This window comes from Candidatus Micrarchaeia archaeon, from assembly GCA_041653315.1.
Taxonomy (GTDB): Archaea; Micrarchaeota; Micrarchaeia; order Anstonellales; family JAHKLY01; genus JAHKLY01.
Genome location: JBAZFO010000001.1, coordinates 43,655 through 93,314, shown reverse-complemented (window position 1 = coordinate 93,314; position 49,660 = coordinate 43,655). Strand labels below are relative to the sequence as shown.

Annotated in this window: 53 protein-coding genes, 3 tRNA genes, 1 other RNA gene and 1 pseudogene; 40 read left to right on the top strand and 18 right to left on the bottom strand. The window is 27.0% G+C overall.

Annotated features, from left to right (window positions below; translation table 11 throughout):
* Positions 1 to 52 precede the first annotated feature (52 nt).
* Positions 53 to 769, top strand: a complete 717-nt coding sequence (locus WC356_00505; protein MFA5381619.1) for a pyruvate kinase — start codon at positions 53 to 55, stop codon at positions 767 to 769.
* On the opposite strand, the gene asnS is transcribed toward WC356_00505, so the two are convergent.
* Positions 766 to 2,073: an asparagine--tRNA ligase gene (asnS, locus tag WC356_00500; protein MFA5381618.1), complete on the bottom strand. Its 1,308-nt coding sequence runs from the start codon at positions 2,071 to 2,073 to the stop codon at positions 766 to 768. The genes WC356_00505 and asnS overlap by 4 nt on opposite strands.
* 64 nt (positions 2,074 to 2,137) lie before the next feature.
* Here asnS and WC356_00495 point away from each other — a divergent pair, with 64 nt between their 5' ends.
* The 15 genes from WC356_00495 (at position 2,138) to WC356_00425 (ending at position 11,100) form a co-directional block, all read left to right on the top strand.
* Positions 2,138 to 2,860: a sugar phosphate nucleotidyltransferase gene (locus tag WC356_00495; protein ID MFA5381617.1), complete on the top strand. Its 723-nt coding sequence runs from the start codon at positions 2,138 to 2,140 to the stop codon at positions 2,858 to 2,860.
* A gap of 71 nt (positions 2,861 to 2,931) precedes the next feature.
* Positions 2,932 to 3,252: a hypothetical protein gene (locus tag WC356_00490; GenBank protein MFA5381616.1), complete on the top strand. Its 321-nt coding sequence runs from the start codon at positions 2,932 to 2,934 to the stop codon at positions 3,250 to 3,252.
* Positions 3,239 to 3,616, top strand: coding sequence for a DUF2283 domain-containing protein (locus tag WC356_00485; GenBank protein MFA5381615.1), 378 nt, complete (start codon positions 3,239 to 3,241; stop codon positions 3,614 to 3,616). The genes WC356_00490 and WC356_00485 overlap by 14 nt, the downstream gene beginning before the upstream one ends.
* A gap of 113 nt (positions 3,617 to 3,729) precedes the next feature.
* Positions 3,730 to 3,942, top strand: a complete 213-nt coding sequence (locus WC356_00480) for a DUF736 family protein (GenBank protein MFA5381614.1) — start codon at positions 3,730 to 3,732, stop codon at positions 3,940 to 3,942.
* Between the two features lie 9 nt (positions 3,943 to 3,951).
* Positions 3,952 to 6,420: a DNA repair and recombination protein RadA gene (gene radA / locus WC356_00475; protein ID MFA5381613.1), complete on the top strand. Its 2,469-nt coding sequence runs from the start codon at positions 3,952 to 3,954 to the stop codon at positions 6,418 to 6,420.
* Between the two features lie 81 nt (positions 6,421 to 6,501).
* On the top strand, positions 6,502 to 6,771 hold the full coding sequence (locus tag WC356_00470) for a hypothetical protein (GenBank protein MFA5381612.1): 270 nt from the start codon (positions 6,502 to 6,504) through the stop codon (positions 6,769 to 6,771).
* On the top strand, positions 6,761 to 7,153 hold the full coding sequence (locus WC356_00465; GenBank protein MFA5381611.1) for a type II toxin-antitoxin system VapC family toxin: 393 nt from the start codon (positions 6,761 to 6,763) through the stop codon (positions 7,151 to 7,153). The genes WC356_00470 and WC356_00465 overlap by 11 nt, the downstream gene beginning before the upstream one ends.
* A gap of 38 nt (positions 7,154 to 7,191) precedes the next feature.
* Entirely contained in the window at positions 7,192 to 7,755 is a 564-nt protein-coding gene (locus WC356_00460) for an AAA family ATPase (GenBank protein ID MFA5381610.1), read from the top strand.
* Positions 7,733 to 8,380 carry a M15 family metallopeptidase gene (locus tag WC356_00455; GenBank protein MFA5381609.1) on the top strand — a complete coding sequence of 216 codons (648 nt, stop codon included), beginning with the start codon at positions 7,733 to 7,735 and terminating at the stop codon, positions 8,378 to 8,380. The genes WC356_00460 and WC356_00455 overlap by 23 nt, the downstream gene beginning before the upstream one ends.
* Positions 8,381 to 9,151 (top strand): MBL fold metallo-hydrolase, encoded by a 771-nt coding sequence (locus WC356_00450; protein MFA5381608.1) that lies wholly within the window; start codon positions 8,381 to 8,383, stop codon positions 9,149 to 9,151.
* Positions 9,152 to 9,186: 35 nt separating this feature from the next.
* Positions 9,187 to 9,549: an EamA family transporter gene (locus WC356_00445; protein ID MFA5381607.1), complete on the top strand. Its 363-nt coding sequence runs from the start codon at positions 9,187 to 9,189 to the stop codon at positions 9,547 to 9,549.
* Between the two features lie 48 nt (positions 9,550 to 9,597).
* Positions 9,598 to 10,068 (top strand): hypothetical protein, encoded by a 471-nt coding sequence (locus tag WC356_00440; GenBank protein MFA5381606.1) that lies wholly within the window; start codon positions 9,598 to 9,600, stop codon positions 10,066 to 10,068.
* Positions 10,046 to 10,249 (top strand): DUF6485 family protein, encoded by a 204-nt coding sequence (locus tag WC356_00435; GenBank protein ID MFA5381605.1) that lies wholly within the window; start codon positions 10,046 to 10,048, stop codon positions 10,247 to 10,249. Before WC356_00440 ends, WC356_00435 begins: the two co-directional genes overlap by 23 nt.
* A gap of 48 nt (positions 10,250 to 10,297) precedes the next feature.
* The gene (locus WC356_00430) at positions 10,298 to 10,579 is read left to right on the top strand and encodes a hypothetical protein (GenBank protein MFA5381604.1); all 282 of its coding nucleotides are present in this window, start codon (positions 10,298 to 10,300) and stop codon (positions 10,577 to 10,579) included.
* Between the two features lie 11 nt (positions 10,580 to 10,590).
* The gene (locus WC356_00425; GenBank protein MFA5381603.1) at positions 10,591 to 11,100 is read left to right on the top strand and encodes a glutaredoxin domain-containing protein; all 510 of its coding nucleotides are present in this window, start codon (positions 10,591 to 10,593) and stop codon (positions 11,098 to 11,100) included.
* A gap of 1 nt (position 11,101) precedes the next feature.
* On the opposite strand, the gene pheT is transcribed toward WC356_00425, so the two are convergent.
* The 5 genes from pheT to WC356_00400 all read right to left on the bottom strand — a co-directional run bounded on the left by pheT (position 11,102) and on the right by WC356_00400 (position 20,855).
* On the bottom strand, positions 11,102 to 12,673 hold the full coding sequence (gene pheT, locus WC356_00420; GenBank protein MFA5381602.1) for a phenylalanine--tRNA ligase subunit beta: 1,572 nt from the start codon (positions 12,671 to 12,673) through the stop codon (positions 11,102 to 11,104).
* Positions 12,674 to 12,675: 2 nt separating this feature from the next.
* Positions 12,676 to 14,478: a Glu-tRNA(Gln) amidotransferase subunit GatE gene (gene gatE, locus WC356_00415; protein MFA5381601.1), complete on the bottom strand. Its 1,803-nt coding sequence runs from the start codon at positions 14,476 to 14,478 to the stop codon at positions 12,676 to 12,678.
* On the bottom strand, positions 14,475 to 15,788 hold the full coding sequence (gene gatD / locus WC356_00410; GenBank protein ID MFA5381600.1) for a Glu-tRNA(Gln) amidotransferase subunit GatD: 1,314 nt from the start codon (positions 15,786 to 15,788) through the stop codon (positions 14,475 to 14,477). The genes gatE and gatD overlap by 4 nt, the downstream gene beginning before the upstream one ends.
* Positions 15,789 to 15,981: 193 nt before the next feature.
* A complete protein-coding gene (locus tag WC356_00405; protein MFA5381599.1) occupies positions 15,982 to 20,481 on the bottom strand; it encodes a hypothetical protein in 4,500 nt (1,499 codons plus the stop codon).
* A 71-nt stretch (positions 20,482 to 20,552) separates the two neighbouring features.
* Complete coding sequence (locus WC356_00400) at positions 20,553 to 20,855, bottom strand: DUF424 family protein (protein ID MFA5381598.1); 303 nt, start codon at positions 20,853 to 20,855, stop codon at positions 20,553 to 20,555.
* A gap of 51 nt (positions 20,856 to 20,906) precedes the next feature.
* Between WC356_00400 and WC356_00395 the strand changes: the two genes are divergently transcribed.
* On the top strand, positions 20,907 to 21,206 hold the full coding sequence (locus WC356_00395) for a hypothetical protein (protein ID MFA5381597.1): 300 nt from the start codon (positions 20,907 to 20,909) through the stop codon (positions 21,204 to 21,206).
* A 54-nt stretch (positions 21,207 to 21,260) separates the two neighbouring features.
* Here WC356_00395 and WC356_00390 read toward each other — a convergent pair whose 3' ends face one another.
* Together WC356_00390 and WC356_00385 are read right to left on the bottom strand one after the other, a co-directional pair.
* Positions 21,261 to 22,625 carry an FAD-dependent thymidylate synthase gene (locus tag WC356_00390; GenBank protein MFA5381596.1) on the bottom strand — a complete coding sequence of 455 codons (1,365 nt, stop codon included), beginning with the start codon at positions 22,623 to 22,625 and terminating at the stop codon, positions 21,261 to 21,263.
* A 52-nt stretch (positions 22,626 to 22,677) separates the two neighbouring features.
* Positions 22,678 to 22,750 (bottom strand) — tRNA-Val (locus WC356_00385).
* A gap of 301 nt (positions 22,751 to 23,051) precedes the next feature.
* On the opposite strand from WC356_00385, the gene WC356_00380 reads away from it, so the two are divergent.
* Positions 23,052 to 23,942 (top strand): DUF63 family protein, encoded by an 891-nt coding sequence (locus WC356_00380; protein MFA5381595.1) that lies wholly within the window; start codon positions 23,052 to 23,054, stop codon positions 23,940 to 23,942.
* Positions 23,943 to 23,950: 8 nt separating this feature from the next.
* Complete coding sequence (gene dph5 / locus WC356_00375; GenBank protein ID MFA5381594.1) at positions 23,951 to 24,718, top strand: diphthine synthase; 768 nt, start codon at positions 23,951 to 23,953, stop codon at positions 24,716 to 24,718.
* Between the two features lie 20 nt (positions 24,719 to 24,738).
* Here the strand turns inward: dph5 and WC356_00370 are convergent, their stop codons facing one another.
* Positions 24,739 to 25,197 carry a Mov34/MPN/PAD-1 family protein gene (locus WC356_00370; protein MFA5381593.1) on the bottom strand — a complete coding sequence of 153 codons (459 nt, stop codon included), beginning with the start codon at positions 25,195 to 25,197 and terminating at the stop codon, positions 24,739 to 24,741.
* 52 nt (positions 25,198 to 25,249) lie between these two features.
* On the opposite strand from WC356_00370, the gene WC356_00365 reads away from it, so the two are divergent.
* From WC356_00365 to WC356_00315, 11 genes are all read left to right on the top strand, one after another.
* Positions 25,250 to 25,936, top strand: a complete 687-nt coding sequence (locus WC356_00365; GenBank protein ID MFA5381592.1) for a helix-turn-helix domain-containing protein — start codon at positions 25,250 to 25,252, stop codon at positions 25,934 to 25,936.
* 13 nt (positions 25,937 to 25,949) lie between these two features.
* Positions 25,950 to 27,842: a 1-deoxy-D-xylulose-5-phosphate synthase gene (gene dxs, locus WC356_00360; protein MFA5381591.1), complete on the top strand. Its 1,893-nt coding sequence runs from the start codon at positions 25,950 to 25,952 to the stop codon at positions 27,840 to 27,842.
* A gap of 76 nt (positions 27,843 to 27,918) precedes the next feature.
* The gene (locus tag WC356_00355; protein MFA5381590.1) at positions 27,919 to 28,866 is read left to right on the top strand and encodes a hypothetical protein; all 948 of its coding nucleotides are present in this window, start codon (positions 27,919 to 27,921) and stop codon (positions 28,864 to 28,866) included.
* A gap of 13 nt (positions 28,867 to 28,879) precedes the next feature.
* Positions 28,880 to 29,716, top strand: a complete 837-nt coding sequence (gene ispH, locus WC356_00350; protein ID MFA5381589.1) for a 4-hydroxy-3-methylbut-2-enyl diphosphate reductase — start codon at positions 28,880 to 28,882, stop codon at positions 29,714 to 29,716.
* A gap of 13 nt (positions 29,717 to 29,729) precedes the next feature.
* Entirely contained in the window at positions 29,730 to 30,917 is a 1,188-nt protein-coding gene (gene dxr, locus WC356_00345) for a 1-deoxy-D-xylulose-5-phosphate reductoisomerase (GenBank protein ID MFA5381588.1), read from the top strand.
* A gap of 8 nt (positions 30,918 to 30,925) precedes the next feature.
* On the top strand, positions 30,926 to 32,026 hold the full coding sequence (ispG, locus tag WC356_00340) for a flavodoxin-dependent (E)-4-hydroxy-3-methylbut-2-enyl-diphosphate synthase (protein MFA5381587.1): 1,101 nt from the start codon (positions 30,926 to 30,928) through the stop codon (positions 32,024 to 32,026).
* Positions 32,019 to 32,177 carry a hypothetical protein gene (locus WC356_00335; protein ID MFA5381586.1) on the top strand — a complete coding sequence of 53 codons (159 nt, stop codon included), beginning with the start codon at positions 32,019 to 32,021 and terminating at the stop codon, positions 32,175 to 32,177. Before ispG ends, WC356_00335 begins: the two co-directional genes overlap by 8 nt.
* On the top strand, positions 32,170 to 32,901 hold the full coding sequence (locus WC356_00330; protein MFA5381585.1) for a 2-C-methyl-D-erythritol 4-phosphate cytidylyltransferase: 732 nt from the start codon (positions 32,170 to 32,172) through the stop codon (positions 32,899 to 32,901). The genes WC356_00335 and WC356_00330 overlap by 8 nt, the downstream gene beginning before the upstream one ends.
* On the top strand, positions 32,894 to 33,574 hold the full coding sequence (tpiA, locus tag WC356_00325) for a triose-phosphate isomerase (protein MFA5381584.1): 681 nt from the start codon (positions 32,894 to 32,896) through the stop codon (positions 33,572 to 33,574). The genes WC356_00330 and tpiA overlap by 8 nt, the downstream gene beginning before the upstream one ends.
* Positions 33,574 to 34,044, top strand: a complete 471-nt coding sequence (locus WC356_00320; protein ID MFA5381583.1) for a phosphatase PAP2 family protein — start codon at positions 33,574 to 33,576, stop codon at positions 34,042 to 34,044. Before tpiA ends, WC356_00320 begins: the two co-directional genes overlap by 1 nt.
* Positions 34,037 to 34,588, top strand: coding sequence for a hypothetical protein (locus WC356_00315; GenBank protein ID MFA5381582.1), 552 nt, complete (start codon positions 34,037 to 34,039; stop codon positions 34,586 to 34,588). Before WC356_00320 ends, WC356_00315 begins: the two co-directional genes overlap by 8 nt.
* Here the strand turns inward: WC356_00315 and amrS are convergent.
* Complete coding sequence (gene amrS, locus WC356_00310) at positions 34,578 to 35,573, bottom strand: AmmeMemoRadiSam system radical SAM enzyme (protein ID MFA5381581.1); 996 nt, start codon at positions 35,571 to 35,573, stop codon at positions 34,578 to 34,580. The genes WC356_00315 and amrS overlap by 11 nt on opposite strands.
* 53 nt (positions 35,574 to 35,626) lie before the next feature.
* Between amrS and WC356_00305 the strand changes: the two genes are divergently transcribed.
* Complete coding sequence (locus tag WC356_00305; protein ID MFA5381580.1) at positions 35,627 to 38,023, top strand: hypothetical protein; 2,397 nt, start codon at positions 35,627 to 35,629, stop codon at positions 38,021 to 38,023.
* 2 nt (positions 38,024 to 38,025) lie between these two features.
* Here the strand turns inward: WC356_00305 and WC356_00300 are convergent, their stop codons facing one another.
* The gene (locus WC356_00300; GenBank protein MFA5381579.1) at positions 38,026 to 38,373 is read right to left on the bottom strand and encodes a hypothetical protein; all 348 of its coding nucleotides are present in this window, start codon (positions 38,371 to 38,373) and stop codon (positions 38,026 to 38,028) included.
* Positions 38,374 to 38,402: 29 nt separating this feature from the next.
* Positions 38,403 to 38,631, bottom strand: a tRNA-Met gene (locus tag WC356_00295).
* Between the two features lie 172 nt (positions 38,632 to 38,803).
* Between WC356_00295 and WC356_00290 the strand changes: the two genes are divergently transcribed.
* Together WC356_00290 and WC356_00285 are read left to right on the top strand one after the other, a co-directional pair.
* Positions 38,804 to 39,016 (top strand): DUF1922 domain-containing protein, encoded by a 213-nt coding sequence (locus tag WC356_00290; GenBank protein MFA5381578.1) that lies wholly within the window; start codon positions 38,804 to 38,806, stop codon positions 39,014 to 39,016.
* Positions 39,017 to 39,084: 68 nt separating this feature from the next.
* A complete protein-coding gene (locus tag WC356_00285; GenBank protein MFA5381577.1) occupies positions 39,085 to 39,453 on the top strand; it encodes a hypothetical protein in 369 nt (122 codons plus the stop codon).
* Between the two features lie 35 nt (positions 39,454 to 39,488).
* On the opposite strand, the gene rnpB is transcribed toward WC356_00285, so the two are convergent.
* Positions 39,489 to 39,692: RNase P RNA component (rnpB, locus tag WC356_00280), an RNA gene on the bottom strand.
* An 80-nt stretch (positions 39,693 to 39,772) separates the two neighbouring features.
* Between rnpB and WC356_00275 the strand changes: the two genes are divergently transcribed.
* Entirely contained in the window at positions 39,773 to 39,958 is a 186-nt protein-coding gene (locus WC356_00275) for a hypothetical protein (GenBank protein MFA5381576.1), read from the top strand.
* Here the strand turns inward: WC356_00275 and ileS are convergent.
* On the bottom strand, positions 39,955 to 42,969 hold the full coding sequence (ileS, locus tag WC356_00270; protein MFA5381575.1) for an isoleucine--tRNA ligase: 3,015 nt from the start codon (positions 42,967 to 42,969) through the stop codon (positions 39,955 to 39,957). The genes WC356_00275 and ileS overlap by 4 nt on opposite strands.
* An 88-nt stretch (positions 42,970 to 43,057) precedes the next feature.
* Between ileS and WC356_00265 the strand changes: the two genes are divergently transcribed.
* A complete protein-coding gene (locus WC356_00265; GenBank protein ID MFA5381574.1) occupies positions 43,058 to 44,023 on the top strand; it encodes a replication factor C small subunit in 966 nt (321 codons plus the stop codon).
* On the opposite strand, the gene WC356_00260 is transcribed toward WC356_00265, so the two are convergent.
* The 4 genes from WC356_00260 to WC356_00245 all read right to left on the bottom strand — a co-directional run bounded on the left by WC356_00260 (position 43,988) and on the right by WC356_00245 (position 46,439).
* The gene (locus WC356_00260; protein ID MFA5381573.1) at positions 43,988 to 44,872 is read right to left on the bottom strand and encodes a tRNA-dihydrouridine synthase family protein; all 885 of its coding nucleotides are present in this window, start codon (positions 44,870 to 44,872) and stop codon (positions 43,988 to 43,990) included. The two genes, WC356_00265 and WC356_00260, sit on opposite strands and share 36 nt — an antisense overlap.
* Positions 44,873 to 44,894: 22 nt before the next feature.
* Positions 44,895 to 45,034, bottom strand: a tRNA-Pro gene (locus tag WC356_00255).
* 37 nt (positions 45,035 to 45,071) lie between these two features.
* Positions 45,072 to 45,722, bottom strand: a complete 651-nt coding sequence (locus WC356_00250; protein MFA5381572.1) for a metallophosphoesterase — start codon at positions 45,720 to 45,722, stop codon at positions 45,072 to 45,074.
* 9 nt (positions 45,723 to 45,731) lie between these two features.
* Positions 45,732 to 46,439: an NOP5/NOP56 family protein gene (locus tag WC356_00245; protein MFA5381571.1), complete on the bottom strand. Its 708-nt coding sequence runs from the start codon at positions 46,437 to 46,439 to the stop codon at positions 45,732 to 45,734.
* Positions 46,440 to 46,581: 142 nt separating this feature from the next.
* Here WC356_00245 and rpl7ae point away from each other — a divergent pair.
* From rpl7ae to proS, 5 genes and pseudogenes are all read left to right on the top strand, one after another.
* A pseudogene (gene rpl7ae, locus WC356_00240) lies at positions 46,582 to 46,926 on the top strand (50S ribosomal protein L7Ae).
* Positions 46,927 to 47,087: 161 nt separating this feature from the next.
* The gene (locus WC356_00235; GenBank protein ID MFA5381570.1) at positions 47,088 to 47,306 is read left to right on the top strand and encodes a 30S ribosomal protein S28e; all 219 of its coding nucleotides are present in this window, start codon (positions 47,088 to 47,090) and stop codon (positions 47,304 to 47,306) included.
* Positions 47,307 to 47,317: 11 nt separating this feature from the next.
* Positions 47,318 to 47,566 (top strand): 50S ribosomal protein L24e, encoded by a 249-nt coding sequence (locus tag WC356_00230; GenBank protein MFA5381569.1) that lies wholly within the window; start codon positions 47,318 to 47,320, stop codon positions 47,564 to 47,566.
* Positions 47,567 to 47,572: 6 nt separating this feature from the next.
* Positions 47,573 to 48,058, top strand: a complete 486-nt coding sequence (gene ndk / locus WC356_00225; protein ID MFA5381568.1) for a nucleoside-diphosphate kinase — start codon at positions 47,573 to 47,575, stop codon at positions 48,056 to 48,058.
* 55 nt (positions 48,059 to 48,113) lie between these two features.
* Positions 48,114 to 49,559: a proline--tRNA ligase gene (gene proS / locus WC356_00220; protein MFA5381567.1), complete on the top strand. Its 1,446-nt coding sequence runs from the start codon at positions 48,114 to 48,116 to the stop codon at positions 49,557 to 49,559.
* Positions 49,560 to 49,660 lie beyond the last annotated feature (101 nt).

The following is a 49,660-nucleotide window of genomic DNA, read 5'->3' as shown; positions in this document are numbered from 1 at the left end:
ACATTCGCTTTTTATCAAAATCATTTTAAAGTATGCTGAAATAAGAAACTCTATGATTAATAAAAATGTTAAAATTATAGCAACTATTGGCCCTTCAAGTAATAAACCACAAGTTATTTATGGAATGCTAAAAGCAGGCATGGATATTGTGCGGTTGAATATGAAATATGCTAAACAAAAAGAAGTTTTAGATATAATAAATATTATAAAAAATTCAAGAGAAAAAACAAATTTAAAATGTGAAATCTTAATAGACATAAAAAATGAATCAGTAATTTCTTTTATTAAAGAATTAGATTTTGATTATATTGCATTAGCATTTACAGAAACTACAGAACAAATATCAAGAATTAGAAAAAAGTTTTTACCTAAAAAAATAAAATTAATAGCAAAAATAGAATCAAAAAAAGGAATAGAGAACATTGATAAATTAATTAATGCAAGTGATGGAATAATGGTTGCAAGAGGAGATTTAGGAAAAAATATTCCTTTTGAAAGATTACCTATTTTTCAAAAAATGATAATTAAAAAATGCAATAAAAAAAATAAATTTGTAATAACTGCAACTGAAATGCTCTTATCAATGGTTGACTCAAGAATTCCAAAAAGGTCAGAAAGCAGTGATGTTGCAAATGCAGTATTAGATTTATCAGATGCGCTTATGCTTTCAGAAGAAACAGCAATTGGTAAACATCCAATTTTAGTAATAAAAACAATGCAAAAAATAATATATGAAACACAAAAGTGGAGAAAATTAATCAATTGTTAAGGTTTATATCTAGTCATTGTTCTTGGGAAAGGTATTGCATCTTTAATTGTATCTAATCCACAAATCCAAGCAATTATTCTTTCAACTCCTAAACCAAATCCTCCGTGTGGTACAGAGCCATATTTACGAGTATCTAAATAAAATTCATATTGCGCAGGGTCTTCTTTCTGTTCTATTAATCGTTTTTTTATTTTTTCAATATCTGCTTCTCTTTCACTTCCACCAATTATTTCCCCATAGCCTTCTGGTGCAATAAAATCTACTCCATGAACAGTTTTAGGGTCCTTTTCATCTTCTGTCATATAAAATGCTTTAACTGCTTTTGGATAATGAGTAATTATTATTGGAGTATCATATAATTGAGAAAGCTTATCTTCTTCTATTGTCCTTAAATCTTTTCCCCATTCAATTTTCATTTTACATTTATCTTTAAGTATTTCTAAAGATTTTGTATATGTCATTCTAATAAATGGTTTTTCAACACAAGGTTTAAGTTTTTCAATATCTCTTTCTAATATTTTTAATTCTTCTTTTCTTTCTTCAAGAACTTTTTTCACAATATATTTTATTACTCCTTCTCCATGAGAGATAACATCATCAAATGTAAACCAAGCACCTTCCATTTCAGCATGCCAATATTCTGTTAAATGTCTCGAAGTTTTTGATTTTTCTGCCCTAAATGATGGAGAAATTGTATATATTTTTTCTAAAGAGAATATTGCAGGTTCTGCATATAATTGCCATGTTTGTGCTAAAAATACTTTATCATCTCCAAAGTAGTCTACTGAAAACAAAGTAGATCCTCCTTCACATTGAACTGCCTGAAATATTGGGGAATGATATTCATAAAATCCTTGTTTTCTAAAATATTCATGAATAGCATCAAAAACAGTGCTTCTAATTTTTAATATTGCTGTCATTTTTTGGCTTCTTAACCATAAATGCCTTTTATCAGCTAAAAATTCGGGGGATAAATCTTTTGCAATTGGAAAAGGTTCTCCAATACAAATAGGTTCTAATTCTTTAACAGTTAATTCATAACCTCCTGGTGCCCTGTCATCTTTTCTTACTATCCCTTTAACAGTAAAAGAACTTTCAACATATAATTCTTCTGCGCTTTTCCATGTTTTTTCATCAACTTCTTTTTGTATTGTTGTGCATTGTATAATACCTGTTGAATCTCGCAAAACAATAAATCTCATTGCACTGCTTCCTCTAGTTCTATATGCCCAACCGCGCAAAGTAACTGTTTTATCAATCATCTCTTCTTTTTGAACGTCTTTAATATGTAAATATTCTATCATCTAAAAAACCTTGTTTTTATTCTGCATCTTTTAATTTATAAATATTTGGTTAGTATATATTTTTATGGAAAAACCAAAAGTAATATTTTTATGTGCAGGAAAAGGGACTCGTTTATTAGAATTAACACATGAAATTCCAAAACCTTTAATTGAAGTGGGTGAAAAACCTCTTTTAATTCATTTAATGAATATGTATTCTCATTATGGATTTAATGAATTTATTGTTCATGTTGGACATATGAAAGAACAGATTATTGACTGGTTTAAATTTAATGATTATCCTAAAGATTGGCAAATACAATTTTCAGAAGAATCTTATTCAACAAATACAAGCGGAGGAATTTTAAAAGCTTCTAAATTAGCAGGAAATTTCAATAATATAATGGTTTCATATGGAGATGATTTAGCTAATGTTAATGTAAAAGAGTTATATAATTTTCATTTAAATCATAATAAAAAAGCAACTTTAACTTCAGTTCAACCATATTCTGCTTTTGGGGTTTTAAAATTTAATATAAATAATCCAAATTTAATACAAGAATTTAAAGAAAAACCAAAATTAGATGATTGGATAAACGCAGGATTTTTAGTACTTAAAAAAGAAGTTATTGATTATTTAAAAGAAGGAGAAGATTTATCAAAAACAACTTTACCTTTATTAGCAAAAGAAAATGAGCTTATGGCATATAAACACCCTGGTTTTTGGATGGATATTGGAACATATAAAGATGTTTTAACAGCAAGAGAACTTTGGAATTCAGGAAAAAAGCCTTGGGTATTACAATAAATTACTTCATAAACATCCGGAAAACTACTCTTTAAAATCCTTTATAAAAATAATAAGTAATATAAAATAATATGAATTCAGAAAAACAATTACTTTCTAAACTTAAATCAAAAGAAATAATTATAGATGGGCACGCAATATTAAGAGCAAAACAAAGGGACATAAATTTAGAAAATTTATTGGAGAAATTAAAAGATGAAAAAATAAATAAAATATTTATAATTGATCCTCCACATCCAAAAAATAAAGAAAGATATCAATGTAGATTTAAAAAAAATCATAGGACAACATATAAAACATTTATTATTATAAATAAATATATAGAATTAAAATCTGTAATGAAAATAAATAACAAACTTCAAAAAAAGGTAGATAGATATGGTAAAATTTAATGTTGATTATGATAGAAATAATGATAATTTATTTTTGTTTAATGCAAAAAATAAATCTATTTTTACTTTAGAATTTGGTAATTTTGATATTGATTTAAATAAAAAAGGGGAAATTGTAGGCTTAGAATTTACGAATGCTTCTAAATTTTTTTATATTTTATTGAAAAATAATTCTGCTTTAACTTCTATTCATAAAGTTAAAACTTTCCTTAAAAATACAAAAAATTCAAAAATTATAATGAATAATTTAAGAAAGGGTACGATAATAAATATATTTTTAGAAACTGAAACTGCGAATGTTTCAACAAATTTGACTATACCCAAATTTGCAGATAAAAAAGAAATTCAAGTAATTTTAAATTAATTTTACTTCATAAACATCCGGAAAACTACTCTTTGAAATCCTTTATAAACAAATCGCAACATAATATTATTTAGCGGAGCGCTCTTAAAGAGCGCGTGCGGAGGAAGATAAGTATGAAAAAAAATATATCTGATTTTGAGTCTGAGGACTCACAAAAAAAGGGTACAAAACCAGATTTTAGAATTGTACAAATTGATAAAGACCAAGAAGGAGAAACAAATTTTAGAAACGTAGGTGCAATGTGGAAAAACATTTCAAAAGCAGGCAAGGAATTTTATACCTTAAAAATAGGTGATTTGAGACTTTTAGTTTTCAAAAATGAATAAGGTGATTATATGACAGATATTGTAGTTACTAAAAAATTAAAGGACTTACCTGGGGTAGGCCCTGCTACTGCTAAAAAATTAGAAGATGCAGGTTATGATATTCAAAAAATAGCTGTTGCTTCCCCCCATGAATTAGGAGAAGTAGCTGGATTAGGAGTAGAAACAGCTAAAAAAACAATAGCTGGAGCAAGAGATGCTTTAGAAATGGGTTTTGAAACAGCGGATATGATTATGGAAAGAAGAAGAGACATTAAAAAAATAACAACAGGTTCAGAAGAGTTAGATAATTTATTAGGTGGTGGAATAGAGACAATGGCTATTACAGAATTTTATGGTAAATTTGGTTCTGGAAAATGTGTTTCAAAAAATACTCCTGTTTTCTTTTTCAATAGTCATGAACCATATATTAATGAAATAGAAGAGATATATGAAAAATACAAAACAGAAGAAGTTCCTTATGAAGAAGGAGTTATAACTAAACCTAAAAGAGATATTTGGGTAATGAGTTTAGATGCTTCTGGAAAGCCTAAAAAAAGTAAAGTAACTGAGATGTATAAAGAGAAAATTAATGAGATTTGGTCATTGAAAACAAATAGAGGTTCTAGTTTAGAATTAACACTCAATCATCCCTTATTAACTATTGATGAACAAGGATTGAAATGGGTACCATTTGGTGATTTGAAAAAAGGAAGTTATATAGCAACTCCTCAAGGATTTGATTATACTACTGCAAGTAATCAAATTAGTGAAGAAGAAGCATATTTTCTTGGTGTTTTCGTAGCAGAAGGAACTGCCAATCCATTAAGTATTACAAATTTTGATGAAAAAATAGTGGATAAAGTGCAAAGTTTTCTCAAAAATAAATTTGGAAAAAAAGGAACATATGATAGTAAAAAAAGAATCTTGTTATATAAAGATACTAAAAGAGTGTTAGGAGGATTAGCAGATACAAATTCTTTTACAAAATATGTTCCTAAGAATGTACTAAATGCAGATAAACAAAGAATAGCTGCATTTTTAAGTGGATATCTTGATGGAGATGGATGTATTAATAATTCAATAAGTTTTTGTACCGCATCTAAAAAATTAGCTAGTGATTTATTATATTTATTAGCAAGGTTGGGAATAAAATCAACACTATCTATGAGAAGAAACAAATATTATAGAGTATTTGTTACTGATAATATAAGTAAATATAAATTCAAACAATTGCTTGAACAAAGTGTTAAAAATACTGGAGAGTTAGAATCATTTTCTAAAGCAGAGACACATGGAATCCCAACAAAATATTTTTCTGTCATTTTAAAGAGAGTACATAATAAACTTTCGGGAAGTAGAAGAAGAAATGGCAATTATTCTAAAAAAGGATTTTATAAAAAAGAATTATTTTCTTTATTTTGGAATTATATCGCTAAAACTCCAGTTACAGGAGTAGTTACAAAAGATACTTGCCAAAAAGCATACGAGCATTATTTAGTTAAAATAAGAAATATGAGAGAGATAGAAGAAAAAATAATTAATAAAGAATATGGGGAATTGCTTTCTTGGTTTAACGAATTGCCTTTTAAAACTTCAGATATAAGACAAAAAATGAAAATTAAGAGATCAACTTTCCAAAATTATATGACTAGAAATATGCCAGAGGATATAAAAGAACCAATTGCAGACGTATTAAAACAAATGATTAATAAAATAGTAACAGATGATGAATTAAAAAGGGATATGAAAACACTTGAAATACTTGCAAATAAACCAATTGCTTGGGAAAAAATAGTAGAAGTAAATCATAATGAATATGAAGGAAATATATATGATGTTCATGTTGAAGGAACACATAATTTTATAGGCGGATTAAAACCACTGTGGCTCCATAATTCACAACTAGGTTTTCAAACTAGTGTAACTGTTCAAAAATCAAAAGAAGAAGGAGGATTAGAAGGTGGAGTATTATTTATTGATTCTGAAAATACTTTTAGGCCTGAAAGAATAACTCAAATAGCAGAAGCTCAAGGAATGGATCCTGAAGAAGTATTAAGAAATATACATGTAGCAAGAGCAGTTAATTCAGATCACCAAATGATATTAGTGGAAAAAGCAGATGAATTAATTAAACATAATAATATTAAGTTATTAATTATAGATTCTTTAACTTCTCATTTTAGATCTGATTATTCTGGAAGAGGCTCTTTAAGTGAAAGACAGCAAAAATTAAATACACATATCCATACACTGCAGAAATTGGCAGATGCTAATAATCTAGCAGTTATAATAACAAATCAAGTAATGGATAATCCAGGAATTTTATTTGGAGATCCAACAATTCCTATTGGAGGACATGTTTTGGCTCACGCTTCTACATATAGAGTATATTTAAGAAGAAGTAAGGGAGATAAAAGAGTTGCAAGATTAGTTGATTCGCCTTCAATGCCAGATGCAGAATGTGTTTTCACAGTTTCTGAAAAAGGGATTACAGACTAACCCCATACAAACCTTTAAATATGTACTTTAAGATAATTTAAAGTATGTACTTTAAGATAAATGACATAAGGAGGTTTTTATATGGAAGTAAGAGAAATTCATGCTAATGGGTTAGTAGTTATTCCTGCATTTATAAGAAGGATGTTTGGTTTATCAAAAGGTTCAAAAGTAGTTTTCAAAATTGAAGAGGATAGAGTATATATTGAAAAAGAGACAGATGTAGTAAAAGAAATGGAAAAATTTGCTGAAGAAGCAAATGTTTCTGAAAAAGAGATTAAAAAATTGATAAAAACAGCACGTGAAGAAGGAATTACTAAAAAGATGCAGAGGTGTAATATAGATGTATCTTGATTCAAATGTTTTTATTCATGCTGTTTTGAATAATCAGGAAAAAGGCAAAAAAGCAAGAAAGATAATTTCAGACTTAAATGATAATAGAATTTCTGCGAGTACAAGTATTCTATCTTTCGATGAAGCAATCTGGGTAATAATGAAAAACAGAGGAGGAAAAAAATTAAAAGAATATTGGGAAGCATTTCTTAAAATACCCAATCTTAAAATATTAGATATGAATAGAAATGTTGCTTTAAAAGTAGGTAATTATTTAGAACTTGGTTTCAAACCTGCAGATTCTATTCATCTTGCCCTCATGTTTGAATATGGTATTGATATTATTGTTTCAGAAGACAAGCATTTTGACAGAATAAAAGGAATAACAAGAAAAAGTATTTAATACTCCATTTTTTATTTCTTTTTATCTTTATTTTTTATATGAAAATGATTTTTATTTATGGATCACCAGCAGTGGGAAAATTAACTGTTGCAAAAGAAATAGCTAAATTAACAGATTTTAAATTATTTCATAATCATTTAACTGTTGATTTAGTAAAATCTTTATTTCCTTTTAGATCTAAAAATTTTATGAAACTTCTTGAAAAATTAAGATTAGATATAATAGAGCATATCGCTAAAGAGGATATCGCAAATATCATTTTTACTTTTTGTTATGCCCCAAGTGAAGATAAGGAATTTGTAAATAATATATATAACATAATTAAAAAATATAATGGACAGATCTATTTTGTACATTTATATAGTAATAAAGATGAATTAATCAAAAGAGTTAATTCTGAATCTAGAAAAGAATACAAAAAAATAAATGAGGAAACAGTTTTATTAAAAGATTTACAAACATATGATTATTATACTAAAATAGATTTTGTTGAAAGTTTAGAAATTGATAATTCTTACGTTTCTGCAAAAGAAACAGCAATGAAAATAATAAAACATTTTAATTTAAAAGAGGAAAAAAATGAAACTAATACCAGACTCTGAATTAAAGAAAATTCCTATAAAAGACAATGGAGAAAAGTTAATTAATATACAGAAATTTTGTCCTAAAATAATTGTAAGGCCACCAACATATATTAAAAACGAAGGAGAATGGTACGCAAAAAGAGCAGGTTTTGTAAGAGAAACAGTTGCTAATAAATTATGTTTCGTTCAAAAAAATTTACCTGAAGGTTATAAAATATTATTAAGATGTGGTTATAGGTCTTTGAAATCTCAGAAAAAAGCTTTTCAAGCTGCTTGTAATGAGGTTAAAAAAGAAAATCCAACTTGGAATAAAAATAAAATAAAACAAGAAGCAAGTAAAGCAGCGGCTCCTTTGGATATTGTTCCCCCACATTCAACAGGAGGGGCAGTAGATGTTTCAATTCTTAATTCAAAAGGAAGATTATTAGATATGGGGACAAAATTAGGAGAATTTAAAACAAAAACAGCAACCAATTCAAGAGAAATTTCTAAGAAGGCACAGGAAAATAGAAAATTATTAATAAAACTAATGAAAAAAGCAGGATTTATAAATTATCCAACTGAATGGTGGCATTGGTCGTATGGAGATAGATATTGGGCTGCTGTTTTAAAGAAAAAATATTCAATATATAAAGGTGTTTAAATGAGATTAACAATTTTAGGATCAGGCACTGCTATTTTAGATTTAAAGAGAAACGCGCCGTCTTTTTTATTAGAATTTGATAATGGTAAAAATGCATTATTAGATATTGGTCCAGGATCAATAAAGCGCTTATTAGAATTAGGAAAAACAATTAATGATATTGATTATCTTTTTTTATCTCATTTTCACCCAGATCATTCATTAGATTTGATTTATTTATTATTTCTTTTAAAAAATAATAAATATTTGAATGAAGATAAAAATATTCAAATGGTTATATTTGCATCAAAAGAGTTTGAAACTTTTTATAATAATTTAATAAAAACATTTGATAATGAAACAAATGCAGGAGATAAAATAGTTTTTACAAATATAGATGATGGAGATATTGAATTAGATAATATTAAAATTTCAGCAATAAAAGTAAAACATAAAGAAGAAAGCAGAGCATTTAAAATACAACATAATAACAAAACTTTAGTTTATTCTGGAGATACTGGATATGATGGAGAATTAGAAAATAATTTAGGAAAATTTGCTAAAAATGTAGATTTATTTTTATTAGAGTGCGCTTTTTCAGATGAGTATCCCCCCCGTGTTCATTTAAATCCAACAGCAGTTGGAAAGATTGCACAAAAAACAAACCCTAAAAAATTAGTTCTTTTTCATTTTTATCCAAAAGTTCAAAAAACAGACATAAAAGGAACAATTAATAAATATTACAATGGAAATATAATATTATCAGAAGATAAAATGGAAATTGAAATTTAAAGTATAAAATAAATTAGATAATAAGGTGTAAAAAAATGAAATGGGTTATATTTGCAGTAGCAGCAATGATTTTATTTACATTTGCTAATATAGTTCTTAAAAAAATAGTTAATGAAATAGGAGAAATTAATTTGGAAAATATAAAAGCAAAAATATCCAATTTAAATATTTCATTCTTAATTTTAGTTGTTTTTTTAATAATATTTACTCTGACTGGTTTTGTATCTACACTTAAAGCATTAGAAGAAGGAAAAGTAGCTTTAGTAATGGCAGTTATTAGTTTAAGCACCATATTTTTAGCTGTTTTATCAATTTTTATATTTGGAGATGTATTCTCTGTTAAAGAAATATTAGCTATGGTATTGGCGATAATCGCAATTTCAATTTTGCTTTTTTAAACATAAGATTTAAAAATCCCAAGCTGTTTTATTATTTAGGTAAAGAGGATGGAGTATCATTCAAAAGCAATAGAAAGAATTATGAAAGAATTAGGTTATTCTGTCCCACCTTCTTTTGAAACAAAAAAACCACTATTAAGTTTAAGAGAATGTTTTTCTGCTAAAATAAACAATAAGAGGATTTTGTTTAAAGTTACTTATATATTTGAAGCTAATACATTACATATCTGTGGTGTTTTGTCTGATAATAATAAAAATGAAAAAATTATAAATAAATTTGGTTTTGCTGGTTGTTCCGAACTTCCATTTGTATTTACAGTAGATGATTGTCTTATTAAATTAATATTAGAAGGAGATAATAGACTGTCTGCTACTATTAGAAAAAGAATTGGAGAAACAGAAGTAGAAAACACACTTAAAACAGAAGATGATTTTATTAAGTTTATTAATAATAATATTGAACCAATAATTTGTGAAAGACTTGAAGTTGATTCTTATGAACGAATGTCAGAATGTTAAACATAATTTACAGAAATGTAATTGTACTTATCCAGGATGCCCAAGAAAAGGAAAATGTTGTGAATGTATTCAATATCATTTATCAAGAAATGAGCTTCCAGCATGCTGTTTTTCAAAAGAAACAGAAGCGACATATGATAGATCTTTTAAAAAATTTATAGAAGATAAAAATAAAAGATAATAAAAGGCAGTAGAAACTATTTTAAATAGAAAAAGATAGTATTATTATATGGAAAAGTATGTAAATAAAATGAGTATTAAAGAACAGATAAAAGAAATAATATTGATGTTTGATAGTAATTCATACATTGGAATAAAAAATGCCAATATAAATGAATTATTCTTATTAGTTAAAAAATTTGGAAAAGAAAAAGTTTTTAGATTTATTAAAGAAATAGGGGAGGAAGACACCAGGTTTAAAGAATCGATTTTAATCCTTAAGAACGAAATAGAAAGTCTTTTAAAAGAAGACGTAGAAAATAGTTTTATAAGTAATTTTTATAAAAATTAGGAGGAGAGAAAATGAAGAATTATTTTATATTATTGATTTTGTTATTAATTTCAATAAGTTTTGCAGAAGTTTTAGAAATTAATTATTTCTATGGTGAAACTTGTCCACATTGTGCTAAAGTTAAACCAACTTTAGATAACTTAGAAATTAAATATGAAGGTAAGATTGTTATAAATAAATATGAAATTTATAATAATAAAGATAATGGTATTTTATTTAAAGAATTTTTAAGTAATTATGGTAAATCCAGTTCTGGAGTTCCTGCATTATTTGTTTCAGATAAATTCTTAATTGGAAGTAAACAGATACCTGAAGAATTAGAAGGAATAATTTTAGAAAATATAGATGAAACTCAAGAAGTTGAAGTTTCACCAATAACAAATTCTATTGATGATTCAAATACTAATGATTTTGATATAATGGAAATTTTAAAAAATCCCTTTGTTCTTTTGATAATTATTATTATATTAATAGTAATTGCATATGAAATTAATATAATAACAAATAAAAAAAAGAGATAAATTAGATTTCTATTTCAAAAGCAACTACGGGGCATTCTAATCCAAAGTCAAGTAAAACTTCTGGATAAACTTCCCCAAACATTCCTATTTTTTTTCCATTTTTCCAAATTCCTGCGCTTCTTCCTGTTATAAATATTTTATCCTCTGATGGTTTAATTTCATATTTTCCATCCATAATTTTAATTAATGCTTGAATAACTGATTTTATTTCAGTAAAACCTATTTTTGAATTTGTCATTGCACCAGCTAATACATTTTTTAATTCAGGATTGGCTACAACTCCAATTTCGTATATGCTCTGGGGCATTTTTTCTTTTTTGCTTTCTGCAAAAACTTCAAGAAGATTGGGTAAGATACTTGGTCTTATTATAGTAAAATCTCTTGTTAATGGATTTTCAATTTTTATAATTTTTGGATAATCCAATTTTGTTTTTTGAATTTTTTCTTCATTACTTAAAGTCCATGTGAATACTTCATTAAATCCTAAACCTGTTAAAACAGAATTTGCTTCATGTTCTGGTTTTTTGTTTCCAATACTAAAAAAATTAGGTAGTTCTGGAATGAAAGAATTATAATCCATTGAAATAGCGATATCTTCAATTAAATCAATTTCTCCTAAAATATCTGTTCTATAAGGTGGAATGTATACGGAATTTCCTTTTACCTTGAATCCCATTTTTTCTAGTCCGTCTTTTATCTCTTTTTTTGTTATTTTTTTACCTAATATTTTTTCTGCTTGTTTTTGCGGATTTTTCATTTTTTTCATTTCTAAATTAGGATATATTTTATTTCCTATTTTAATTTCATATAATTTTCCTTTTCTATCAATTAAATTACATACAATAATATTCAAAACATCAGTTACTGCTTCTATTTGTGTTCCGGTCACATCAATTAAAACGTTTTTTGTATTTGTAGTCAATTTAGTCAGTTCAGAATTTATTATTGGAGGAAAACTCAGTACTTTTTCCTTTGAATCTGTGATTACTACACATTTATTTGAGACCAACTGTGCATAAGAAATACCTTTTTCATGATGTTTTAATATTTCTTCAGCATTCATTTCTTTATTTTTTTCTAATGGAATAAATTTAGGAGATTTTTTTATATCATACGCAGAATATTTTAAAGGAAAAGAGATATTATCTAAATCATGAATTCCTACTGCAACTTTCTTTCTTTTTCTCCCAATAGTATTATGCAGTTTTTCTTGTAATTGCATAAGATCAATTAATACATTTTCATCAATTTTTATTCCTTTAATAACTGCCATTGCAATATATGGTCTTACTTCTTTAACATTTTCATCAATAGAAAGTCTATATTCTTCATTTAATTTTTCCGCGTTGTACTCTTTATTTTTCTTATAAAAATAACTATTTAATAATCTGCCAATACCTTCGACACTTAATAAATCTGGTCTGTCTGGAGTTATTTCCAATATTAATTTATCTTCGTTTTCTTTATCAATTTCAGTAGGTACTCCTAATAAAGGTAATTTTTCAATTGCTTGTTTTTTTGTTATATTAACAAATTTTTTTAATTCTTCAAAGGATATTGTTATTACTGCCATTTTTACACCTTTTTATTCAAAATTATCTGAACCTCTTCAGGTTCTACATTTAATCTATATTTTTTCATTATTTCTCCAATTTCTTTTTCTTTTTTAACTATTTTTTCTAGATCTTTTCCAGTTATTTTTTCTAATTTATATTTTTTTATTATTGTTTTTATATCTTTTATTTCACACATATATTTTAATATTTCTCCAATTGCACTTTTAGCAAATTGATTATTTTTATATTCTTGAAATAATTGTGTTATTTCTTTATCTGTAATATTTTCAGTATTAAAGTTTTGTCTTTTGAGTTCAGTTATAGTTTGTTCTAATGTATTTGCAATTAATTTAGGATCAAATCCTTGTTCAACTAAGTTCATAAATAATTTTAAGTTTTTTGATTTTATCATTTTTTTAGCTAAATCTTTATTTAATAATTTTTCTAATGTTTTTTCTGTATCCTCCAATCCTTTTCCCTTTTTCTCTTTAATTATTTTTAGTCTTTCTTCTTTAATTATTTGAGGAGGAATATCTGTTTCTGGATACATTCTTGCTTTTCCTGCAATTGGGCGCATAAAATAAGTTTTATCTTGTTCTGCTCTTCTTGTTTCTAATGGTACTTGGTCCATTTTTGCTCTTTCTAAAACCTTTTCTAATGCAATCGTTGCAATCTTTTCAGGTCCTGCGACTAATACAAAAGCATCTTCTTTTTTTATATCTAAGGTTATTTTTATTTGAAAAATTTCTTCATCATTTATTTTATACTTTTCTAATTTTTCATCTGAGTGAATTATTCCTTTTACACCTGCCATTTTTGCGTATTGAGATAATTCAGTACCATATCTTATTCCTGAAAGCAATTCTGTTCCTAAAATATCCTTATGTTTCTCTAATTTTATAGCAAGTATTCTTTCTCCTTTTTTAATAGCAGTTTTTAACATATTTGATTCTGTTTCTTCAAATATTTCAGTAACGTCTGCGATTGGTGAATCCAATTTTTTAACATCTATTTTTTTATTTATCTCTTTAAGTAATGTTGCTAAATTTTTTTGTCTTTCAACTTCATTGATAATTAATTTTGGAATCAAATTTAATTCTTGGGCTCCTTTTATTTCAACTCTATTCCCTTCTGGGATGGAGATATTGATATCTTGTCTTATAGTACCTAATCCTCGTTGAACTTTTCCAGTTATTCTAAGAATCATACCTATTTTTTCTGCAACTTCTTTTGCATGTTCTTCATCAATTATATCTGGAGCAGTTGCAATTTCAATTAAAGGAATTCCTAATCTATCCAATCTAAATACAGATTCATCATCTTTTTTTTCAACTATTCCTGCACTTTCTTCTTCTAAACAAATTGTTTCTATATTTACTTTACCTTTTGAAGTTTCAACAAAACCACCTAAAGATATAATGGCTGTTCTTTGAAATCCAGAAGTATTTGATCCATCTATAACTTGTTTTCTCATAAAATGTATTTCATCTAATATGTTTGAATTTAAGGCTAACGCAACTTCTAGTACAATATCTAATGCTTCTTTATTTAATTTTAAAGGAGGGCATTCATCTATTTCTAATTCACAACATGAGTTTGGATAAAATTCATATACATTAAATTTATTTTTTTCTTTTTCAAATTGTGCAGTTTTATCTATTTCAGAAATTTCACTTTTAACTATATGTAATTTTCTTTTATATTTTTTATTAATTTCTTTTCCTTCTATTGAAGGGCAATTGCAGAATAGTTTATGTGTATTTAATCTTTGATGAATTTCAATTCCACATTTTAATTTTGGTTTGTTTTTCTCGTTTGTCATAGAACAACACTCCTAGTAGATATTTCTCCTGCCATACTTGTTTCCATTTCTTCTTTGATTTTATTTAATTTCTTTTCATGTCCTAAAACCCAACATAATTTTACAAATGCAGTTTCTGGTGTCCAGTCACATAAATCTCCAATAACCCCAGCTTCTTTAAGTTGTCTGCCGTATGTATATGTATTAAGATTTAATCTACCATATATTGTTTGCGGGCTCATTACAATTGGAATATTTGATTTTATTAAATTTTGAATTTCTTTTATTATTGGTTTTGAATTTTTATCATTAAATGCATTTGTTGATGTATGTCCTAATCCAGTCCCCATTAAAACAAGACCATCATAATCAGATAGTTTTTCAATAAATTTAGGTTTTATACCTGGGTGTATGTATATCAATCCTACATTTTCATTTAGTTTTAAATCTATTTTGGGTTTTCTATTTTTATCCTTTTTTGGGTATTCATTTATTGCATCTAATTTATGTTCATAATAATCAATTCTTATTAATGGAAGTTGATTTATTGATTTAAACGCATCTCTCCTAGAAGTGTGCATTTTTCTAACTCTTGTTCCATTATGGACATAACATAAATTATCATTTAAATTAGAATGCATACATACTCCTATTCCTGAAAAATCTGATTTTGCAGCCATTAGTGAAGATAATAAATTTAATTTTGCGTCACTTGAGCCCCTATCAGAACTTCTTTGTGCTCCGGTTAAAATTATAGGTATTGGTAAATTTTGAAACATAAATGATAATGCAGCACTTGTATAATGCATAGTATCTGTTCCATGTGAAATAACTATTCCTTCTGTTTTTTCTTTTAACTCTTTTTCAATTTCTTTTCCTATTATCTCCCAATGTTTTTGATTTAGATCGCCGGATAGTAAAGAAAAAACATTTCTAGTATTAATACTTGTAATCTCTTTAATTTCTGGAAAATTATTTATTAATTCTTTTTGAGAAATAGCAGGATAAACTGCACCTGTTTTATATTCAACTTTTGAAGAAATAGTTCCTCCACAACCCAATAGAGTTATCTCTCCTTTTTCTTCTTTTTTATCCTTTATTTCTTTTTGTTTTTCTGATTTTTTTAATAATTTTATATGGTCTTTTTCATTTATTTTTATTCCAATATTATACCCATTATTTAATTTTAATACAATACATTCTTGATTTCCTAATTCAGGTCTAGGCATTAGTAGACCTTCAAATTTATTAGAAGGTTGTATGATTTCAATTGAATCTCCAATTTCAATTTTTTGTTTATCTAATATTTTTTGTATGTCTTTAGAATACATAGTTTTAATTAGGAGGAAAAGGATTAAAAAATCACGTATTTATTGATGTGATTTTTTGAGAAGCAAAATTAGTGAATTTTGCTAAGATTAAAAAATCACGTATTTATTGATGTGATTTTTTGAGAAGCAAAATTAGTGAATTTTGCTAAGATTAAAAAATCACGTATTTATTGATGTGATTTTTTGAGATGATTTAAAAAGAGGTTTCGAATCTAATTCTTCCTTCAAATACAGTTTCTTCCATATCTTTTCCTTTTATTTCTAATTCATTTAAACTTAAACCTACCCTTGAATTTTTTCCAAAAGTATACCAACCTGTTACATCTGCTTCAAATGTTCTAAAATTCTTTCCATCACTATTTCTTGACCAATTAATTAAACCTTCTAATGCAATTCTTTCTGTTATTGTTAGTTTTCCCCCCATACCGAGATATTCTAAATCTCTAATTTTTCCATAATCAAATAAAACTGAATTTCTATCATCACCTATTGCTGTTTCTATATGCCATAAGTTTGGTTCTATTCTTAAATAATCTAAATTTAATTTTTTATTAGAATCTTTTGATAAATTTAAACTTAAACCTGCCCCATATCCCCTTTCTGCTTCTTGTTTGTTTATATTGGTTCCATATAAAGATAAAGTTAATTTTGGTCTTTGGTATTTTAAACCTACTAAATTAGATATTTCTTCAGGATTCATATTATTTACATTTTTATTATCTACAAATGTTCCAAGCATTAATGAAAAATCCCCTGCTTTTGTATTTACTCCAGTTATCCCACTTAGAAATAGTCTTTTATTTATCGTTTCATTTTCAGGATCTTCGTAATCTGTGGATTTAAAAGTTATCATAATGTTTGTTTGATTTTTTTTATCTATGAATTGAATGCCTAATTGTTGGGGTGCGTTTCCATAGACATCAATATCAAATGAACGTAAAGCACTTACTAAACTTTTGAAATCATTTGCTAATTCTTGTTCATATTGCATTTTTGTTGGAATATAATTATCACTATTATTTTGTTTTAATGTTTTTAAATTTTGAACGTAATTTGAATATTTAATTTCTAAAGTTTCTAAATAATTTAAAAACGCTTCTGCTTTATTTGTTCTTAAAAGATTTGTGTTTTTTGATATTTCCTCAGATATTTTTCCAAATATTCTAAATTCTAATTTTTCATTTGAAAATGAATGGATTGTTCCGTACTCTCTTTTTCCTTCTTCTTCTAAAGCAAAAGTTTTTGATATATATTTAGTATTTTTAATATTTAATTTTAAACTTCCAGATACTTTCCAATTTAAATTATTCATTTCTTCATAATATTCATAGAGTATTCCAGAATTTAAAAATTTAGTTGAAACACCAGCTCCACCACCAGATACTCCTTGATTTTCTCTAGTTTGGAAGTAAGATAATGCACGTAGTTTATCTTTAAGTAAATATTCAGAAGATATTTCAGTTATATCTGGTTCAATATCTTTTTTGAATGTTAATTTATTATCAGAATTTAAAACAAGGCTTGAATAAGATTCAAATTCTTCATCTGATATTTTTGATGCTCCAACACTAAACACATGAACGTCCTTTCTTTCTATTGAACTAGAGATATTATATTCTCCTTCTTTTGTTGAAATTACTAATCCTGCACTTTTTGTATTTTCTGTTATTGGGATTTCACCACTTATAAAAAATCCTAATGCAAATTCTGTATTTGTTGATTCTTGAATTTCTTTTGTTCCTATACTTTCAGTTCCTAAATGAATTCCTATATTACTAAAATAATTCATTGATTCCTGATAAATATGATATTTTTCTTTAAATTCATTAGTTTCCATATATTTTTCTAATTTTTCTACATCTACTTTTATTTTTATCCAATTTGTTTTTTCAGCTCCGTATCTTATGTAAGTATTTAGATATCTTAGTCTTGAATCAGTATTATTTTCAGTATCTATTGAATTATCTAATATTCCTTGAATTGAAAAATTACCTTGCCCCACATTTGCTATTAAATCTAAATTACTTCTAATATCATATTGAGATATTTCTAAAATTCCATCTTCTCCTTTTGATAATAAATCCTCATTTAAATCAAACAAAAATTTAGTAAAATCTAAAGCACCCATATGTGCATTATTTGCGTTTAATGAAAAATCTGTTTCTTCTATTGTTTCTGTTGCTCCTATATTATCCCAATTTGTGGTTCTTTTATTTTTATCAATTGAACTTCTTAATGTTTCCCCTTTTGGTCCAGAAAGATAAACATTTCCACCAGTTTCATAGTCATTCCAGGTTCCATATCTTTCGTCTAACTTACCTTCTACAACTACTCTGTCAAAACTCATTTTTTCTTTTGTAGACATTATTTCATAATATTTAGCATAAAGACCAGAAATTATTCTATCTGAACTATTTCTAAATTGTAGTCTAGATTCTAAGAAACTTGGATTTGATATATATGTTCTAACATTTCCTTTTTGATATAATATACCTTGTCTATTGTTAAATATTGCATCTTGAGAAATATCTAATCCTACACTAAACATTGAAAATTGATTAAATTGATTATATACATCCCCAACATATTCAGTATTTATTGTTTCTCTTTGATTTTTGATATTTATTTCATTTCCAGTTTCTAAATACATTCCTTCAAGATTAGTTGCTAGAGTTCCACTTATTTTTTTTATATCTGCTGAAAGGTATTTTTTGATATTTTCAATTCTTTTATCATTACTACTAAATATATAAATATCTTGAATATGCTGGTCAATTATATTTAATATATTTATTTGCTCTGAGTGATTGCTTATTTGTGAAAATATAGAATCAATTAATTTATGATTTTCAAATAATAGTATTGAATAATAAGGGGGAAATCTTATTGAATATGCGATTAAACTTAGATATTCTTCCTCTTTTAAATTTTGTAAAACTTCACTTTCTTCATATGCTTTACTCAAAGCGATCATACTGAATGCATCAAATTCTCTTCTTGATAAAATAGAAGTTTCAGTTTCATCAAAAATAAATTGTCTTTGACTTATAGCAGTTATAGCAAGATCTGGATTTGTAGATACAAGATTAATCCATTTATTATAATACTCTTTTTCTTTATCATTTTCTATTATTAATAATGCATTTTTGAATTTATCTAAGGTGTTTTCTCCTTTTAATTTTATATCCAATACACTTTCTAATAATTCTCCATTTTGGCCATAATATTTAGATAAAATATAATCAAGGTAATTTTTGTCTATTTTTTCTAATTCATCTATTTTTGCAATTATCTCTTCAATTGTTTTTTCTGGATTTTCAATATTTGCATAATAAGTTCCATAATTTCTTAATTGATTTATTGAGTCGTTAAGCATATTTAATGCATTTTCTCTGTTTTCTACAGTTCCATTTAAATATTCAGTATAAATTCCATAGAAAATTAAATCAAACCAATTAGAACTATGCGGACTATAAGTATCTTCATTTAAAACAAGATCTAAAGCGTCTGAAAAAGTTAGGGTATCATCCACATCTATTTTTTCTTTTGTTTTTTCAAAAATTTCAAATAGATTAGAAATAAATGTTTGTTCTGTAGTCCCATAATTTGTATATTCAGTATTATCAATAATTGACCGCAAATTAGTTTTTAAATATTCTGGTAAATTTTCAATTGTTTTTGTTGCAGTAATGGTTGCTACTTCATTTTCATTCAAAAATATGTTTGTGAAATCATTAACAATTTCATTTGTTTCTTGTATTGTTTTTTTATAATTAGAAAGAAAAGTAGTTCTTGTACTTTCGTCTAATATCTGTAAACCATTTTTTTCAATTAAATTTATTAAAGGTCTTAATTCTAGATCATTTTTTATTAGTTCTTTAATTTTATTTTCTATGGCGGTTTTATAATCTGAAAGTCTATTCCCTTTTTCTCCTGTATATCCATTTTCTCTATAGTCGTCTGTCAATCCATCAAATTCTGAAAGATGGGTTTGTAATGTTTGAATATCTTCTACTGGAGTATTTACTATTTTTCTCATTATTTCAATAGCTTCCTCTGCTTTTGTTTCGATAACATTTATCTTTTTTTCTGATTTTTCTATTTCTTTTTCAGGTATTTTATTTAAATTTGTATTTGGTTGGGCGATTAAATCATTATCTTCACAAAAAGTTTTTAATATATTTATTCTTTTTTCTGCTTCTTTTATATCCTCTTTTTTAAAAATTTGTTCTTTTTCATTTTCAAAGTTATTAAATGAAATTTGTAAATCATTTTTAGAACTATAAGTTCCTACAAGTGCATGTTTTAATTCGTCTTTTGTAACGTAATATGTTTTACTTCCTTGATTATTACTTTTTATAGATTCGATTATTGCATAAATAAGTATTTTTAAAGATTCATTTTCTGATTTTGTTTTTATTAATTCCTTATATTCTTCAATTATTATTTCTTTTAAATCTTTTAAAAAATAAATCGAAGTTAATGTATTTAATTCCTGAGGTATATTTTTTAATTCTGGTGTCATAGCATTACCTAAATTATTTGTAACATTCTGTGTTTTTAAGGGTTTTCCTTCATCTTTTTGTTCTATTTGTGAAGCATAAAGTGTTGAAACTAATGGAGTACTGAAATTTAATACACTTGTAAAAGTTATATATTTAGCTATTTTTCTAACTGTTTTATGTTTAAACATAAGATTGCCCTCTATTAGTTATTTTTTATTAAAAGGTGTGTTTTATTTAGTTCTGTTTAAAAAAGTTTGTTTTAAAAATAGAGTTTATAAATCTGAACGTGTGGAATACCTTCAATATATAAAATTTGTTTATCATTTATTTTATTTATTTTTTTTGCGATTTCAATACATTTTTTACCAACTAAATTTAAATGCTCTGCTTCTTTAATTGCCTTTGTAATTTCTTTATCTCCAACTAATTTTCCTTTATAAAAATTAGAATATTTTTTAATATTTAAAATTATTTCTCCTTCTTTTAAGGTTTTATTGATTAATTCTTTATCGCAAATAGCTGTTATACTACCTTTAGGTGTTTTTATTATATTTAAATACATAAAAACATTTTTTCAATTAAGCTTAAATACTTATTCTTCATAGGATATATTATGCCAAGAAAAAGGGCAAAAGCAAAAGTAGAAAATAAGTCTACAAAAAGAAGAGTAAAAGTCAGCAAAAAATTGAATAAACCCATAATAAAACGAAGTCTAAGTTTAGAAAGTGCCGAAGTTGTAAAAATGCAAAAAGAATTTTTAAGAATTGAAGACGAAGTAGTAAGACATATAGCTTCAAGAGCACCAAAAATTCCATTGGCAAAACCACAGATGGTATCTAATACGTATTTTATATCTAATGAAGAATGCTTAGGCAATATGAGAAGTTCATTAAAAAGATTAAAACGGGAATAAATAAATTTACTCTTCAATTACCTTTTCCTTAAAATATTCTTTATAAAATTATTTTTAATATTTAATACAAGGAAAATTTTTCTTACCTTCTGGACAATAGCCTAAGTGTTCACACTTTGGTGCCATTAATTTTGCAATTTTCGGATTTATTTTTTTTGTTTTCTCTTTCATTTCAATCATAATTTCTCTAAAACTAGGTTTTGCTGTTGCACATAATCTTTCTCCCGAAAGATGCATTAAATTCCAGGCATCTAATATGATTTCTGCTTTTACAATCATACCGTGTGGTAAAATTCCTATTGCGTCTTTTTTAGGGATACCTGCTTCTAATAATTTAAAATAACCTTCTAAAAGTAAAATATAGATTGATAAAATTATTTTTTTATCATTTTCATTAAAAGTTGGGGGGATATAAAAATGATTTTCAATATCATTTATTTTATTTATTCTATCTGCTGCTTGGGCAAAAGGTTCATATCTTTGTTTTATTGTTTTATGTCTTATTAATTCATGCATAGTACTAATATCTATTTTAATTCCAAAACTTATTTCATCAAATTTGCTTGCTTCAGTATTTTTATCTTCAAAATAATGATTTTTTGATAATAAATTTTTTCTTATAATAACTTTATCTTTTTTTTCAAAAACGAATTCTTCAAAATCAAGATTTTTTTCCAATAAAAATCCAGTTGAAGAGGGATAAAATTGTGTTGGGTGATAATTCATTTCTTGTTCTCTAAAAAATAGAGCATACTCTTTAATAACAAGATTTTTTATTTCGTTTGCTATTTTTTTATTTGAGTTTGGGGCACTATCTAAATTCCATTCAGTAAAAAGTTGCCATAACCCTCTTGCGCTTGAAGTTAGACTAGTGTTTGTAAGTAAATATAAAGGGGTAATAAAAATTATATCCTCTAGTGAATAGTCTTTAGTACATAAATATTTATATTGTTCCATGGCCTCTAATACTCTTTCATAAAATATCATTTTGGCATTTTTATTTTTTAATATTGAAATGGGGATTTCTACTTGGGTATGTTGAACAAATCTTGTGGAAACCTGCATAAGTGAATGTCCAATTGAGTAAGCTGCTAAACTTAGTGTAGAAAGCCGTGGTATATTTTTAAGATCTAATTCAAAGATTATTTGGTCTCCTACTGCATTATGTCCTTTACCTAGAGAATTATCTATTATTTTCCACATTTTGTTTTTAACTATTTCATCTCCTTTTTCTTTTCTTAATTTTACTAATTTTATATACTCTTCTTGTGCTCCTTTAGAAGAATGGCAATTCATAATTTTCGCTATTGCTTTCATTTGGTTTTCAACTGAATCTACTTTTCCGATATATGAAACTCTATTTTTTGTTCTAGAAACAGGTATAATTATTTCTCCATCTTCTTGCATTATTTTTTTCATTTAATCCCCAAAATATTATTAATAGAAAATATTTTTAATAGAATAAGTAAAATGGGCCCAGCCGGGATTGAACCGACGATCTCCCGCGTGTAAGGCGGACGTCATAACCGCTAGACCATGGGCCCGTGTATATCTTTTTAAAGGCACACATATTAAAATATTTCTAATAAAAGCCCTATCGTCTAGTAGCCTTTCTTTTCTTTAAAGAAAAGAAACCCTAGGAAAAGAAAAGAACTAGGTATGGCAGGATAATGGTCAAGGATGACAGGCTCTGGACCTGTAGACTCCGGACGACCTTTTCTTTCTTTAAAAAGAAAGAAAAGCTACGTTACCAAAAGAAAAGAAACTTTTGATATCTTGTTGGGAGAATTCAAATCCGGATAGGGCTATTTTATTAATTTTTTTAAACATTAAGTAAGTGATTAAATGGATATACAAGAAGTTATAAAAGAATATTTTATTGATTATATTTGGTTGCACAAAGGATATAATTTAATTAATACCTTAACATTTGCTTTAATAGCTCTTTTTTTTATTTGGTTAATATACCATGCGTTTAATAAATATAAAATAAAAATTGATAAAAGCTTGATTTTTTCATTAATACCCTTTGTTTTTTTTGGTTCAACATTGCGGGTAATTACAGATTCAATTGATACGGGGGTTATGCAGCAATATGTTTTAGTAAATAATAATATTTTTACTGATATTTACAAATTTATTTTAGATTCTCAATTCTTAAATTATGGATATTTAACAGTTACTCCCGGTATTTATTTAGTAATTGCAAGTATCTTTTTTATCTTTTTAGTAATTTGTCATATTTTTAAAAGAATGGATTTTCTTAAATATATTGGGATAATTCTATTTTTACCATTTTTTATTATTTTATTGCCTTTGATCAGATACCCTATTTATCCAGTATTAATTTTAAGTTTAGTAATTGCAACACTATTTGTTTTTTATTTAATTTTTAATAAATTAAAATTAGATAAAATTATGCTTTTAATGGTTGGAGCACATGCATTAGATGGGGCAGCAACATTCATTTCTATTGATGTATTTAATAAATTAGAATTTGTATGCACTAAATTTGGTAGATGTTATAGTGAACAGCATGTTGTACCAAATATTTTAGGTTCAGATTCTTTCTTTTTCTTTTTTTTAATCAAAGTATTAATTATTTTTATTGCATCATATATTTTATCAAAAGAAAAAATTGAATTGAAAGAGAAATATTATCTTATATTAATATTATTAGTTATGGGATTAGCCCCAGGAGTAAGGAATACATTAAGAGTACTGATAGGTGCGTAGGTGTTTTTATGTTATATTTGATTGGATTAGGTTTATGTGATGAAAAAGATTTGTCTTTGCGTGGTTTAGAGATATTAGAGAAATCAGACAAAATATTTTTAGATCATTATACACACATAATTTCAGAGGAAACAATAGAAAATTTAAAGAAAATCATAAACAAAAAAATAATTAAATTAGAAAGAGCAGAATTAGAAAATGAAAAAATAATTTTGGATTATGCTTTAAAAGAAAATATTTCTTTAATAGTTGGGGGAGACCCATTAATAGCAACAACACATATTTCATTAATTTTAAGTTGTATTAAAGCAAATATAAAATATGAAATAATACATTCAAGTTCGATTTATTCGGCTGCAATAGGTGAATCTGGATTGCAAACATATAAATTTGGAAAATCAGCTACTTTAACTTTTTGGGAAGAAAATTATAAACCAACAAGTACTTATGATATTATTTTTGATAATAAACAAAAAGGACTGCATACTCTTGTTTTTATTGATCTTCATGGACAAAATGCAATGGATATAAAAACAGCTTGTAATATTTTTATGCAAATGGAAGAAAAAATAAAGCAAGGATTAATTGATGATGATTTTGAATTATTAATCTTATCTAGAATAGGTTACGAAGATAAAAAAATATTATTTGGAAAATTAAATGAGATAAAAAATAAAAGTGTAGAAATTAAATCTCCATTTATAATTATTATACCTGGAAAATTACACTTTTTAGAAGAAGAATGGTTAAATAATATTGGACAAAAAGTCCAATAACTGTAAACTTCAAATGAATTTTACATAATTTTAAAATCTAATTGAGTTCCATTTTTATCATAAACAGCAATGTCCCTATCTTCATATGGTGTGCAAATGATTATGTGAATTTTTCCTTTTCTTTGAAAAAAAATAAGATCTTGTTTTGAAGGTTTGTTGTTTCTAGAAGGATGAGAATGTACTGAGCCAATAGAATCTGAGACTATTGGGATCATTATATCACGTAAAAAAGCAAATCCTTTTCCAACTTGTGAATTTGGTATAATTAGAATTTCTGATATCACTCCATTTTTTTCTCTTAATAATCCAATAAATTCATTTGGGTATGTATGCTTAGCAGCTCCTTTGAGAAAATCAACCATAGTTTTTGATAAGAGTATCATATAATATTTAAAGAGAGAATTATTAAATTTATATAGTATTGTGATTATTTTATCAATTTTTTTATTCTCGTTAACTACGTCATTTGTTGAACCCAAGTTCGATACTTTTTTAAAGGGTTTTATTGTTAAATTATAAAGTGAATATTTTATGGAAGATAAATTAAAAAATGAAATAGCAGGAGAGATAGTATTATCACGTAGTCCTGGAAAAACAATGAAAAAATGGAGAGAGATTTTTAAGATCACTCAGGCAGAGTTGGCCTCACATTTATCTATAGTGCCTTCTACGATAAGTGATTATGAAAGTAATAGAAGAGCTTCTCCAGGAACTACTGTAATCAAAAGATTTGTTGATGCAATTATTGATATTGATACCTCTAAAGGAGGAAAGGTTATTGGTTTATTAACTCAGTCAATGGAAAAAGAAGGGGAATATTTTTCAATTCATGAATTTGCAACAAGTATAAGTGCATTGGATTTTGTAAAAATGATAAAAGGAAAAGTTGTAGCAAACGAAGAATTAATTGAATCAAAGAAAATTTATGGGTATACAATGATAAAAAGTTTGAAAGTAATAATGGATTTACCTTCTAGTCAATTTACAAGATTATATGGTGCAATGGGAGAAAGAGCATTTATTTTTTCAGATGTTTCAACAGGAAGAAGCCCAATGGTGGCGATACGAGTAGCTTCATTAAAACCAAGTATTGTTGTTTTTCAAAAATTAAAAGATGTAGATCCGATAGCAATTAAAATAGCAGAAAAAGAACAAATACCAATTGTAATTACTGAAATAAGTTTAGCAAAAATTAAAGAAGAATTAGATAAAATCTAAATAGGTGGTTAATATGGAAAATAATATTAAAAATTTAATTTATGAATGTCCAAATGGATTGAAATCTTGTAGTTATGAGACCTTAAATTTATTGGCAAAAGAATTAAGAACTAAAATAATAGAAACTGTTTCGAATACAGGAGGACATTTAGCTTCTAATTTAGGTTCAGTAGAATTAACAATTGCATTACATAGAGTTTTTAATTCACCAAAAGACAAGATAATTTGGGATGTTGGTCACCAAGCATATTCTCATAAATTATTAACTGGGAGATGGGATAATTTTCATACTTTAAGACAAAAAAATGGTATTTGCGGTTATCCTAATAGAGATGAAAGTAAATATGATGCTTTTAATGTTGGACATTCTTCAACTTCAATTTCTGCAGCTTTAGGTATGGCGTTAGCTAGAGATTTAAATGGCGAAGATTTTAATGTAATTGGAATAATTGGGGATGGAGCAATAACTGCGGGTATGTCATTTGAAGCCATGAATATGTTAGGTTATACAAAAACTCCTGCAATAATTGTATTAAATGAAAATGGAATTTCTATTTCTCCTAATGTGGGTGCTTTTGGAGCATATACAAATAGATTAACAAATAAAATAGTATATTCTCCAGTTTTTAATGAAGTTAGAAAGGATATTCATTATTTATTAGATAATATTAAAGATGAAAAAATGCTTGAAATTACAAGAAATCTTAGATCAAAAGCATTGACAATTTTAAGTGATGAAATATTTTTTGAAACATTAGGATTTGCATATTTTGGACCTGTTGATGGACACAATATTAAAGAAATTGAAAAAGCATTAGAAGAAGCAAAAAAAGTTAAAGGGCCCGTAATTGTTCATGTTAAAACAATAAAAGGAAAAGATTACAAACCAGCAGAAGTAAATCCAACAAAATATCATGGGGCGTCTCCATTTAATATTGAAACTGGAGAATTTATAAAAAATAATTCGGCCCCTCCAACATATCAAAAAGTATTTGGAGAAGCATTGGTTGAATTATGTACAGAAAATAATAAAATAATTGGAATAACAGCAGCAATGGCTCCAGGAACAAGTTTGGATTTATTACAAAAAGCATATCCACATAGATTTTTTGATGTTGGTATTGCAGAGCAAAATGCAGTTACAATGGCAGCAGGTATGGCTTGTGAAGGAATTATCCCTGTTGTAGCTATATATTCAACATTTTTACAAAGAGCATATGATCAAGTTATACATGATGTTTGTATGCAAAATTTACATGTAGTTTTTGCAATGGATAGGGGGGGATTAGTAGGAGATGACGGTCCAACACATCATGGAACTTTTGATTTATCTTTTTTGAGATTAATACCAAATTTAGTTTTGATGGCTCCTAAAGATGAAAATGAATTAAGAAATATGTTAAAAACAGCTGTAGAATATAAGGGACCAATTGCTTTAAGATACCCAAGAGGTTCTGGAGTTGGTGTTGAATTAGAATCAATGAAAACAATAGAAATTGGAAAAGGCGAAATCGTAAAAGATACTAAAAATCCAGATGCAGTTTTAATTGCAGTTGGAAGAATGGTTGATAATTCATTAAAAGCAGCTGAGATACTAGAAAAAGAAGGAAAGAAAATAAAAGTAATCAATGCTCGTTTTATTAAACCCTTAGATAAAGATTTAATTTTGAGTGCAATAGAAGAATGCAATAAGGTATTTACAGTTGAAGAAAATAACTTACCTGGTGGTTTTGGTTCTGCAGTTTTAGAATTATTAGAGGATAATATAATATTAGAAAAAGGAAAAACAATAACAAGAATTGGTATACCTGATGAATTTATTGAATGGGGAACAATACCTGAATTAATGGACATAACAGGTTTATCCCCTGAAAAAATTGCAGAAAGAGTAAAACAAAAATTATAAACTAATTAGGTTATTCAAAAGGTTTATAAGTTGTTAAAGCATAATTTATAACATCAATTAGTGGGAGGATGAGTATATGCAAATAATAGAAGAACAAGCACCTGCAAAATTAAATTTAGGTTTAAATTTTGATCCAAATGTTGAAAAATTAGCAGATGGAAGAAAATTACATAAAGTATCTTCACCAGCAGTAACTTTAAAATTACATAATAAATTTGTATTTACTGAACCTAAAACAGATAAAATCGAAGTCGTAATAAATACACAAGATCCATGGATTTTAGCTAATATGAGTAAATTAACAGGACCAGAAGGAAATTGCTGGAAAACTGTAGTATTTTTACAAAAGCAAATAGGAAAAAATTTACCTATCAGAATGGAAATTGAATATAACTTACCTTTATCTGGTGGATTAGGTGGAAGTGCAGCAGATATGGCTGCGATATTAAGGGGATTAAACAGATTTTATAATTTAAAGTATACATTAAATGATTTAGCAAAATTAGGGCATAGTTTAGGCAGTGATGTTCCATTTTGTGTATATAATTATCCTTATGCACATATGGGAGGTACAGGAGAGATTATTAAAGAAATAAAATCTAATGCACTACAAGGTTATCAAATAGTATTAGTTTTACCTACAATTGATATACCTTTATCAAAAACTAAATCTGCATTTGAAGCTTATGATAAAAATGCATATATACTTCCGCATGACTCTATTAATGAAGGTTTTTCTAATTTTGAATTAATGCTTGAAGCAGGAATTTTTAATATAGATTTATTATGTAACTGTTTCTTATTAACTGATATTCCATGGAGAAATGAAGTTTTAGAAATCATGAATGCATTAAGAGAGTCTAATAATCCTTTTGATTATATTGGAATGGCAGGTGCAGGACCAACAGTTTTTGGTATAATTGATCCAATGGAATTTTGTATGGGTGATTTACCAGAAAATATAAAATTTAAAAATAAAAAAATACCTTTAAAATATATTAAAACATCAGTTTTAAATCAATAAATTAGGTGATTAAATGAAAATATCAGTAGCAGAAAAAAGCGGGTTTTGCTTTGGAGTTACAAGAGCAGCAAAACTTTTAGAAGAGCAATTAAATAGAAAAACAAATCCCGTATTTACTTTTGGTCCTTTAATTCATAATGACCAATTTAATGCAAGAATGAAAGGACAAGGAGCAAAAATAGTGAATTCAGTTGATGAAGTAGAAGATGGATCTATTATAATTTCAAGAGCACATGGATTAGAAAAATCTATAATTAAGGAATTAAATAATAAAGACATTGAATTAATTGATGGTGTATGCCCTTTTGTAAAATTAGTTCATAAAAAAGCTCTCGAATTAGAAAATCAAGGATATCAGGTAATCATAATTGGTGAAAGAAAACATGCAGAAGTAAAAGCAGCTGCGTCATATATTAAAAATCCAATAATAATTGAAAAAGTGAAAGAAGTAAATGAATTAGATATCAAAGGAAAAATTGGCGTTGTAGTTCAAACAACTCAATCTCAAAAAAATGTGGATGAAGTTGTTTCTGCTTTAGAAAATAAATTTGGAAAAGAAAATGTTAAATTAGAAAACACCAGATGTTTAGCCACTGAAGAAAGACAAAATGCAGCAATGGATTTAGCGAAAAAAGTAGATATGATGATTATTATTGGTGGGAGAGAAAGCGCAAATACAAATAGGCTATATGAGCTTTGTTCAGAACTTATTTTAAGTCATCATATCGAAACAGCAGAAGAATTAAGTCAAATAGATTTTACAGGAATAAATTTAGTTGGAGTAACAGCAGGAGCATCAGCACCACAGTATATAATTGATGAAGTAATTGAAAAATTAAAAACATTTTAAAAAAGGTGAAAATATGGATATAATACATAAAAAAATATCAATTTTAGGTTCAACAGGTTCAATAGGAACACAAACATTAGGTGCAATTGCAAATTTAAATACGCAAGGACATAATTTTGAAATTGAAAGTTTAGCAGTAAAAGATAAAAGAGATTTTAAAAATTTAAAACCACAAATTGATAAATTTCATCCAAATAAAATTTGTATTTTTGAAAAAGATGATGTTAAAGAGTTTAAAAAAGAAGTTTCATTTGAAGGAGAAATTTTAACAGGAAATGAAGGTTTAATTGAATTATCAAAAGATAATCAGATAGATACTCTTGTTGTTTCTGTTGTTGGGGCAGTAGGAATTCAAGCAACATTAGAAGGATTACAAAACGATAAACAAGTATGTATTGCAACAAAAGAAGTTTTAGTTGCAGCTGGAGATATTGTAATGCCTTTAGCAAGAAGAGATAATGGAGAATTAAGATTATTACCAATAGACAGCGAACATTCAGCTATTTTACAATGTATTATTGGGGAGAATTGGAAAGAAATAAAAGAAATTATAATTACTGCATCTGGCGGATCTTTAAGGGATTGGCCAAAACGAAAAATGGAAAATGCAACTGTTGAAGAAGTATTAGCTCATCCTAATTGGGCTATGGGTTCTAAAATTACAGTTGATTCTGCTTCAATGATGAATAAAGGATTAGAAATAATAGAAGCACATCAATTATATGGAAAAAATATAATTCCAGTAATTCATAGACAAAGTATAATTCATTCAATGGTTAGATTTACAGATGGGTCTATTAAAGCACAATTAGGATTACCAGATATGACTTTACCTATTCAATATTCTTTAACTTATCCTAAAAGATATCCTAGTTTAGAACCAGAATTAGATTTTACTAAATTACAAACATGGACTTTTGAACCAATGCCTTTTGATAAATTTCCATGTCTTTCTTTAGCAATTGAAGCTGGAAAAATTGGAGGAACAATGCCTGCGATTATGAATGCAACAAATGAAATTGCAGTTTACGCATTTTTAGATAAACAAATAAATTTTGGTAAAATACCAAAAATAATTAGAAAAGTTATGGATATTCTTTCAAATTCAATAATTGAGAAACCAGAGATATCTGATATTTTTGTTGCTGATAGAGAAGCAAGAGTAGAAGCAAAAAGAATAATTAAAAAATTAAGTAATTAGGTGATTAAATGATTCAAAGAAAATTAACGCGTGTTGTAGATTTAAATGGAAAAGTAAAAATAGGTGGAGATAATCCAATTTTAATTCAAAGTATGACTAATACATCAACTGCAGATGCAGAAGCAACTATAAAACAAACGCAAGCACTTTTTGGTGCTGGGGGTGAAGCAGTAAGAATTACAGTAAATGATGAGGAAGCAGTAAAAGCATTACCAGAAATAAGAGCTGCATTTCCAAATAAGCCTCTAGTTGCTGATATTCATTATGATTATACAAAAGCGCTTGCAGCAATAGAAGCAGGTTTTGATAAAGTAAGGATTAATCCTGGGAATATAGGAGATAAAGAAAAAGTAAAAGCTGTTATTGAGGCAGCAAAAAAAGCAAATGTTGCAATAAGAATAGGAGTAAATGGCGGATCATTAGATAAGGATATTGAAGAAAAATATGGGAGAACAGCACAAGCAAGTGTTGAAAGCGCAATGCAATATGTTAAAATGATGGAAGAATTAGATTTTCATAATTTTGTTTTATCAATTAAATGGAGTGATATACCAAGAATGATTGAAGCAAATAGATTATTATCCAAAAGAACAGATTATCCATTACATTTAGGATTAACAGAAGCAGGAACAGTTTTTTCAGGTAGTGTTCTTTCAGCAGCAGCATTAAGTCCTTTACTTTTAGATGGTATAGGGGATACAGTAAGAGTTTCTTTGACAGGTGATCCAGTTAGAGAATTAAGAACTGCAAAAATAATATTCCAAGGTCTTGGCTTAAAGATTTTTGGTCCTAATCTAACTTCTTGTCCAACTTGTGGAAGAACTGAAATAGATTTAAACTCAATGGCTGAGCAAGTAGAAGAAAGATTAATGCGCGAATATTCTGATTATATTATGCATGTAGCAGTAATGGGTTGTATTGTAAATGGAATAGGAGAAGGAAAAGAAGCAGATATTGGAATAGCAGGCGGAAAAGGAAGAGGAGTTATATTTAAAAAAGGAGTTCAAATCGGAACATATCCAGAAGCAGAATTAATAGATAAATTATTTGAGTTAATAGGATATATGGTGCAAAATGGAGAAGTTAAAAACATAAAAAAGGATGAATAATATAAAAAGAACGAGTTGCACATTTCCAAATGATATGCGCGAATTATATTATAACCTTCATCCAGAAGAAAGATTAAGTGCTAAATTAAAAAAAGTATTTTCATTTTTAAATATAAAAGCAAAAGAAAAAGGAGATAATGAGAATGACTGAAACACAAACTTTACCAAAACAAGAGAAAAAACATCTTAAAAAAGGTGTAAGTATTATTATACCTGCAGGAGGAAAAGGAACACGTTTTGGAGAAGATAAACAATTATTTGAACTTAATAAAAAACCTATAGTTCAAAGAACAATTGAGGTTTTTGCAAATTTACCCTTAGTTGATCAAATAATAGTCGTAACAAATGAAGAAAGAAAAGAACAAATTTTATCTTGGGATATAAATTTTAATTTAGATTTTGCAATAGATGGAAAAGAAAGATATAATTCAGTTTATAATGGTTTGAGAGAAGTTAAATATGCTGTTGTAGGAATACATGATGGAGTAAGATGTTTAGTAACAGAAAAAATAATAATGGATTGTTTAATGTGTATTTTAAATAATGACGCAGATGCTGTTTTTCCAGCTATAAAACCAGTTGATACAATACGTGCCATTGTGGGTGAAAACAAATATTTTACTCCAGATAGAAATACATTATTAGCAGTTCAAACTCCTCAAGTTTTTAAAACAGAAATTATTTTAGATCTTTTTAATAAATTTTTTGAAAATCCAACAAACATAACTGATGATATAAGTTTAGTTGAGTTATATGGAAAAGAATATGTAATAACACATGTTTTAGGAGACCCAAGCAATATAAAAATAACAACTCCGTTTGATATTCAAATAGCAGAAACAATTCTTAAAAAAAGAGGTGAATTAATTGAATAAAGAAGAATTAAATAATAAATTTATAATCTTGTTAAATTTTAAAACATATAAAGAAAGTTTAGGTGAAAAAGGAAAAATATTGATGAAAGCAATTGCTGATAATAAAGAATTAGCTGATAAAAAAAATGTAATTGTTTTTGCATGTCCTCAATTTGTTGATTTAAGAGAGTTTTCTAAAATAGATGAGAATATATTAGCTCAAGGTGCAAGTAATTTTGAAGCAGGAGCACATACAGGAAGCAACACAATTGATGCTTTAAAAGATGCTGGTGTAAAAGGAATTTTAATTAATCATTTTGAGAATCAAATTCCTTTAGAAAAAATAAAACATTTAATACAAGGATGTAAAGATGCAACTTTATTAAGTATTGTTTGTGCAGATACTATTGAAAAAGCTGAACAAATAGCTGAATTTAAGCCTGATTATTTATCAATTGAACTTCCAGAATTAATAGGAACTGGCATTTCATTAACAAAAGTTAATCCAGAGATAGTTACAAATACTTTAGAAAAGATAAAAGAAGTTCCTGTGTTATGTGGTGCGGGTATTGCAGATGCTGAAGACGTTAAAAAAGCAAAAGAATTAGGAGTACAAGGAGTGTTAGTAGCAAGCAGGTTTGTTAAAAGCACAGATCCAAATAAATGGGTTAAAGAAGTTTTAGACGTGATTTAATGGATTTATTAACAACAGTTTCAATATTTTTTGATAATGATATTGTTTTAATCGGTTTCTTGTTTTTATTGCTCTTTATAACTTCAGTTTTATTCAAAAAGCAGAAAACAAAATTAAAAAAAGTAATTTTAGCCACATTTATTGGGGTGCTTTTTGTAATTGCTGCAAAAGAAATAATTACAGAAGACCGAATTTGCATTATTGAACAATCAAAAATAGCTTGTCCAGATTCTTATGCTTTTCCAAGCGGGCATTCAACAATGGTTTTGATATTCGCAATAATTCTTTTAGGGGAGCCTTCGTTTTTTATATTTCTATTATTTGCTTTATTCATAATGTATTCACGCCTTTATTTGGGGGTTCATACTCCTCTAGATATTTTGGGGGCAATCCCATTTGCATTTGTTTCATGCGCATTAAGCGATCTTATATTTAAGCGCTTTTTAAAAGAGGAAGATAAAAATGAATGAAGATGAAAGGCAGGCAATACATATATTAATTGGTTTTGTTTTTCTTGCTCTTTTGATTTTATCTGGGAGAATAAATACGCTTTATATTTTATCTGCAGGCCTTATTTTAGGTCTTGTTTTAATTCATCTTTTTATTTCGGGAATTAGGGTTCCTGTCGCAAGCTGGTTTTTTGACAAATTTGAGCGCAAAAATGTTCTTCCTGGCTATGGCTCTCTTTGGTATGTTGTTGGGTGTATATTTATTCTTTCAATTTCCCAAAATGTGAATTTAATCTGTGCAGTTTTTTTTATTTTAGCTTTAGGGGATGGCTTTGCAACCATAATTGGATCAAGAGGAAAAATGAAATTATTTTATAATAAAAAGAAAACATTTGAAGGAACTCTTGCTTTTGCAGTTTCTTCATTGCCTGCCCTTTTCTTTTTGCCTTCTATTGTTTGTTTTGTCGCAATTATTGTTTCAGCTTTTGCTGAAAGTTTAGATTTAGGGATAGATGATAATTTTATCATTCCATTTGTTTGCTGCTTGGTTTTTTTCATTTTGTAATTATATTAATTTTATTTCCACATTCTTGACATTTCTCATTTTTCAAATAGTTTTCAGTATAGTTGCCAAAGCGCTTTACTACTGCATTTTTGCACTTGGGACAAAAAGTATTACTTCCTTCACTATATTTTATATTTCCAGTATAAACATAATTCAATCCCTCTTCAAGTGCAATCTCCCTTGCTTTTATAACAGTTTCTTCAGAGGTAAGATGTATAGTCATCCTATTTGCGGGGAAATAAGCGTTGAAATGTAATGGGATGTTTTTATCTAATTTTTTCACCCATTTGCTTAAAGCAATAATTTCATCTTTTGAATCATTTAATCCTGGGATAAGTAACGTAGTAAGCTCAATATGCTGTATTTTATGGAGAGCTTTGATTGATTTAAGCACCCCACCTAATTCAATTCCCCCACAAATATTATTATAAAACTTTTCATTAAATGCCTTAAGATCAACATTGCTTGCGTTAATAACCCCTTTCATTTTCTTTATGCATTCATCTGACATATATCCATTTGTTACAAAAATATTGAATAATTTTTGCTTTTTTGCGATTTTAGCGCAGTCATACGCATATTCAAAGAAAATTGTAGGTTCTGTATATGTATATGCAATTCCTTGAGCCTTGTTTCGTAAAGCTATTTGACTTATTTCTTCTGGTTCTTTTTCCACACCTGAAATTGCACGCCAATTCTGGCTTATATCTGGATTTTGGCAATGGTCGCACGAAAAATTGCACCCTAAAGTTGAAATCGAAAATACATGTGATCCTGGATAAAAATGATATAATGGCTTCTTTTCAATGGGGTCAGTATGAGATGCAATTATTTTTCCATAGTTCAAAGAATACAATTTTCCTATTATATTTTGCCTAACTCTGCAAAAGCCTGTTTTTCCTTCTGAAATCGTGCATTTCCTCCTGCATAACAGGCAGGAAATAGAAGAATTTTTTTCTCTTTTGTAAAACTGCGCTTCTTCCATTTTTAAAATTTAAAACTACTTGTTTAAATACTTTACTTACCAATTAATTTATCATGTCTTTTTGTGTTATACATAATGGGGGGAGTAACGGTAAAAATCATATTTCAATTAATGAAAAAAAGACTGGAGAGGTATTTTTTTCTAAGGATGTTAAATTAGAAGATACTTTGCCTTTAAGAAGAAGAAAAAGAAAAATATTTAGTAATTTTGGTTTAATAGATTCAAAAGAAGCTGATTTACCAATAGATTCTCTTGTTGAAATAAATGATGATTTAAAAAAAGCATATGAAGAATTTGAATTGAATTTAAATTGTATTAATGGAGTTAATCATAAAATACTCTTTTTTGAAGATTATAAGACACCAATAAATTGGGATTCATCAAAATTTGAAGACAGCAATTTTTTAATAATAACTCATTTGACTTATGATAAAAAAACAAAAACATTAAAAGAAAAACTTTTAATGGAAGTCAGTTTAGAAAAAACAGGTTCTAAATTATTTGACCAAAAAGCAGTAAATAGAATTTATGAAGAAGGAAATGAAGATCAAATAGATATATATTTTGAAAATCAATGGAAAGAAGGAGTTAAAAATAGGTTTAAAGACCTTGAATGCAATATATCTAATGAACAAGCACAAATGATTTTTCCATTTTTAATGCAAAGATTATTTGAATTAGCCCCAAATGTCATTGATACAAAATATATTTCAAAAGGAAGATTAATATTTGATGAAAAAAAAGGTAAGATAGAACATAAAAAAGTAAAATGTAAAGAATTAGCTGGAAGACAAAGAGCGAATATCTCATATCATCCATATATTTATAATCAAATATTAGAGTTAGATGCAATTTCAAGAAAAAAAAGACATATTCAAAGGAGAGAAAACATACAGGAGGATTATGTGAATGCAATATTACAAGAATTATCTTATGTAGACTATTTGATAAAAGAAAAAGGACAAGATAATTTAGATTATATTGTTCAAGACTGTTTTATTAAACATAAAAAAATATTTTTTAATCTTAATACTAATAAAGAAACCAATTTGCCTACTGAAAGTGCAAGAGCAAAATTTGCATACACCATTTATTTATTAAAACAATCAAAAGAATGTGGGAAACAAACAACAGCATTAATTTTAGATAAAGTATTTGAATTTTTAAAGACACAGTATAAAGATCAAAGAAAAGCAGAAAAAGTTATATCTATGCTTAAGCAGGATATTATAAGAGTATCTAAAAAAGGATTTTTTGAATTTGATGAAATAAATATGCCGAATATGCCAAGAATAAATTTATTGTTAAATCCCTCAAACCAAGCTGTTTATTCTGAAAAAAATATTTTTATAAAAATTTTAACAAAAGATGGGAAAACTCATTTTTTCAAAGAATTTGCAGAAGGAAAAATAAAATTAGAAGATATTTCTGAAGTTTTATATATGAAAGGAAAAACTATTGTTTATTCTAGTAAAGAACTTCCTTCAATTGCTTTTGATGTTATATCTGATATTTTACCTTATAACGAAATGAAAACGAAAGTTAGAAAATTATTCAAATATTATATTGATATTGGAAATAGATTAAATGTTCTAGAATGTTGGTCAGATGAAAGGGAGCTTGAATTTGAAGGTGAAATATATACAGGACATGAAATTTATAATTTAATTAGAAGGACATATGGAGAAGCAAATGAAGTGCAATATACTCAAGCTGTTAAAAAAATATTAGAAGATATAATTGAAGAAGAATATAAAAAAGGACCATTTACAGAGGAAAGAAAAAGAGAAATAGAAAGAAAATATTCTTATAAATATATTGGCCCAGATCTTAAAAGAGCAAGACATATGACTGGATATGCTGCTGAAACATTTATTTTAGCAGGAATAAAAGAGGTAATAAAACATAAATTTCCAGATTATTCTATTATCGATTATTTTCCAAAAAATATTGAATTTTTATATAATAAAAAAACAGTTTCAACAAATGGAAATGGATCTTCTAAAAGAGTAAATGATGAATTACATCCAGATTTTAAAGTTGTTTTAAAAAAGGAAGACGAAATAAGAGAAATTTTAATAGAATCTAAATGCAGAAGAAAACTAAATTCCGGGGATAAATTAAATGAAAAGATATTAGACCAATATAAAGGCATAAAACCAGAAGATGTTTTAATAATCCTTTCTACCTGGCAAGGAATTGAAAGACCAGAATTAGATAATTCTGAAACATTTAAAGAAATTGAAATGATGTTTAATACTTGTTTTACTAAAGAATTTTATAATATTTTAAAAAGAGTAAATATTCAGATTGACGGAGAAGATATAAATTTAGGAGAAGAATATAGAAAATTTATAAATGCGCCAACAAATTATATTTTGACTGAAACAAATTTTAAATTAATAAAAAATAGATTTAGTATGCGTCAATTATTACCTGGTTTTGAATAAAATTATATTTTCTCAAAACCATTGAAATGAATTTTATTATCATTTTTATCAAAAATTTCAATAACTTTGTATTTTCCTTTAGTCCAAGGTTCATCATTTAAAAGAAAATGTGTAGCTTCTAAAATAATAATACTTGCTAATGGTTTTGAAAGTTGTGCATTTCCTTTTGTTTCTAAAAGTGGAATTTCGCCTTCTATCCAATAATTTCTTTGTCCTTTTTTTAAGAAATTATAAATTTTTTCAACTTCTATATTTTCTGGTATACATTCCTCTATTTCTCTATTTCCTTTTTTAAATTCATCAAAATTTCGTAATGCCAAATCAGGGTTGTATTCAGTTTGAATTCCCATTTAATTTCCCTTTTATTCAGATAAAAAAATGCCGAGAGCGAGATTTTCACCAGTAATCTGGATTTGAATTCGCTAGCCATTTCAGGTGTTTCTTTTGAACCCTGGGGTCTTTTCTTTACAAAGAAAAGGGGCCACTCGCGACTTCCAGATTTCTCAGTTTAGTGTTTTCACACCTATTTATATCATTGCTTTTCAGCTCATTACTCATAAAGCTGTGCTTATGAGTCTGGCACTCTGACCAAACTGAGTTACCTCGGCAAAGCTTTTCTTTCTTGTGAAGCTTTGCTTCACAATTATCAAGCAAAGCTTGATATCTTGGAAGAAAGAAAAGGCTTGCGAAAGAAAGAACCTTTATTCTCCCAAAAGAAAAGTATAATATTTCTGTGTATAAATTAATAAAAAGGCTTGGTTTGAATATTATTTGAAATATATGGGAAAATACCTAATATTAAAATGTCCAAAATGTGGAACAATACAAGCGACTACTTCTAAACAGCGCTTAAAATGCAAAATGTGCGCTAAAACAACGACTTTAAATGATAAGAGTATTATTAGATATGGAGAAGTAGATAACCCGCAGGAAGCTTCTTACATAGTTAGAAAGCTAAAAGAAAAAGAATGGGAAAAAGATAAAAATAAATAATCGAAAATGCCCATAGAAACATTTATAAACACAAAAATTTATATAATTAGTATAAAAGAGGTGTTTATATGAAATTTAGTGAAATATTTACTAAAGAAATTGGCAGATTGCCTTTTGATAAAAGTAAAACTATAAAACCAAGAGATTTTATAACTGCAACTCTGTTAGTTGAAACATTAATTTCAATGGCATGTGAAGGTCACTATGTTGATACAGAGAAAAAATTTATAGCTTATAAAGAAGGAACAGCAGTTGTTGATATAGCATATGATATATCTTTAGTCGAAGATGAATGTGATATGCCAAGAGATTATGTATATTATGCAGGATATGATTCTGCAGGAATATTATTGGTATATAATAAAAAAACAAGTTATTATGCTACAGAACCAACAGAAGTGGATAGCTCTTGGTTATGTTTTTATGCAGATTTATAATTTTTCTCTTTTTTTAATTTTATTTAAAAAATAAAAGCAGTGGATAGTAATCTGCCTTCTGTTTTAAGCAGCATTCGACTAAGCGCCTAAAAGGCTTGCATCACTATACGACTGCGCACAGGCGCGTTTCATCCTTTTTGCAAAGGTATCGTTTCTGTTCCTGATTTGTCCTTAAGACTTCACAGCCAAAATGATGGGCAGAATTTCCTCCCTCTGGGGTAAGCTGCTCATCCACCACTTCATACTAACTTTTATAATGCCTTGCCTTTAAAAATATTTTGATACATGATTAATACTTAATAATTTAAGAGGGATTTTTATGAATATGCGTTGTGAAAGATGTAGTGCACTAGTACATAAGGTAGAAAAATGCGATTATTGCGAAAAGAAAATTTGTAATGAATGTGTTAAATCATCTAGAAAAGATAAATCTGGAGTAAGAAGATTAATTTGTAAAGATTGCTGGGGAAGTGTAAAAAAGAGAAAAGAATTCCAAGCAGATTAAACTTTTTTTATTTCTATTTTTATTTTCTCTTCTTCAATATTTACTTCTGGAATTTTTACTAATTCTTTTTCAGTAATATTAATTGCATTAGTTTGTTTCATTAGGATTTCCTTATATTTATTAATTATTTCAGTTAATTTTTTAGAACCTTTAAAGAAAATATTTATTTCATCACTTTCAACAAGTTTTTCTTCTTTTCTTAATTGCTGTATTCTCCTTGCAATTTCTCTTAACATTGCTTCTTCAAATAATTCTTCATTTATTTTTGTATATAAATATACTTTTCCTTTTTCAACTAATGTAATTTCATAATCTTTTGCTTTCTCTTCTATTTCAATTACTTCTGGTTGAAGTTCAAAACCATCACCAATATATTTCTTTTTTCTTCCTAACGTTTCTTGTAATTTTTCTGGGTTTTCATTTTTTAAAATTTGGATAATCTTTTCATCTAATCCGCTTGCACGATACAATTTTTTTATTTTACCTTCTTTGATTTCTACTTTATATTCTGATTTAATCTCCACATTTTTTTCAATTGTTTTAACATTTGCAAGCCATTCAATTATTCTTGATAATTTATCTATTGTTTTTTCAGCTTCAGTTGATTTAGTATTAAAAATTATTTTTTCTAACGGCCACCTTAATTTTATATTTGCTTTTTGTCTTGCATTTATCGAAGCAGAAGTTATTTCATCTGCTATTGTCATCCCATTTTCTAATAATTTATCTATTTTTGTTATATCAAATGAGGGCCAGTCAAATAAAGCTAAAGATTCCTCTTTTTTATCTTTTTTATATACATCTTGGTATATTTTTTCAGATGAAAATGGAGCAATTATCATAAGCATTTTTAAAGTTTCAAAATATACTTCATATAAAGTTGATAATGCTTCATCAGCATGAACTTCTTCACTCATCCTTTTCTTTAGTATTTTCATATAAAATCTGCTTATATCTTCAGTTATGAAAGTTCTTAATATTCTTGTAGCAGTGTGTAGTTCATAATTATCCATTAATTCAGTTGTTTCTTTAATAGTTGAATTTAATCGTGATATAATCCATTTATCTTCTATTTCCAGATCAATTTCATTAATTTCTTTTTTTGAATCAAATCTTTGTAAAAAAGTTCCAATATTATAAATGATATTCAAAGTACTAAATGCCTCTTTCATATCATTCCAATTAAATTTAATATCTTCAGCAACATTACAATTTAATCCCCATAATCTAAATGTGTCTGCCCCATATTTTGATATCATATCATTAAATGGAACAAAATTACCAACACTTTTACTCATTTTTTCTCCTGTTTCACTTACAAAAAAACCATGCATCATTACTTTTTCATAAGGTGCTTCATCCCATTTGATAATTCCAGATCCCAATAATGAATAAAACCAACCTCTTGTTTGATCTTTACCTTCAACTATAAATTGAGTTTTTTTGTAAATTTTTCTTTCGTCTTCTGTTAAAGATGCCCAAATTACGTTTCCTGAATCCATCCATACATCTAATACATCTTCAACTCTTTTCATTTCTCCCCCGCATTTGCATTTAAATTTAATTTTATCCATTTGTGGTTTATGTAGATCTTTAACTTTTTCTGGAAGTTCTGATGCTGAACCTATAATTTTTTTCTCTCCACATTTTTCACATATCCATATAGGTATTGGGATACCCCAAAATCTTTGTCTTGATATACACCAATCAGGAGCAATAGATACAAAATCTTTAAATCTAGTTCTTGCAAATTTAGGATACCAATTAACTTTGTCAATTTCTTCAAGCATTTTTTCTCTAACTTTACTGATATTTATGAACCATTGATCTGTAGTTAAAAATATCAATGGAGTTTTACATCTCCAGCAGTGGGGGTATCTATGTTCAATTTCTTTTTCATAAATTAATGCACCAATTTTTTCTAAATCTTTTATAATATCTCTATTTGTTTCTCTAACTGGTTTTCCTTTATATTCACTAGTTATAAATTCTCCTTTTTCATTAACTGGTGAATAAATTTCTAAATCAAATCTTTTTCCAATTAAAAAATCTTCTGGTCCATGTCCTGGTGCGCAATGAACTAAACCAGAGCCTTCTTCTAAAGTAACAAATTCATCTGATAAAACAATTCTTCTTTCAATATCATGATTAATTTTATCTTTTAATGGATGAATATATTTTTTTCCTTCTAATTTTTTTCCACTCATCTCTTCTAAAATAACAGGTGAGTCATCTGTATGCTTTATTACTCTATCCAATGCTTCTTTTGCAACCACCCAGGTTTCATTTCCTATTTTAACTTTAATATATGTATATGTTGGATGAACCATTATTGCGATATTTGATACTAAAGTCCAAGGAGTTGTAGTCCATATTATATAATATAAATTTTCATCTTCAACTGATCGCATTTTAACAAAAATACTAGGATCTTTTTGTTCACCATATTCTAATTCATAATTTGCTAAAGTAGTTGCACATCTTGAGCAGTATGGTAAAACATAAACCCCTCTTGATAATAATCCTTTTTCATCAGCTTTTTTTATTGTTTCCCATGTGGATTCAATAAATTCATTTTTATATGTTAAATACGGATTATCAAAATCCATCCAAATTCCTACTCTTCTAAATTGATCTCCCATAACTCCAACATATTTTGTTGCAAATTCTTTACATTTTTCAATGAATTTAACTGTTCCATATTCTTCAATATCTTTTTTTGTTTTTGATCCTATTTCTTTTTCTACTTTTACTTCAATAGGCAAACCATGAGTATCATAACCTGCTTGTGCCCTTACATTTTTTCCTATTGCTCTTTGATATCTGCAAACCATATCTTTTAGTGTTTTATTCCAAACAGCACCTGGATGTAATTCACCAGTTGCGTAGGGAGGGCCATCGCAAAAATAAAAATTTTCTCCATTTTCATTTTTTTTATTCACTTTTTCCAATATCTTTTTCTTTTCCCAGAACTTAAGCATTTCTTCTTCAATTTTTATGATATCTTGCATATTAGTACCTCAATTAGTCTTATTATTTCTTTAATGGGGGGTAATGTATTTAAATAATTGTATCTTTAATTTATTGTGTTGTGATTATATGGTTAATGAACTTTTACCTTGGACAGAAAAATATAGGCCTAGTAAATTAGATGATATAATTGGCCATACTGAAATAATTAATACTTTGAAAGCATTTGTTAAACAAAAGAATATGCCTAATTTATTATTTGCAGGCCCACCAGGAATAGGAAAAACAACTGCTGTTTTAGCTTTAGCAAAAGAATTATTTGGTGATGATTACAAATCTTGTGTTTTAGAATTAAATGCATCTGATACTAGAGGAATTGAGGTTGTAAGGGGACAAATAAAAGAATTTGCTAAACAAATTGCATTATCTGGCGCACCATTTAAAATCATTTTTTTAGATGAAGCAGATTCATTGACTCCAGATGCACAACACGCATTAAGAAGAACCATGGAATTATATGCTGGGATAACTAGATTTATTTTAAGTTGCAACTACTCATCTAAAATTATTGAACCCTTACAAAGCAGATGTTCTGTTTTTAGATTTACATATTTATCAAATGAAGATATTGAAAAAATGATAATTAATATTGCAAATAAAGAGAATTTAAAAATTGATAAATCCTCGTCAAATGCTTTAATATATATTTCAAATGGAGATATGAGAAAATCAGTTAATGCATTACAAGGTGCTGCATTACAGACTAATAAAATAACAGAAGAATTAATATATAAAATAAGTAGCAGAGCAAGGCCTAAAGAAATTTTAGATATGATTGAATTTTGTTTAAAAGCAAATTTTATTGAATCAAGAAAAAAATTAGATAATTTGATGATAGAGTATGGAATGAGTGGAGAAGATGTTTTGCTTCAAATTTATAAAGAAGTTCCAAATTTAGAAATATCAGAAGAAAATAAAATTAGATTAATTGATAAAATTGGAGAATTCAATTTTAGAATTGTTGAAGGAGCGAATGAAAGAATTCAATTAGAAGCATTATTAGCTCAAATAATGCTCATTGGTAAATCTAAGTAATTCTTCAATAGTTTTTATTTTTGAAATTTTCAACTTTTTTTGTTTATTTGTTTCAAAACACATTAAATGTATTTTTGCTTTTTGTAATTCTAAACAATTAAATTTTTTTGCTAATTTTAAATATTCTAAAAATTGTTTTTTATTTGGATTTATATTAGAAAATATTCCTGGATTGCCTCTTGCACTTCTAGCTATACTTATTCCCTTCCATCCTTGTTTAAATTTTTCTTGTGCTTCAGTATAAGAGTTAATATCTCCATTTCCATAAACTGGAAAATTTGCTTTATCCCTTATTTTTTCTAAAATATCCCAATTTGCTTTTCCAGAGTATCCTTGTGCTTTTGTTCTGCTATGTATTATTATAAAATTTAATTCACAATCATTTATTTCTTTTAAGATATTAAATATTTCTTCTTCTTTTTCATATCCTAATCTTAATTTACAAGAAATAGAGTATGGACATATTTTTGACGCATTATTAATTATTTTTTTAATAGTTTTTGGATATTTTAATAAATATGATCCTGCTTTATTTTCATTTATATTCTTAGATGGGCATCCAAAATTAAAATCTATTCCTTTTGAATTATTTTCTCCAGTTTCTATTAATTCTACTGTTTTTGAGATTCCTTTGAATATTTCCTTATTCGCTGTTCCCATTAATTGAATATATCCGTTTTTTTCTTGTTTTGGAATGTATATTCTATTTAATGACCTTGGATTTTCTCTAGCAATTGCGATTGGAGAAGTCATTTCAGTGATTGTTAAATTTGCTCCATATTTTTGACATAGAAGTCTAAAACTAATATCTGTATAATTTTCCATTGAACCTAAAATTAGTTTATTCATATAATCATTTTTAATATTAAAATGGGGGAGCCGTGATTTGAATTTCCGAAATCAAATTTTCTTTTTTGGATAAAGACTTTTTTCTTTTTCTAAAAGAAAAAAGGATTTACACGGATCACCAGCTCCCAAAGCTGGCAGCATACCAGGTTAACCTACTCCCCCAATATAAAGTTTTTATTATGTTTTATTTATAAAACTATCATAAATCAATAAATTCTATTTTTATTTTATTTGTTTGTTCATCTATGTTTATAACTCCTGCTTTTAACTTTTTAGCAGGAGGTAAATTAATTACTGTTGTATTCCCTATTTTTTTAAAATCACATTCTTCATGAACATGTCCGCAAATAAATAGTAAAGGTTGTTTTTCTTCAATCATTTTATTAAAAGCATTAATTCCAATATGTAAAAAATCAAAAGTTTGATCTAAAATATTTAATGGAGGGGAATGTGAGATAAATATTGTTTTATTATTAATATTTAATTTATTTATCTCATTTTCAAATTCTTTTTCTGTTTTTACTCCAGGTTGATTTTGAAAATATGAATTATGTTTAATACTTCCTCCAATCCCAGTTATATTATAATTATTAAAAGTTTCAGTTTTGTTTTCAATACAATACTTTCCTAAAATTTTCTTAATTTCTAGGGGATCACAATTTCCTAATACTGCAAATACTTTTTCATTTTTTAAAATTTTTATTAAATCTTCAACATAAGAAACAGGTCCAAAATTAGTAATATCTCCAGAAATAGTAATTATATCATACTTGTTATTTTTAAGATGTTTTTCTAAAAGAGTAAGTATCATCTCTTCAGAATGTAAATCAGCCAATGCAAGAATTTTCATTTAAGCACCTTAAGATCTAAGTATTTTATTTATTTTAATTTCCATGTCTTCTTTTAATTTTTCAGCAATGAAATTTTTAGTAAATGAATCTGCTCTTGCAGCTATTACAATTTTAGAAGCTACAGTTCTTGCTATTTTTCCTCTTTTTTTCTTTGGCGCTTTTCCTACTGCTGCAAATTGAAATATTAATCCATGTTTTGGTGGTTTACTTCCTGTTTTTAAATGTTTGAATAATGCTTTTTCCGCACCCAAAACTTGAACTGTGCTTGCTGGGACTACACCTAATTTTTTTAAACCACCTACAGATGCAATTAACTTTGCAGTTAATTCTGGGCCTATTAAATAAGAAACGTTTGGTGCAATATTTTTTGTTACTTCATTAGTATACTGTTCAAGGTTATTTTTTAATTTTATTACTTCTAAAATTTCTTTAGCAATATTAATTAATTGTCTTTTATCTTCTTTTGTAATTTCAATAATATTATTTGGTAATCCACCTTCTAAAATACTTGTACAATAAAGTTCGATACTCTTTGCCTTAAATTCAGGATAAAAAAGTTTATTCCATTCTTCTAGTCTTTCAAACATCATGTTTATTATTTTAATTAAGTCTTCAGTAGTATTAACTGCATTAATTATAATAAAATCTTTTTCTTTAAGTGCTTCTTTAAGATTTTCTCTTGCTTTCCTTAGAGCACTTTCTCTATCTATTACCATAAATTAAATATGTATGATATACTTTAAATTGGTTTGCTTGTTTTGAAACTACCCAAAAAGTTTATAAATGAGACTAGACAATAACATATTACTAGTTTTGTTTCATTAGCCGATGAAACATAGAAATATGTGAGGTGTATAAATTATGGCATATATAAATAAAGAGACTTCACCAGAAGTTGCAGCTAAAGTATTAGAAATATTAACTATAGCTAAAGATACTGGTGTTGTAAAAAAAGGAGCAAATGAAGTAACAAAGAGTATTGAAAAAGGAAATGCACAATTAGTAGTAATTGCAGGAGATGTAACTCCACCAGAGATTGTAGTTCATATCCCTTCTTTATGTGTTGAAAAAGGAATTGCATATGAGTTTATAACTACAAAACAAGAATTAGGAAATGCAATTGGTATTTCAGTTGGTTGTGCAGCAGCAGCAATTCAAAATGCTGGAAATGCATCAGAGTTATTAAGAGATATTTTAGATAAAGAAAAGAAAAAAACAACAAAAGTAGCTGAAGATAAACCTGTTGATAAGACTTCCAAAGAAAAACCAAAAAAAGCAGAGCAAAAAAAAGATAAGACCCCTAAAGAAAAACCAAAGAAAGCAGAAGAAGCTAAAGAAGAATCAAAAGAATAAGGTGAATTAATATGGCTGATGAAAATGAAGGAACAAAAGCAGAAGTTGTTCAAGTTGAAGCAAAAAAAACAGGTATTCACGGAGAAATAAATCAAATATTATGCAAAATTCTTGAAGGCAAAGATAAAAATAGAATTTTAAGAAGAAATATCAAAGGACCAGTTAAAGTAGGGGATATAATGGTTTTACTTGAAACTGAAAGAGAAGCTAAGAGAATTAAAACAAGATGAGGTAGATAAAAATGAGATGTAGTTTTTGTGGTGAAGAAATAGATAGAGGAACTGGATTTATCTACGTTAAAAAAGATGGTAAAGCTTTACAATTTTGTACACAAAAATGCAAGAAAAATTTATTAGTACTTAAAAGAAAAAATAAAAAAACTCCATGGACTAAACATGTTAGAGATGCAAAAGCAGAATTAAAAGAAGAAGTTAAAAAAGAAACTAAAGAAAAAACTAAGAGACCAATGAGAAAGAAATCACAGAGGTAAATCTTTATGATAAATATTGAATCCAACTCTTTTGAAAGAACTTTGATTATTTTCAAACCAGATGCATTAGAAAGGCATTTGGTTGGATTAATTTTAAATAGATTTGAAGATAAAGGTTTGAAATTAGTTGGAATGAAAATGGTCTGGATTTCAAAAGAATTTGGTGAAAAACATTATCAAGAGCATAAAGATAAACCTTTTTTTAGTATTTTAGTTGATTATATAACAAGCGGTCCAGTGATTGTAGCAATATTAGAAGGTAAAGATGCAATTGAAGTTGTAAGAAGATTAATAGGCCCTACAAATTCTAGAGATGCACTACCAGGAACAATAAGAGGAGATTTTTCAATGAGTAAAGTTAATACATTAATACATGCAAGCGATTCAAAAGTTTCAGCAGAAAGGGAAATAAATTTATTTTTTAAAGAAGAAGAATTAATTCAGTGGAAAAGAACAATTAAGAAAAGACTTTATGGTGATGAAGAGCTTTAACTTCTTTTACTAAACCTTTTTATTTCTTTTTTTAATATATTAAATAGGTTATTTTATGGATAATAAAAAAAATGAGAATTTTTCAGAATGGTATACGGAGATTATTCAAAAAGCAGAATTAGCAGATGTAAGATATAATGTTAAAGGATTTGTGGTATTTATGCCTTGGTCAGTAATGACTATGGAAATAATGTATAATATTTATGAAAAAGAATTGCAAAAAAAAGGACATAAGCCTTCATGGTTTCCTATTGTAATTCCAGAATCTAATTTTCTTTTAGAATCCTCACATGTAGAAGGTTTTACACCAGAAGTATTTTGGGTAACTGAACATGGGAAAGGAGAAAAATTAGAAGAAAAATTAGCTTTACGACCCACAAGCGAAACAGCAATGTATAAAATGTATTCCTTATGGATACAAGGATTAGTTAATTTGCCTTTAAAAATTTATCAAAGGGGTTCTGTATATAGACATGAAACAAAAGCTACAAGGCCCTTTATTAGAAGTAGAGAATTCTTTTGGATTGAAGCACACAATTGTTTTGCAACAAAAAAAGAAGCAATTAAACAAGTAAAAGAAGATATGGATACAACTGAAAAAATGTTGCATGAAGAATTTTGTGTTCCATTTATTGGTTTTCAAAGACCAGAATGGGATAAATTTGCAGGAGCAGTTAATACTTATGCAGCAGATACTTTAATGCCTGATGGTAAAGTTATACAACAGCCTTCAACACATTTATTAGGCCAGCATTTTTCAAAACCTTTTGATATTAGTTTTCAAAATGAAAAAGGAGAAAAAGAATATGTTTGGCAGACCTGCTATGGACCTGCGATTTCAAGAATGTATGCTTCTTTAATTTCATGTTTGGGTGATGATAAAGGATTAAGATTTCCATTTAAATTAGCGCCTATTCAGATTATTATTGTTCCTATTTACAAAGAGGAAAATAAAGTTCAAGTATTAAAATACTGCAATAAATTGAAAAAATCTTTAGAAAAATCTTATAGAATTGAAATTGATGATTCTAATAATACTCCTGGTTTTAAATTTAATGAATGGGAAATGAAAGGGGTTCCATTAAGATTTGAAATAGGTGGAAAAGAAGTTCAAGACAATAAAATTACAGTTTCATTAAGAACTTCTAAAGAAAAACAATTAATAGATCTTGTTAAAGTTAAAACTTTTATAAAATTAAAAGCAATTGAAATTACAGAGCAATTAAGAAACGAAGCTAATGATAATTTTAAAGATATAATTCATGATGCTAAAACAATGGATGAATTAAAAACAGCGCTTAATAAAGGCGGTTTTGTAAGAGCGCCATTTTGTTCAATTGATATGAAAGGCAGAGATTGTGCAGATAATATAAAAGCAGAAACTTCTGGTGATGTGCGCGGTATAAAATTTATTAATCCTGAAAAACCAGATAAAGATGATAAATGTATTTATTGTGGAAAACAGGCTAAACACATTGTTTATATTGCTAAACAATACTAATTTTTATAAAAAGAAAATAGTCCCACCCGGATTCTCATTTCCTGTTTTTTCTTTTTAGTACAGGTTTTTCTTTTTTCTTAAAAAAGAAAAAAGTGTATTCG

Bases quoted from the DNA above. Each gene is read 5' to 3' on its own strand.
- WC356_00505 (MFA5381619.1), top strand. From the start codon at position 53: ATGATTAATAAAAATGTTAAAATTATAGCAACTATTGGCCCTTCAAGT.
- asnS (MFA5381618.1), bottom strand. From the start codon at position 2,073: ATGATAGAATATTTACATATTAAAGACGTTCAAAAAGAAGAGATGATT.
- WC356_00495 (MFA5381617.1), top strand. From the start codon at position 2,138: ATGGAAAAACCAAAAGTAATATTTTTATGTGCAGGAAAAGGGACTCGT.
- WC356_00490 (MFA5381616.1), top strand. From the start codon at position 2,932: ATGAATTCAGAAAAACAATTACTTTCTAAACTTAAATCAAAAGAAATA.
- WC356_00485 (MFA5381615.1), top strand. From the start codon at position 3,239: ATGGTAAAATTTAATGTTGATTATGATAGAAATAATGATAATTTATTT.
- WC356_00480 (MFA5381614.1), top strand. From the start codon at position 3,730: ATGAAAAAAAATATATCTGATTTTGAGTCTGAGGACTCACAAAAAAAG.
- radA (MFA5381613.1), top strand. From the start codon at position 3,952: ATGACAGATATTGTAGTTACTAAAAAATTAAAGGACTTACCTGGGGTA.
- WC356_00470 (MFA5381612.1), top strand. From the start codon at position 6,502: ATGGAAGTAAGAGAAATTCATGCTAATGGGTTAGTAGTTATTCCTGCA.
- WC356_00465 (MFA5381611.1), top strand. From the start codon at position 6,761: ATGTATCTTGATTCAAATGTTTTTATTCATGCTGTTTTGAATAATCAG.
- WC356_00460 (MFA5381610.1), top strand. From the start codon at position 7,192: ATGAAAATGATTTTTATTTATGGATCACCAGCAGTGGGAAAATTAACT.
- WC356_00455 (MFA5381609.1), top strand. From the start codon at position 7,733: ATGAAACTAATACCAGACTCTGAATTAAAGAAAATTCCTATAAAAGAC.
- WC356_00450 (MFA5381608.1), top strand. From the start codon at position 8,381: ATGAGATTAACAATTTTAGGATCAGGCACTGCTATTTTAGATTTAAAG.
- WC356_00445 (MFA5381607.1), top strand. From the start codon at position 9,187: ATGAAATGGGTTATATTTGCAGTAGCAGCAATGATTTTATTTACATTT.
- WC356_00440 (MFA5381606.1), top strand. From the start codon at position 9,598: ATGGAGTATCATTCAAAAGCAATAGAAAGAATTATGAAAGAATTAGGT.
- WC356_00435 (MFA5381605.1), top strand. From the start codon at position 10,046: ATGAACGAATGTCAGAATGTTAAACATAATTTACAGAAATGTAATTGT.
- WC356_00430 (MFA5381604.1), top strand. From the start codon at position 10,298: ATGGAAAAGTATGTAAATAAAATGAGTATTAAAGAACAGATAAAAGAA.
- WC356_00425 (MFA5381603.1), top strand. From the start codon at position 10,591: ATGAAGAATTATTTTATATTATTGATTTTGTTATTAATTTCAATAAGT.
- pheT (MFA5381602.1), bottom strand. From the start codon at position 12,673: ATGGCAGTAATAACAATATCCTTTGAAGAATTAAAAAAATTTGTTAAT.
- gatE (MFA5381601.1), bottom strand. From the start codon at position 14,478: ATGACAAACGAGAAAAACAAACCAAAATTAAAATGTGGAATTGAAATT.
- gatD (MFA5381600.1), bottom strand. From the start codon at position 15,788: ATGTATTCTAAAGACATACAAAAAATATTAGATAAACAAAAAATTGAA.
- WC356_00405 (MFA5381599.1), bottom strand. From the start codon at position 20,481: ATGTTTAAACATAAAACAGTTAGAAAAATAGCTAAATATATAACTTTT.
- WC356_00400 (MFA5381598.1), bottom strand. From the start codon at position 20,855: ATGTATTTAAATATAATAAAAACACCTAAAGGTAGTATAACAGCTATT.
- WC356_00395 (MFA5381597.1), top strand. From the start codon at position 20,907: ATGCCAAGAAAAAGGGCAAAAGCAAAAGTAGAAAATAAGTCTACAAAA.
- WC356_00390 (MFA5381596.1), bottom strand. From the start codon at position 22,625: ATGAAAAAAATAATGCAAGAAGATGGAGAAATAATTATACCTGTTTCT.
- WC356_00380 (MFA5381595.1), top strand. From the start codon at position 23,052: ATGGATATACAAGAAGTTATAAAAGAATATTTTATTGATTATATTTGG.
- dph5 (MFA5381594.1), top strand. From the start codon at position 23,951: ATGTTATATTTGATTGGATTAGGTTTATGTGATGAAAAAGATTTGTCT.
- WC356_00365 (MFA5381592.1), top strand. From the start codon at position 25,250: ATGGAAGATAAATTAAAAAATGAAATAGCAGGAGAGATAGTATTATCA.
- dxs (MFA5381591.1), top strand. From the start codon at position 25,950: ATGGAAAATAATATTAAAAATTTAATTTATGAATGTCCAAATGGATTG.
- WC356_00355 (MFA5381590.1), top strand. From the start codon at position 27,919: ATGCAAATAATAGAAGAACAAGCACCTGCAAAATTAAATTTAGGTTTA.
- ispH (MFA5381589.1), top strand. From the start codon at position 28,880: ATGAAAATATCAGTAGCAGAAAAAAGCGGGTTTTGCTTTGGAGTTACA.
- dxr (MFA5381588.1), top strand. From the start codon at position 29,730: ATGGATATAATACATAAAAAAATATCAATTTTAGGTTCAACAGGTTCA.
- ispG (MFA5381587.1), top strand. From the start codon at position 30,926: ATGATTCAAAGAAAATTAACGCGTGTTGTAGATTTAAATGGAAAAGTA.
- WC356_00335 (MFA5381586.1), top strand. From the start codon at position 32,019: ATGAATAATATAAAAAGAACGAGTTGCACATTTCCAAATGATATGCGC.
- WC356_00330 (MFA5381585.1), top strand. From the start codon at position 32,170: ATGACTGAAACACAAACTTTACCAAAACAAGAGAAAAAACATCTTAAA.
- WC356_00320 (MFA5381583.1), top strand. From the start codon at position 33,574: ATGGATTTATTAACAACAGTTTCAATATTTTTTGATAATGATATTGTT.
- WC356_00315 (MFA5381582.1), top strand. From the start codon at position 34,037: ATGAATGAAGATGAAAGGCAGGCAATACATATATTAATTGGTTTTGTT.
- amrS (MFA5381581.1), bottom strand. From the start codon at position 35,573: ATGGAAGAAGCGCAGTTTTACAAAAGAGAAAAAAATTCTTCTATTTCC.
- WC356_00305 (MFA5381580.1), top strand. From the start codon at position 35,627: ATGTCTTTTTGTGTTATACATAATGGGGGGAGTAACGGTAAAAATCAT.
- WC356_00300 (MFA5381579.1), bottom strand. From the start codon at position 38,373: ATGGGAATTCAAACTGAATACAACCCTGATTTGGCATTACGAAATTTT.
- WC356_00290 (MFA5381578.1), top strand. From the start codon at position 38,804: ATGGGAAAATACCTAATATTAAAATGTCCAAAATGTGGAACAATACAA.
- WC356_00285 (MFA5381577.1), top strand. From the start codon at position 39,085: ATGAAATTTAGTGAAATATTTACTAAAGAAATTGGCAGATTGCCTTTT.
- WC356_00275 (MFA5381576.1), top strand. From the start codon at position 39,773: ATGAATATGCGTTGTGAAAGATGTAGTGCACTAGTACATAAGGTAGAA.
- ileS (MFA5381575.1), bottom strand. From the start codon at position 42,969: ATGCAAGATATCATAAAAATTGAAGAAGAAATGCTTAAGTTCTGGGAA.
- WC356_00265 (MFA5381574.1), top strand. From the start codon at position 43,058: ATGGTTAATGAACTTTTACCTTGGACAGAAAAATATAGGCCTAGTAAA.
- WC356_00260 (MFA5381573.1), bottom strand. From the start codon at position 44,872: ATGAATAAACTAATTTTAGGTTCAATGGAAAATTATACAGATATTAGT.
- WC356_00250 (MFA5381572.1), bottom strand. From the start codon at position 45,722: ATGAAAATTCTTGCATTGGCTGATTTACATTCTGAAGAGATGATACTT.
- WC356_00245 (MFA5381571.1), bottom strand. From the start codon at position 46,439: ATGGTAATAGATAGAGAAAGTGCTCTAAGGAAAGCAAGAGAAAATCTT.
- WC356_00235 (MFA5381570.1), top strand. From the start codon at position 47,088: ATGGCTGATGAAAATGAAGGAACAAAAGCAGAAGTTGTTCAAGTTGAA.
- WC356_00230 (MFA5381569.1), top strand. From the start codon at position 47,318: ATGAGATGTAGTTTTTGTGGTGAAGAAATAGATAGAGGAACTGGATTT.
- ndk (MFA5381568.1), top strand. From the start codon at position 47,573: ATGATAAATATTGAATCCAACTCTTTTGAAAGAACTTTGATTATTTTC.
- proS (MFA5381567.1), top strand. From the start codon at position 48,114: ATGGATAATAAAAAAAATGAGAATTTTTCAGAATGGTATACGGAGATT.